Annotated in this window: 40 protein-coding genes and 1 pseudogene (2 of these 41 only partly in view); 19 read left to right on the top strand and 22 right to left on the bottom strand. The window is 73.3% G+C overall.

The window, feature by feature from the left end; genetic code table 11:
* Together ACFV3E_RS25275 and ACFV3E_RS25280 are read right to left on the bottom strand one after the other, a co-directional pair.
* Positions 1-32: the start of a M4 family metallopeptidase gene (locus tag ACFV3E_RS25275; RefSeq protein WP_500536715.1), read on the bottom strand. The gene continues 2,236 nt to the left of window position 1, outside the view; 32 of the gene's 2,268 nt are visible here — the first part of the coding sequence; its start codon is at positions 30-32; the stop codon falls past the left edge of the window.
* 262 nt (positions 33-294) lie between these two features.
* Positions 295-2,082, bottom strand: a complete 1,788-nt coding sequence (locus ACFV3E_RS25280; RefSeq protein ID WP_500536716.1) for an FAD-binding dehydrogenase — start codon at positions 2,080-2,082, stop codon at positions 295-297.
* 183 nt (positions 2,083-2,265) lie between these two features.
* On the opposite strand from ACFV3E_RS25280, the gene ACFV3E_RS25285 reads away from it, so the two are divergent.
* On the top strand, positions 2,266-3,441 hold the full coding sequence (locus ACFV3E_RS25285) for a helix-turn-helix domain-containing protein (RefSeq protein ID WP_500536717.1): 1,176 nt from the start codon (positions 2,266-2,268) through the stop codon (positions 3,439-3,441).
* Here the strand turns inward: ACFV3E_RS25285 and ACFV3E_RS25290 are convergent.
* Together ACFV3E_RS25290 and ACFV3E_RS25295 are read right to left on the bottom strand one after the other, a co-directional pair.
* Complete coding sequence (locus ACFV3E_RS25290; RefSeq protein ID WP_500536718.1) at positions 3,431-3,652, bottom strand: DUF1427 family protein; 222 nt, start codon at positions 3,650-3,652, stop codon at positions 3,431-3,433. The two genes, ACFV3E_RS25285 and ACFV3E_RS25290, sit on opposite strands and share 11 nt — an antisense overlap.
* Positions 3,649-3,798, bottom strand: coding sequence for a DUF1427 family protein (locus tag ACFV3E_RS25295; RefSeq protein WP_500363209.1), 150 nt, complete (start codon positions 3,796-3,798; stop codon positions 3,649-3,651). The genes ACFV3E_RS25290 and ACFV3E_RS25295 overlap by 4 nt, the downstream gene beginning before the upstream one ends.
* Positions 3,799-4,173: 375 nt before the next feature.
* Here ACFV3E_RS25295 and ACFV3E_RS25300 point away from each other — a divergent pair, with 375 nt between their 5' ends.
* On the top strand, positions 4,174-7,905 hold the full coding sequence (locus ACFV3E_RS25300; protein ID WP_500536719.1) for a S8 family serine peptidase: 3,732 nt from the start codon (positions 4,174-4,176) through the stop codon (positions 7,903-7,905).
* Positions 7,906-8,005: 100 nt separating this feature from the next.
* On the opposite strand, the pseudogene ACFV3E_RS25305 reads toward ACFV3E_RS25300, so the two are convergent.
* A pseudogene (locus tag ACFV3E_RS25305) lies at positions 8,006-8,536 on the bottom strand (NAD(P)H-dependent oxidoreductase); the annotation flags it as partial.
* Between the two features lie 106 nt (positions 8,537-8,642).
* On the opposite strand from ACFV3E_RS25305, the gene ACFV3E_RS25310 reads away from it, so the two are divergent.
* The 4 genes from ACFV3E_RS25310 to ACFV3E_RS25325 all read left to right on the top strand — a co-directional run bounded on the left by ACFV3E_RS25310 (position 8,643) and on the right by ACFV3E_RS25325 (position 15,081).
* Positions 8,643-9,293, top strand: a complete 651-nt coding sequence (locus tag ACFV3E_RS25310) for a TetR/AcrR family transcriptional regulator (RefSeq protein WP_500536720.1) — start codon at positions 8,643-8,645, stop codon at positions 9,291-9,293.
* A gap of 285 nt (positions 9,294-9,578) precedes the next feature.
* Positions 9,579-13,346: a S8 family serine peptidase gene (locus ACFV3E_RS25315; protein ID WP_500536721.1), complete on the top strand. Its 3,768-nt coding sequence runs from the start codon at positions 9,579-9,581 to the stop codon at positions 13,344-13,346.
* 146 nt (positions 13,347-13,492) lie between these two features.
* Positions 13,493-14,284 (top strand): hypothetical protein, encoded by a 792-nt coding sequence (locus ACFV3E_RS25320; RefSeq protein WP_500536722.1) that lies wholly within the window; start codon positions 13,493-13,495, stop codon positions 14,282-14,284.
* 167 nt (positions 14,285-14,451) lie between these two features.
* Positions 14,452-15,081: a hypothetical protein gene (locus tag ACFV3E_RS25325; protein ID WP_500536723.1), complete on the top strand. Its 630-nt coding sequence runs from the start codon at positions 14,452-14,454 to the stop codon at positions 15,079-15,081.
* Between the two features lie 23 nt (positions 15,082-15,104).
* On the opposite strand, the gene ACFV3E_RS25330 is transcribed toward ACFV3E_RS25325, so the two are convergent.
* The 7 genes from ACFV3E_RS25330 to ACFV3E_RS25360 form a co-directional block, all read right to left on the bottom strand.
* Complete coding sequence (locus ACFV3E_RS25330; protein ID WP_500536724.1) at positions 15,105-17,285, bottom strand: alpha-galactosidase; 2,181 nt, start codon at positions 17,283-17,285, stop codon at positions 15,105-15,107.
* A gap of 90 nt (positions 17,286-17,375) precedes the next feature.
* Positions 17,376-18,728 (bottom strand): ABC transporter substrate-binding protein, encoded by a 1,353-nt coding sequence (locus ACFV3E_RS25335; RefSeq protein WP_500536725.1) that lies wholly within the window; start codon positions 18,726-18,728, stop codon positions 17,376-17,378.
* Positions 18,725-19,738: an acetylxylan esterase gene (locus ACFV3E_RS25340; RefSeq protein ID WP_500536726.1), complete on the bottom strand. Its 1,014-nt coding sequence runs from the start codon at positions 19,736-19,738 to the stop codon at positions 18,725-18,727. Before ACFV3E_RS25340 ends, ACFV3E_RS25335 begins: the two co-directional genes overlap by 4 nt.
* The gene (locus ACFV3E_RS25345) at positions 19,732-22,155 is read right to left on the bottom strand and encodes a glycosyl hydrolase family 95 catalytic domain-containing protein (protein WP_500536727.1); all 2,424 of its coding nucleotides are present in this window, start codon (positions 22,153-22,155) and stop codon (positions 19,732-19,734) included. The genes ACFV3E_RS25340 and ACFV3E_RS25345 overlap by 7 nt, the downstream gene beginning before the upstream one ends.
* A gap of 28 nt (positions 22,156-22,183) precedes the next feature.
* Positions 22,184-23,110 (bottom strand): carbohydrate ABC transporter permease, encoded by a 927-nt coding sequence (locus ACFV3E_RS25350; RefSeq protein WP_499515789.1) that lies wholly within the window; start codon positions 23,108-23,110, stop codon positions 22,184-22,186.
* 12 nt (positions 23,111-23,122) lie between these two features.
* Positions 23,123-24,166, bottom strand: a complete 1,044-nt coding sequence (locus ACFV3E_RS25355) for a carbohydrate ABC transporter permease (RefSeq protein WP_500536728.1) — start codon at positions 24,164-24,166, stop codon at positions 23,123-23,125.
* A gap of 76 nt (positions 24,167-24,242) precedes the next feature.
* Positions 24,243-26,327, bottom strand: coding sequence for an alpha-galactosidase D (locus ACFV3E_RS25360; protein WP_500536781.1), 2,085 nt, complete (start codon positions 26,325-26,327; stop codon positions 24,243-24,245).
* A gap of 421 nt (positions 26,328-26,748) precedes the next feature.
* Here ACFV3E_RS25360 and ACFV3E_RS25365 point away from each other — a divergent pair, with 421 nt between their 5' ends.
* Complete coding sequence (locus tag ACFV3E_RS25365) at positions 26,749-27,903, top strand: ROK family protein (RefSeq protein WP_500536729.1); 1,155 nt, start codon at positions 26,749-26,751, stop codon at positions 27,901-27,903.
* A gap of 42 nt (positions 27,904-27,945) precedes the next feature.
* Positions 27,946-29,034, top strand: coding sequence for a mandelate racemase/muconate lactonizing enzyme family protein (locus tag ACFV3E_RS25370; RefSeq protein ID WP_500536730.1), 1,089 nt, complete (start codon positions 27,946-27,948; stop codon positions 29,032-29,034).
* Positions 29,035-30,180: 1,146 nt separating this feature from the next.
* On the opposite strand, the gene ACFV3E_RS25375 is transcribed toward ACFV3E_RS25370, so the two are convergent.
* Positions 30,181-31,275, bottom strand: coding sequence for a DMT family transporter (locus tag ACFV3E_RS25375; protein WP_500536782.1), 1,095 nt, complete (start codon positions 31,273-31,275; stop codon positions 30,181-30,183).
* Between the two features lie 141 nt (positions 31,276-31,416).
* Between ACFV3E_RS25375 and ACFV3E_RS25380 the strand changes: the two genes are divergently transcribed.
* Complete coding sequence (locus ACFV3E_RS25380; RefSeq protein WP_500536731.1) at positions 31,417-32,325, top strand: LysR family transcriptional regulator; 909 nt, start codon at positions 31,417-31,419, stop codon at positions 32,323-32,325.
* Positions 32,326-32,347: 22 nt separating this feature from the next.
* On the opposite strand, the gene ACFV3E_RS25385 is transcribed toward ACFV3E_RS25380, so the two are convergent.
* Complete coding sequence (locus ACFV3E_RS25385) at positions 32,348-33,040, bottom strand: hypothetical protein (RefSeq protein ID WP_500536732.1); 693 nt, start codon at positions 33,038-33,040, stop codon at positions 32,348-32,350.
* 109 nt (positions 33,041-33,149) lie between these two features.
* Between ACFV3E_RS25385 and ACFV3E_RS25390 the strand changes: the two genes are divergently transcribed.
* From ACFV3E_RS25390 to ACFV3E_RS25405, 4 genes are all read left to right on the top strand, one after another.
* Entirely contained in the window at positions 33,150-34,043 is an 894-nt protein-coding gene (locus tag ACFV3E_RS25390) for an aminoglycoside phosphotransferase family protein (protein ID WP_500536733.1), read from the top strand.
* A 165-nt stretch (positions 34,044-34,208) separates the two neighbouring features.
* Entirely contained in the window at positions 34,209-34,583 is a 375-nt protein-coding gene (locus ACFV3E_RS25395) for a roadblock/LC7 domain-containing protein (RefSeq protein ID WP_500536734.1), read from the top strand.
* Between the two features lie 199 nt (positions 34,584-34,782).
* Entirely contained in the window at positions 34,783-35,157 is a 375-nt protein-coding gene (locus tag ACFV3E_RS25400; RefSeq protein WP_500536735.1) for an ArsR/SmtB family transcription factor, read from the top strand.
* Between the two features lie 45 nt (positions 35,158-35,202).
* Positions 35,203-36,489, top strand: a complete 1,287-nt coding sequence (locus tag ACFV3E_RS25405) for an ATP-binding protein (protein ID WP_500536736.1) — start codon at positions 35,203-35,205, stop codon at positions 36,487-36,489.
* Positions 36,490-36,700: 211 nt separating this feature from the next.
* Here ACFV3E_RS25405 and ACFV3E_RS25410 read toward each other — a convergent pair whose 3' ends face one another.
* The 5 genes from ACFV3E_RS25410 to ACFV3E_RS25430 all read right to left on the bottom strand — a co-directional run bounded on the left by ACFV3E_RS25410 (position 36,701) and on the right by ACFV3E_RS25430 (position 43,015).
* A complete protein-coding gene (locus ACFV3E_RS25410; RefSeq protein WP_500536737.1) occupies positions 36,701-38,539 on the bottom strand; it encodes an alpha-galactosidase D in 1,839 nt (612 codons plus the stop codon).
* Positions 38,540-38,605: 66 nt separating this feature from the next.
* On the bottom strand, positions 38,606-39,532 hold the full coding sequence (locus ACFV3E_RS25415; protein WP_500363240.1) for a carbohydrate ABC transporter permease: 927 nt from the start codon (positions 39,530-39,532) through the stop codon (positions 38,606-38,608).
* Positions 39,529-40,497: a carbohydrate ABC transporter permease gene (locus ACFV3E_RS25420; protein WP_500536738.1), complete on the bottom strand. Its 969-nt coding sequence runs from the start codon at positions 40,495-40,497 to the stop codon at positions 39,529-39,531. Before ACFV3E_RS25420 ends, ACFV3E_RS25415 begins: the two co-directional genes overlap by 4 nt.
* A gap of 20 nt (positions 40,498-40,517) precedes the next feature.
* On the bottom strand, positions 40,518-41,831 hold the full coding sequence (locus ACFV3E_RS25425) for an ABC transporter substrate-binding protein (protein ID WP_500536739.1): 1,314 nt from the start codon (positions 41,829-41,831) through the stop codon (positions 40,518-40,520).
* An 8-nt stretch (positions 41,832-41,839) separates the two neighbouring features.
* On the bottom strand, positions 41,840-43,015 hold the full coding sequence (locus ACFV3E_RS25430) for an ROK family transcriptional regulator (RefSeq protein ID WP_500363243.1): 1,176 nt from the start codon (positions 43,013-43,015) through the stop codon (positions 41,840-41,842).
* Positions 43,016-43,194: 179 nt separating this feature from the next.
* On the opposite strand from ACFV3E_RS25430, the gene ACFV3E_RS25435 reads away from it, so the two are divergent.
* The 3 genes from ACFV3E_RS25435 (at position 43,195) to ACFV3E_RS25445 (ending at position 49,913) form a co-directional block, all read left to right on the top strand.
* Positions 43,195-45,333, top strand: a complete 2,139-nt coding sequence (locus ACFV3E_RS25435; protein WP_500536740.1) for an alpha-galactosidase — start codon at positions 43,195-43,197, stop codon at positions 45,331-45,333.
* Positions 45,334-45,503: 170 nt separating this feature from the next.
* Positions 45,504-49,469, top strand: coding sequence for a S8 family serine peptidase (locus ACFV3E_RS25440; RefSeq protein WP_500536741.1), 3,966 nt, complete (start codon positions 45,504-45,506; stop codon positions 49,467-49,469).
* A 240-nt stretch (positions 49,470-49,709) separates the two neighbouring features.
* The gene (locus ACFV3E_RS25445; protein WP_326570877.1) at positions 49,710-49,913 is read left to right on the top strand and encodes a cold-shock protein; all 204 of its coding nucleotides are present in this window, start codon (positions 49,710-49,712) and stop codon (positions 49,911-49,913) included.
* Positions 49,914-49,991: 78 nt separating this feature from the next.
* Here ACFV3E_RS25445 and ACFV3E_RS25450 read toward each other — a convergent pair whose 3' ends face one another.
* Positions 49,992-51,989, bottom strand: a complete 1,998-nt coding sequence (locus ACFV3E_RS25450; protein ID WP_500536742.1) for an AfsR/SARP family transcriptional regulator — start codon at positions 51,987-51,989, stop codon at positions 49,992-49,994.
* Between the two features lie 136 nt (positions 51,990-52,125).
* Between ACFV3E_RS25450 and ACFV3E_RS25455 the strand changes: the two genes are divergently transcribed.
* Together ACFV3E_RS25455 and ACFV3E_RS25460 are read left to right on the top strand one after the other, a co-directional pair.
* Complete coding sequence (locus ACFV3E_RS25455; RefSeq protein WP_500536743.1) at positions 52,126-53,004, top strand: alpha/beta fold hydrolase; 879 nt, start codon at positions 52,126-52,128, stop codon at positions 53,002-53,004.
* Positions 53,005-53,107: 103 nt separating this feature from the next.
* A complete protein-coding gene (locus tag ACFV3E_RS25460) occupies positions 53,108-53,731 on the top strand; it encodes a DsbA family oxidoreductase (RefSeq protein ID WP_500536744.1) in 624 nt (207 codons plus the stop codon).
* A gap of 8 nt (positions 53,732-53,739) precedes the next feature.
* Here the strand turns inward: ACFV3E_RS25460 and ACFV3E_RS25465 are convergent, their stop codons facing one another.
* Together ACFV3E_RS25465 and ACFV3E_RS25470 are read right to left on the bottom strand one after the other, a co-directional pair.
* Complete coding sequence (locus ACFV3E_RS25465) at positions 53,740-53,928, bottom strand: hypothetical protein (RefSeq protein ID WP_018563668.1); 189 nt, start codon at positions 53,926-53,928, stop codon at positions 53,740-53,742.
* A 77-nt stretch (positions 53,929-54,005) separates the two neighbouring features.
* Positions 54,006-55,205: an epoxide hydrolase family protein gene (locus ACFV3E_RS25470; RefSeq protein WP_500536745.1), complete on the bottom strand. Its 1,200-nt coding sequence runs from the start codon at positions 55,203-55,205 to the stop codon at positions 54,006-54,008.
* A gap of 222 nt (positions 55,206-55,427) precedes the next feature.
* Between ACFV3E_RS25470 and ACFV3E_RS25475 the strand changes: the two genes are divergently transcribed.
* A protein-coding gene (locus tag ACFV3E_RS25475; protein WP_500536746.1) for a helix-turn-helix transcriptional regulator crosses the window boundary here: on the top strand, positions 55,428-57,671 show its 5' portion. 561 nt of this gene lie beyond the right edge of the window; the window shows 2,244 of its 2,805 coding nt (coding positions 1-2,244); the start codon lies at positions 55,428-55,430; the stop codon falls past the right edge of the window.

The following is a 57,671-nucleotide window of genomic DNA, read 5'->3' on the forward strand; positions in this document are numbered from 1 at the left end:
GCGTGACGGGGCAGGGTGCGTAAGTGGGACAAGGAGTTCTCCTCCTGCGGCGGTCGGCTGACGGTGGCCGTGCGGACCCGCCGGCGGGGTGGGCCGGGCGGGGCGGAGCTCGCAGTGCGGGATGACGCCGTCCGTGTGCGGGTGCGGACACAGCGTGACATCGGGATGACATCATTGTCATGGCGGCAACAAATCTTGTCCGAAATCGATCAGCGTTCCGCCCGGTCCCCGGACAGCGGCGGGCGGGCCGGGCGGCAGGCCGGCCGGCGCCGGCCCGCCGCGGAGGGGCGCCCCTCAGGTCGCCGTGGCGGCCGCCGCAGCACGCCCGGCCTGACGGCCGGAGAAGAGGCAGCCGCCGAGGAACGTGCCTTCCAGGGAGCGGTAACCGTGGACGCCGCCGCCGCCGAAACCGGCGACCTCACCGGCGGCGTACAGACCCGGCACCGGCTCCCCGGCCGCGTCCAGGACCCGGCCGGACAGGTCGGTCTGCAGACCCCCGAGCGTCTTGCGGGTGAGGATGTTCAGCCGTACCGCGATCAGCGGTCCCGCCGCCGGGTCCATGATCTTGTGGACAGTGGCGGTGCGGCTGAGGAAGTCGCCCGGGTAGGCCAGGGCGTTGCGGATCCCCATCACCTGGGCGTCCTTGGTGTACGGATTGTCGATCTCGCGGTCCCGGGCGTCGATCTGCCGCTTGAGGTCGGCCAGGTCGATGAGGTCCTCCCCGGTCAGCCTGTTCATCCCGGCGACGAGACCGGACAGCGAGGAGGAGACCACGAAGTCGACGCCGTTCTTCTTGAACCGCTCGATGGGCTCCGGGGTCTGCCACAGGCGGGAGAGGGTGAGGGGGATGTCCTTGTTGGTGAGGTCCGGGTTCTGCTCCGATCCGGAGAGGGCGAACTCCTTCGCCAGGATCTTCTGGGTGGTCACGAACCAGGAGTAGTCGTACCCGGTGCCCGTGATCGTCTTGAGCGTGCCGAGGGTGTCGTACCCGGGGAGGTCCGGGGCGGAGAAGCGCCTGCCGGTGGCGTCCAGCCACAGCGAGGAGGGGCCGGGGAGGATGCGGATGCCGTGCTTGGCCCAGATCGGGGCGTAGTTCTGCAGACCTTCGGTGTAGTGCCACATGCGGTCCGGGTTGACGATCCGGCCGCCGGCCCGCTCGGTGATGGCGAGCATCCGGCCGTCCACGTGCTCGGGCACGCCGGAGATCATGTTCTTCGGCGGGGTGCCGAGCCGGGCCGGCCAGTTCTGGCGTACCAGGTCGTGGTTGGCGCCCATGCCGCCCGAGGTCACGATCACGACCGGCGCCCGCAGCTCGAAATCGCCGACGACGGTGCGCGAACTGCGGGTGCCCCGTGGGGCGTTGCTCGGCTCCAGCACGGCTCCGCGGACCCCGGTGACGACGCCGCCGGTGCGTACGAGTTCGTCGACGCGGTGCCGGAACCCGAAGCTCACCAGCCCCCTGGCGACCGCGGCGCGTACGCGCTTCTCGAAGGGCTCGACGACGGCCGGTCCGGTCCCCCAGGTGACGTGGAAGCGGGGCACCGAGTTGCCGTGGCCGTCCGCGAGGCCGCCGCCGCGCTCGGCCCAGCCGACGATCGGGAACCAGCGCACGCCCTGCTGGTGGAGCCAGGACCGCTTCTCCCCCGCGGCGAAGTCCACGTAGGCCTCGGCCCACTTGTAGGCCCAGTGGTCCTGGCCGTGGGGGTCGGTGACGTCACGGTCGAAGCCGGCCGCGCCCTGCCAGTCCTGCCACGCCAGGTCGCGGGAGTCCTTGATGCCCATCAGCCGCTGCTCGGCGGAGTCGACGAGGAACAGTCCGCCGAAGGACCAGAACGCCTGGCCGCCCAGATTGGTCTCCGGCTCCTGGTCGAGCAGGAGCACCTTGCGTCCCTTGTCGGCCAGTTCCGCGGTCGCGACCAGGCCCGCCAGGCCGTGGCCGATGACGATCACGTCCGCGTCCTGGGATGCGGCGGCGTGGGCCGGGACCGCCTGCGCCAGGGCGGTCGCCCCGGCGAGCACACCTCCCGCCGCCGTCAGGACGCGGCGCCGGCTGGGCAGGGCGGGGTCTGTCACTGTCTCCATGGCGTGCCTTCCGGAGGGTGCGGGGGGATGCGCGAAGGGTGTTGCCCGGATGACCTTGCTGTTACCTTCGGTAGCCGACAGGTAATCAGGTGGTCATGACAATGCGGTAGTGGCCGGCCGCCAATGCGCCCGCACCCGGTTGTCGCCCGGCCACAGCGTTCGGTCGCGGAAGGGGCGAGGCTCTTGACGGTCACCCACCAGCCCGAGCCCGTCGCCGGGATCCTGCGGGACATGGCCGGCGACGCGGACGTACGGGGCCAGCTCGTGCACGCCGCGCGCACCCACTCCCCCGACGTCGCCCGGCTCGGCGAGGCGGAGACCCGGCGGCACGTCACCGCCATCGTCGCCGCGGCCGGACCGTGGCTCGGCACCTTCGGGCGCGTGGACGGCCAGGACTTCGCCGCCGCCCTGCTGCTCGGCACCGACCGGGCCGAACAGGGCGTCCCCATCACCTCGGTGCTCCACGGCGTCCAGGCGGCCCTCACCCGCACGGTGGAGATCACCGTCGACCGCAGCAGGTCGGCCGGAGTGCCCGACGGCATGCTGCTCTCGGCGGTCCTGCGGCTCAAGGAGTACGGCGACGCCGTCGAACGCCACGTGATCAACGGATACCGCACGGCCGAGCAGGAACTGCCCCCCGCCTCCGACGGCCTGCGGGCGCGGGTGCTGCGCCGGCTCCTGACGGCCGGCACCCCGCCACCGGCAGGGGACCTGGCGCGGGCCGGGCTCCGGCCCGGCGGCACGTTCCACTGCCTCGTCGCGGACGGCCTCGACGCCGCCGGCGCCCACCGCCTCGCGGACCGGATCACCGAGCTGCGCGGGATCGCCGGACGGGTCGAGGGCCGGCCTGCGGGCCTGCTCCCGCGGATGCCCGCGCGGGGGGAACTCGGGCCGGAGGCGGCCGGCGGACTCGTCGTCCTCTCCCCCGCCGTTCCGCCGGAGGAACTGCCGCCCGCCCACCGGCTGTGCGTCCGCGCGCTGAACGCCGGCGGCCGGCGCGGACGGCGCGGGGTGCGGGAGCTGACGGACTTCGCCGGCGAGATCGCCACCGCGGAGCAGCCGCTGCTGGGCTCGTTCCTGGCCGGCAGGCTCCTGGGCGCCCTGGATCCGTCGGACGCCTTCCACCGTCAACTGGCCCTCACCGCACTGGCGTTCCTGGACCACGGGCGGCGTCTGGACCAGACGGCGGCGGCACTGTTCACCCACCCCAACACCGTGCGCTACCGGCTCGGCCGGCTCCGGCAGATCACCGGCGAGCCGCCGGCGGACGCCACGTCCGGGCCGCTGGACGCCCTCCACTGGTGGTGGGCCCTGACGACATGGCTGGGGCCGGACCGGGAAGCCCCCTTCACGGACTAGCCGGGGGCGCCCCCTCCGCCGGGTCGGCGGGCCGTTTCCGGCGGCGCGCCAGCAGGTGCCGCGTCGCCGCCTCGCCGGCGAGGATGCCGAGCAGCCCGGCGAGCGAGATCCACGGCGGGGCGGGCGACATGACGCCCATGAGCCAGTACAGGACACCCGCCAGGGCCCCCACGGAGAACGAGAGGAGGCACCGGGAGAGCAGGGACCTCACGCGAGCCACCCCGGCACGGAGGAGCCGATCAGGATGCCGGCCAGGCCGACGAGGCAGATGAACGGCGGCGCGGGGGACGGGACCCTGAGGAGGCCGTACATGATGCCGACGACCAGGCCCGCTCCGAAGGACGCGGCGTAGCCCACGCCGACCCCCTTTCCTTTTTGTCGGATATAAGGATTTCCGTCCCTTTCTAGCAGCACGGATGGCGCCCGGTCGTGCAGCGCGGCGCCAGGTGACCCCGTCCGGGCGGCGGGGCCACCGGCGCGTGCCGCCGGCACCTCGGCGCCGGCCGGGCTCGCAACGGTGCGCCGCGCCATCGGTCCGCAGGACAACTTCCCCACGTGGGAGCGGGGTTGACGACCTCAAACCCGCACGGTCGTGATGCCGACGTGGGAAAGATCACCTCGCACGCCCTGCCCCCGTTCGCGGGTTTGGGTCCAGGATGCGACCGCCCCCACCGGGGCAGTCCGAACCGTTGGCGGGCCGACCCCGGCCCCACGGAACAGCCAGGGAATCCCTTGAGACCATCACCCAGACGCTGGGGCGTGCTCGCCGCCGCCGGTGCCGCCCTCCTGTCGATGGCGCAACCCGCCGCCCTGTCCGCCTCCCAGGCCGCCTCGCCCGGGAGCGCCGGCTCCGACGCCCCGGCGGAGCGGGGCAACGTGCCCGCGGGCGTCCACACGGTCACCCTGATCACGGGTGACATCGTTATCACCCGGCAGTCAGGTACCGCCGGGGGCACCGTCGAGGTGCGCGGCGCGGGCGGGTCCCGGACCCGCGCGCACATCATGGAGTCCCGCGGGGACCTCTACGTCTATCCGGAATCCGCCCTCCCCTACGTGGCGGCGGGCACCCTGGACCGGCGCCTGTTCAACATCAGCAAGCTCGTCGCGGACGGCTACGACGACGCGCACCTCGACCACCTGCCGCTGATCGTCTCCTACAGCACCGCCGCCGGCCTGCGCTCCACGACGCCGCGGGGTGCCACCCGGGTCAGGGACCTCAGCAGCGTCCAGGGTGCCGCCCTCACCGAGGACAGGGACCGGTCCGCCGACTTCTGGCAGGCCGTCACCTCCGCGCCCGGTTCCGGGTCGCGGGCCGCCAAGGCCACCTCCGGCGACACCCCTTCCTTCGGCTCCGGCATCGCCCGCATCTGGCTCGACGGCAAGGTCGAGGCCGATCTCGCCGACACCACCGCCCAGATCGGCGCCCCGCAGGCGTGGTCGGCCGGCGACACCGGCAAGGGTGTCGACGTCGCCGTCCTCGACACCGGTGTCGACACCGGGCACCCCGACCTGTCCGGCCGGATCGCCGCCACCCGGACCTTCGTCCCGGACGAGGACGTGACGGACCGCAACGGGCACGGCACCCATGTCGCGTCCACCATCGCCGGCACCGGGGCCGCCTCGGACGGCAAGGAGAAGGGCGTCGCCCCCGGCGCGGACCTCCACGTGGGCAAGGTGCTGGCCGACTCGGGCTCCGGTCAGGACTCCTGGGTGCTGGCCGGTATGGAATGGGCCGCGGTGGACCAGGACGCGGACGTCGTGAGCATGAGCCTGGGCTCCGACACCCCGTCCGACGGCACGGACCCCCTCAGCGCGGCGGTCGACCGCCTGAGCGCGCAGACCGGCGCGCTGTTCGTCATCGCCGCGGGCAACATGGGCACGCCCGGCAGCATCGGCGGGCCGGGCGCGGCGGACGCCGCCCTGACCGTGGGAGCCGTCGACTCCTCCGACGACGTCGCCTGGTTCTCCAGCCAGGGTCCGCGCGTCGGCGACGGCGGTCTCAAGCCCGAGATCACCGCGCCCGGCGTCGACGTCCTGGCGGCCCGCTCGCAGTACGCGCCGGAGGGCGAGGGCAGCTACCAGACGCTCAGCGGCACCTCGATGGCCACCCCGCACGTCGCGGGCGCGGCGGCCCTGCTCGCGGCCGCGCGCCCCGGGCTCACCGGCTCCCAGCTGAAGGACCTGCTGGTGAGCAGCTCGAAGCAGACCCCGCAGTACGACGCGTTCCAGGCGGGCAGCGGCCGGGTGGACGTGCCCTCGGCGCTCGGCGCCGAGGTGTTCGCCTCGGCGACCGCGTTCACCGGCCAGGCGGAGGCCGGCGGCGGTGCCGCCGCGGTCGAGCGCCCGGTCACGTACACCAACACCGGGGGTTCCCCGGTGACGCTCGCCCTGTCCGTCCAGGCCCCGAACGCCCCCGCGGGGCTGTTCGCGCTGTCCGCGTCCCGGGTCGTCGTGCCGGCGCACGGCACCGCCGAGGTCACCGTCACCATCGACGGCTCGAAGGCGACCGGGAACGGCCGCTGGTCCGGTCAGGTCGTCGCGGCCGACACGGCGGGGAGGACGGTCACCCACACGGCGGTGTCGCTGGGCGACGCCGCCCACAGGCTGACGATGGTCCTCAAGGACGGTGAGGGCAAGCCCATGTCCGGGGTCGTCGAGGTGCTGCGCTCCGGCGACTTCGACCCCGCGTTCTACCTCGTCGACCAGACCGGGCGGCTGGAGACCTGGCTCCCGGACGACGTCTACTCCGTGCTGTCCTTCAAGGACGTGCGCGGCGTGCACGGTCCCCACTCGATGGGCATGGCACTGCTCGGCGACCCCGAGGTCGTCATGGACCGCGACCGCACGGTGACGCTGGACGCGACGAAGCTCGAGCGGGTCGACATGACGACACCGCAGCCGACCGAGGTGACCTACCAGCGCCTGGAGTACAACCGCGCGATGGGCGGCGGCAGCTGGCGCGACTACATGGAGACCCAGACCAGCTACGACAGCCTCTGGGCCCAGCCCACCACGCACAAGGTCACCCACGGCGACTTCCACCTCGGCGCCCGCTGGCGCAAGGAGCAGCCGGCGCTGTCCGTCACCGCCGGGAACGACGCGTTCACCGACGTCCTGCGGCAGGAGGACGTCACCGCGCTCGCCCAGGGCCACTACGCGTTCCCCCTCGTGGCCGCGGGTGACGGCGCGAGCGCGGATTACGCCGGGCTGGACGCGCGCGGCAAGGCAGTGGTCGTGCGCCGGGGCGGCACCGTGGGCGACGCCGAACAGGCCGCCGCGGCGGTCGCGGCGGGCGCCAGGCTCCTGCTCGTCGTGAACGACCAGCCGGGACGCCAGCTGAGGAGCTACACCGACGACCCCTTCACGCCCGCCCGGATCGACGTCGCGCTGCTGAGCACCGACGAGGGCGAACGGCTCCTGCGCCGCGCGTCGGTACGGGGCGCCGTGCTGAAGGTGGGCTCGCAGCCGGTCAGCCCGTACGTCTACGACCTCATGTGGACGTGGCACAACGAGATCCCCGGCCGCCTCGTCGTCAAGGGGGGCACGAAGAACCTGGCCCGGGTCGACGTCACCTACGACAGCCCCGACCCGGCCCAGGGCGGCGGCGAGTTCCGCTTCGACTGGCCCGTGTACTCCAACTGGGGCATCGGCCTGACGATGCGCGAGCCGGTGAACTCGCGGCGGGTCGACTGGGTCTCCACCGGACCGGGCTACTCCTGGGGCCAGGAGGCGTACGTCGACGGTCTGCTGTACGAGGTCGAACCGCGCACCACGTACCGGGCGGGCAGCCGGCACAGCCAGGAGTGGTTCAAGCCCGTCGAGCGGCCGTACCTCAACAACAACTACAAGCTGCCCACCCGCAGCGGCAGTTGGCTGGCCTTCGACATCCCCGCATGGGGTGGCTCGGACCACGTCGGCATGTCGATGGACTACCAGCGCACACGGCAGACGCTCACCCTCTACCAGGGCGGCACGCGCCTGGGCCAGAGCACGACCAACACCAGCATGGGGGGCACCGCCCCCGGCGCGGGCCGGCTGCCCTACCGCCTGGTGCTGGACGCGAGCCGTGACGCCTCGGTGAGCCCCTACTCCTCCACCACGCACACCGAGTGGGAGTTCACGTCCAAGGCCCCGGCGGGCGACGACGCGGCGGTGCTGCCGCTGCCGCAGATCGACTACGGCATCGCCACGGACGCGGACGGCAGGGCCGCCCGGAACGACGCGCTGTCCGTCACGGCCGCCCACCTCCCGGGCGCCGTCGGCGTGGGCACCCTCTCGGCCGTCTCCCTCGAGGTGTCCTACGACGACGGACGCACCTGGCGGAAGACCGCCTGCGGGCACGACGGCCGCTTCAAGCTGTCGGCCCCGAAGCAGGCCCGGTTCGTCTCGCTCCGTGCGCGTGCGCACGACTCCGCGGGCAACGCGGTCACCCAGACCGTGATCCGGGCCTTCGGCCTCCGCTGACGCGGGGCGCCGCATCCCATCGGTGCGGGCGGGCCTCCTGACGGCCCGCCCGCACCGCCGTGCACGGGGCCGATCGGAAGACGCCGGGACCCGCCTGGGAGAGCTGCTCGATGACCTGGGTCAGACCCTCCACGACCTCGGAGTCGTCCGCCGGGTGCGTCTGCGCGAAGCGGGTCACGGAGCCGGGGATGGAGAGCTTGGCGTCCGTGAGGACGGAGGCACCGGCGATGCCGGCGGCCTTGCGGGCCTCGTCCTGGGCCCACACGCCGCCGTACTGGCCGTAGGCGGTGCCGACCACGGCGACCGGCTTGCCGGACAGGGCGCCGGCACCGTGGGGGCGGGACAGCCAGTCGATGGCGTTCTTGAGGACGGCCGGGATGGTGCCGTTGTACTCGGGCGAGAACAGCAGGAACGCGTCGACGGCGCCGGCGGTGGCGCGCAGGCGGGCGGCGGCCTCGGGCACCGCACCCTCGACGTCGATGTCCTCGTTGTAGAAGGGGACCTCCGCCAGACCCTCGTAGAGCGTGATCTCGACGCCCTCGGGAGCGTGCTTCACGGCGGCCTCGGCGAGCTGGCGGTTGTGCGAACCGGCGCGGAGGCTGCCGACGAGGGCGAGGATGCGGACGGACATGGGCGATCTCCCTGCTAGGAACTGAAAGCGGACCGTGGTCCGGTTACATGTTGTACCAGCCAAACGGACCGCGGTCCACTTCTATTCCCACCGCTACGCTGTGGCCATGACCGAGCCGCACCGCGCCGTCCTCCCCGTGCGCGACGCCTCCGCCGGACCCGCGGGCCTCACCCTCACGCCGGCGGGCGAGCCACCACGGCTGCGTGCCGACGCCGCGCGGAACCGCAGGCGCCTGCTGGAGGTGGCGGCCGAACTCGCCGCCGAGCACGGAGCGGCGAACGTGACCATGGAGGCCGTCGCCGCCGCGGCCGAGGTCGGCAAAGGGACGGTCTTCCGGCGTTTCGGCGACCGCACGGGGCTGATGCTCGCGCTGATCGACCACATCGAGCAGCAGATCCAGGCGGCCTTCCTCACCGGTCCGCCGCCCCTGGGACCGGACGCCCCGCCGCTGGAGCGGCTGCGCGCCTTCGGTCCCGCCGTGATGCGCCACGAGCACGCCCACCGCGACCTGTACCTCGCCGCGCGCCGGGAGCAGAGCCGCCGCTTCAACCCCTCGTACCAGCTCAGGCTCACGCACCTGACACTGCTGCTCCGGCAGTCGGGCGCCCCCGGTGACGTCGAACTGACCGGGCACACGCTGCAGGCCTACCTCGACACCGTGCTCGTGGAGTACCTGCTCACGGCCCGGGGCATGCCCATCGACCGGCTGGACGCCGGCTGGCACGACCTCGTCGACCGCCTCGGCACACCTCGGTAGCGCCGCCGCCGGAGGCCACCCGGGCCGCGGTGCGGATGCCCGGGCCGGTCGGCCCCGTTGAGCCGTCGTCGGCTCCTCGCGGAGGTCCGGCCCGCCGCCGTGGCGGCGGGCCGGTGAGCGGTCAGCGATTGCAGCCGGGACCGGCGGCCGGGGTTCCCACCCTGTCGTGATCCCGACAGCGGGCGGAAAGACGCCGCTGTTCGTCTCTCGTTTCCCGGCTCGTTGAATCGTTTAACTCGCTAGCATGCGGCGGACATTGGATGGATCTAACGTGAAGGATCCCCTGTGAGACCGCTCTTCCCGGGCCGAACCGGCCTGCCGATCGTCGCGGGTGTCGCGGCAATGCTGATGGCGATCCCACCGGCGTCTGCCAGTGACCACGCCACCGCCTCCTCCTCGACGGACAACGTGGTCGTGACCGGCCGGGCCCACTCGGGCTCCGGCCCGCGCACCGTCACCCTCATCACCGGCGACCGGGTCACCGTCACGCCGGGCGGCGACGGCCGTGCCTCCGTCACCGTGCAGGGCCCCGGCGGCCACCGCGCGGACGCCCGCATCACCACGCAGAACGGCGACACCTACGTCTACCCGTTCGCCGCCGAGCGGTACGTGTCGGCCGGGCTGCTCGACACCAACCTCTTCAACGTCACGCGGCTCATCGCCGACGGTTACGACGACGACCGGTCCAAGGGCCTGCCCGTCATCCTGACCTACTCCTCCGACGCCCGGCGGAAGCTCGCGGCGCCGTCCCTCCCCGACGGGGCCACCGGCGCACGCGCGCTGACCAGCATCGACAGCACCGCCACCACCCAGGACCACGACCAGGCGGCGGAGTTCTGGGCCGACCTGACCGGCCGGGCCACCCCGCAGGCGGCCGCGAAGGCCACGGCGAGCGGCCCCGCCCTGTCCGGCGGCGTACGCAAGGTGTGGCTCGACGGCAAGGTCGAGGCCGACCTCGCCGACAGCGTCGCCCAGATCGGCGCCCCGCAGGTGTGGGCCGGGGGCGACACGGGCCAGGGCGTGGACGTCGCCGTCCTCGACACCGGTTACGACACCGGCCACCCCGACCTCGACGGCGTCGTCACCGACTCCCGCAGCTTCGTGCCCGGCGAGGACGTCGACGACCACCACGGCCACGGCACCCACGTGGCGTCCACCATCGCGGGCAGCGGCGCCGCGTCCGGCGGCAAGGAGAAGGGCGTCGCCCCCGGCGTGCGGCTGCACGTGGGCAAGGTCCTCAGCAACGCGGGCAGCGGTTCCGACTCCTGGATCATCAGCGGCATGGAGTGGGCCGCCCGCGAGGCCAAGGCCCGCGTGGTCAGCATGAGCCTCGGCAGCGACCAGCCCACCGACGGCACCGACCCGATGAGCCAGGCGGTCAACGAACTCAGCGCCGAGACGGGCGCGTTGTTCACCATAGCCGCCGGCAACGCCGGCCCGTACGAGGGCACCGTGGCCGCTCCCGGCGCCGCCGACGCCGCGCTCACCGTCGGCGCCGTCGACTCCTCCGACGCCATCGCCGACTTCTCCAGTCGCGGCCCCCGTTTCCGGGACGACGCGATGAAGCCGGAGATCACCGCCCCCGGTGTCGACATCCTGGCGGCCCGCTCCCAGTGGGCGCCCTTCGGGACCGGCTCGTACGCCACCCTCAGCGGCACCTCGATGGCCACCCCCCACGTCGCGGGCGTCGCCGCCCTGGTGGCGGCGGAGCACCCGGACTGGAACGGGGCCCGGATCAAGGACGCCCTGGTCTCCACGTCCGTCGCGACCCCGGACATCCCCGCGGACTCGGGCGGCAACGGACGCGTGGACGCGGTGGCCGCCACGGGCAGCACGCTCGTGGCCACCGCCGCGGCCGACGCCGGCATCCACCCCCCGGGCGGCGCGTCCGGCGGGACCGTGACCCGTACCGTGGAGTGGGCCAACTCCGCTGACACCGCCGTCACCGTGACCCCGCGCGTGGACGCGCCGGGGGCACCCGAGGGCCTGTTCACCGTGACGGACCGGCAGCTCACCGTGCCCGCCCACGGCACCGCCTCCACCACCGTGACCACCACGCTCGACCGTGCCCCTGCGGGATCCCGCTTCACCGGGCACGTCGAGGGCGTCGTCGACGGCAAGGCGGCCACGCGCACCCTCCTCGCGGTCAGCACCCGGGACGAGTACCACCACCTGCGCGTCCACGTCACCGACCGAGCCGGCGACCCGCTGGTCGGCCTGGTGATGTACCAGCGCAAGGGCGACGAGTTTGCCCAGGCCCTCTACACCGACCTCGACGGCGTGCTGGACACCGTCGTCCCGCCGGGCACGTACACCGTCTGGACCTGGGGCGCCGTCCGCGGCGTCCACGGCGAGTCCTCCTTCGGCCGGGCGCTGCTGGCCCGCACCGGCGTCGTGGTCGCGGACGCCGACACCGACGCGACGCTGGACGGGACGAAGCTGCGCAGGACCCAGGTCGTCACGCCGAAGACGTCCACGGACAGCGACATCCGCATGGACTTCAGCCAGTCCTTCAAGGACGGCTCCCCGGCGATCACCGACACCGCGACCGTCGGCGACGGCTTCGACAGCGTGTGGGCGCTGCCCATGCCGAAGGCCTCCGGGGGCGACCTGGCGTACACGGTGCGCTGGCGCATGCAGCAGCCGCTGCTGGCCCTGTCCTCCGGCGACCAGGTCTTCGACGACCTGTGGCTCCAGCCCGGTTCCGGGCGCCCGGCCGAGGGCGCCAAGACCCTGCCCGCCGTGTTCGCGGGCAACGGCACCGCGGCGGAGTACGCGGCCGCCGGCGCCAAGGGCAAGGTGGCGGTGGTCCGCTTCGTGGCGGACGACGACGACCGGGTCGCCGCCGCGGCGGCCGACGACCAGTTCACCGCCGCGCAGAAGGCGGGCGTCGCGCTGCTGGTCGTGGTGAACGACCAGAACGGCCGGCTGCGGGAGCCCGTCCGCCGCACCGACCTGGTCATCGCGGGCATCTCCCGGACCGAGGGCGAGACCCTGATCGGCCGTATCCAGGACAGCCGTACCGGCTCGGTGCCGATGCGCGTCGTCGGCCACGCCGAGACGGACTACCTGTACGACCTGGTGCACACCTGGCACGGCACCATCCCGCAGACGCAGACCTACGCGCCCGCCGAGCACCGCCTGGCCAGGGTCGACGTCGGCTTCCGCAACGAACCCGGCACGGAGGTCGACGAGTTCCGCTACGACATCCAGCCCTACCTCGGGGTCAAGGTCGGCGGCACCCGGCTGTCGACGGCGGGCGCCGAGCGCACCGACTGGGTCACCCCGGCCGGTGAGGCGACCTGGATGGAGGAGGCCGCCAACGGCATCCGCTCCATCCAGTTCTCCGGGCTGGTCGACTACCCGGCGGGACGCACCACCGACGTCCAGTGGTTCGGCCCCGTCGAGCACCCGCGCATCAACGAGAGCCAGTGGCTGCCCCGGCGCACCGGTGACGCCCTCGACGTGACCATCCCGGCCTGGGGCGACGGCGGCCGCGACCACGCGGGCGTGGTCGGACCGGGCACCACCTCCCAGGTGAACGAGCTCTACCGGGGCGGCGATCTGGTCACCCGCACCGAGGGCGGCTGGCTGGGCGGGGACGTCCCTGCGGCCTCGGGCCGGTACCGGCTGGTGACGTCCACCGAGCGGACGGAGGGGTACCCGTACTCCACCGCGACCCGCACGGAGTGGGGCTTCACCTCCGCGACGCCGCGCACGGACGACCCGCAGGTGCTCCCGCTGTTGCAGCTCGACTACGGGATCCGCACCGACGCGGGCGGCGCCGCACGACGTGACGCCGAACTCACGGTCAGCGCTTCCCCGTTGCCGGGTGCGTCGGCCGGGCGGGTCAGCACCGACGCGGTGGAGGTCTCGTACGACGACGGCCGGACGTGGCACAAGCTCGCGCTGCGCGGCGCGGACGACGGCGCCGCCCGGGTCCGTCTGGACGCGCCGCGGCGGGCCGAGTTCCTGTCGCTGCGCGTGCGTGCCTCGGACAAGCGGGGCGACACGGTGACGCAGACGGTGATCCGGGCGACCGGCCTGGCCTGATCCGCGTCGCGTCGCCCCGGCGCTCCCCTCGTTGCCCTGACCCGGCAGGCCGGCGCGTCCCACGCTGCCGGCTGCGGGCCTGGGCGGCCTTCGGCACGGCATGATCGGATGGGCGCGCGGGGGTCGCACGGGGGTGGGGAGACACAGTGGGATCGGCGGAACAGAAGTCACCGGCCGGGATATGGCTGCTGATCGCCGTGGCGGCGCTGGCCGTCGGGGTGGCGATGGTCTTCCTGACGCGCGGTGCGCTGGTGCGGGAGCGGGAGTTCCGTGCGGCGCCGCCGTGCGCGTCCGCACCCGTCGAGGTGTCGGACTGCCGGTGGGAGCAACAGTTCACCGTGCGGTCGGTGGACACGCACAGCGGCAAGCGGGAGTCGCCCGAGGCGGAATTGTCGCTGCCGTCCGGCAAGCCCTGGCACCTGACCTTCCGTTGGCCCGGTCCCGTGCTGTCGCAGTTGGAGCCGGGCGACAAGGTCGTCGGCCTGATCTGGCGGGGGCAGGTCGTCGAGGTACGGAACGCCGCGGGAACCTCGCAGGAGACGAGCGACGGGCCTCTGGAGTGGCCCGAGGACCGCCTCGGCGGCGCGCTCGCCGGCCTCTCGACCGGCATGATGGCGCTCGTCGGGGCGCTGTGGGCGCTCTTCGTGCCGGGGCCGCGGCACGCGAACGCGGCGAAGGCCGTGCGGTGGCACGGAGTCGCCATGGGCGTCGCGGCGATCGTGACGCTGTGGGTGCAGGCGGCCAACGACTGGCCGATGTGGTCGATCCCGGCGATCTGGGGACCGCTGGCGCTGGCGCTGCTGGCCTCCGCGGTGGCCTTCGCCGTGTCCGCCCTGCGCGGCACGGCGGACGACGACGCCCCGTCCGCCGCGGGGTCGCCCCCAGCCCCGAAGGGCCTGCCGGGCGGGGTCCCGGGGCCGGGAACCGTACGTCCCTGACCCGGCTGCCCGCCCGGCACCGTCGTGTGCGGTCGGGTGGGACGTCGTGGGGGGCTGCGGCCGACGCCCCTGGCTGGATCTGATCCTTCCTGGCGACACATCGCACCGAACCGATCACAAGCAGCCAAGTGCACACGGAGCGGGCCGAGTCGGGTCACCATCGGTCCATGAACGCATCCGCGACCGCCGCCCTCACCCCGCTCCCCGACGGAGTCTGGTCCGCCCTGTCCGCCGCCCGCGAGGCGTACCGCGCCGCGGTCCCGGCCGCGTACGACGAGGTGCTGACGGAGGTAGCGGAGCGCGCCCGCGACACCGGCAGCCTGGGCAAGACCGACATCGCCGCGCTGGTGGTGTGGAAGCGGCTGCAGGCGAGCACCGCGTGGGTCGTCGAGCTGATGAACCTGCGCGACGCCGAGGTCCGGGCCGTCACCGCCGAGGCCGTGCACGCGGTCCGCGACCAGGACGCCCCGCGCGGCGCGGCCGCCCGCCAGGGCCGCAAGGCCCTGCTCGGCCTGCCCGGCTGCCGCCACGGCGACGCGCTGGCCTCGGCGCTGCTCACGGCCGCCGCGCCGGACCGGATGGCCGTCTACGACCGCCGCGCGCAGTTCGGCCTGGAGCGGCTGGGCTACCAGCTGACGCCGGCGCCCGGCCGTTACGGCCGCTACATGGACCTCCTCGACGACCTCCTCATCCGCTCCGGCCCCGACGCGGCCGGCTGGACCGCCCGCGACGTGGACACGGCCCTGTACTGGCTCGGCCGTCAGGCCACGGCCCCCGGGGACCCCGAGGAGGAGTAGGGGGTCCGGCGGCGCGGGCCCGGTCAGTCGGCCTGCCGTACCTCGATCAGGAGGGCCTGCCCGGGGTTGAGTTGGGGCATCGGCAGTCCGGCGGCGGTGAGCAGCGTGCCGGGGAGGGTGAGGCGGTCGTCGATCGCCTCGGTGAGCCAGGCCGGGCCGCTCGTCTGGTGGAAGGACGGCAGGCCCATGTCGGTGCGGACGCGCACGCGGTAGCGGAGGGCGGGGGCGAGGCCGGGCAGCGGCACCCGGCCGGACTGGCCCTCGGGGGAGGTCGCCACGCGGGCCCAGCAGTAGAGCGCGGCCGTGCCGTCGTGAGCGACGACGCCGTGCAGCAGCGTCGCGTCCCCCGGGAGGTCGGCGCGGACGGTGCGCCCGCCGTGCAGCAGCGGGCGCAGTTCCCGGTACAGGGCCGTCCACGCGGTGAGCCGGGCCAGTTCCTCCGGGGTGCAGCGGGTGATGTCCTGTTCGATGCCGGGGTGGCCGAAGAGCGCGGTGGCCAGGCGGAAGGTGTCGGAGCCGACGCGTGCGGTGGTGTGGCTGGGGGTGGGGCCCACGTGGGCGCCGACCAGTTCGGGGGGCAGCAGTTGGCCCGTCCAGCGCTGGATGGACTGCCGTTCCACCGGGTCGTTGCAGTCGGAGGCCCACACCCGGTCGGTCCTGGCGAGGATGCCCAGGTCGACACGGCCGCCGCCGCTGGCGCAGCTCTCGATCTCCAGGGCCGGGTGGCGCTGCTTGAGGGTGTCCAGCAGCCGGTAGAGCGCCTCGACCTGGGCGTGCGCCACCGGGCGGTCGGCCGGGCCGCTCACGGCCTCGTGCACCTCGCGGTTGTGGTCCCACTTGAGGTAGGCGATGCCGTACTCCTCGATCAGGGCGTCCAGCGCCCCCAGCAGGTGGGTGACGACGCCGGGGTGGGAGAGGTCGAGGACGTGCTGGTGGCGGGCCGGGGGGCCGGCGCCGCGCGCGGGGGCGAGGACCCAGTCGGGGTGCTCGCGGGCCAGGTCCGAGTCGAGGTTGACCATCTCGGGTTCGACCCACAGGCCGAACTCCATGCCCAGGGAGCGCACGTGGTCGGCGAGCGGCGCCAGCCCGGCGGGCCACACCTGCCGCTCGACCGTCCAGTCGCCGAGCCCCGCGCGGTCGGAGCGGCGGCCGCGGAACCAGCCGTCGTCCAGGACGAAGCGCTCCACGCCGACCTCGGCCGCGCGGTCGGCGAGCCGCAGGAGGCGTTCCGGGTCGTGGTCGAAGTAGACCGCCTCCCAGCTGTTGAGGATGACCGGGCGCGGGCGGCGCGGGTGACCCGGGCGGTCCCGGAGCAGGGTGTGGAAGCGGTCGGCGAGGCCGTCGAGGCCGGTGCCGGACCAGGCGTAGTGGCAGACGGGGGTGCGGTGGGTGTCGCCGGGCGCGAGCCGGACCTCGCCGGCGCGCAGCAGTTCGCCGCCGCCGAGCACGGCGGCGTGGACGCCGGCGCCCTCGGGCAGTTGCTCGACGAGGTAGCGCTGGTCGCCGCTCCAGGCGACGTGCAGGCCCCACACCTCGCCCTCGCAGAAGCCGAAGCCGGGCACGCCGACGGCCACGAGGTAGGGCGAGTCCAGGCCGGGCTTGCCGCGCCGGACCTCGCGGGCGTAGGTGCCGTGGGCGAGGGGGCGGCGTTGCGGGGAGCGTTCCCGGCTCCATTTGCCGGTGAAGTCGAGGATCTCGCCCGCCCGCCGGGGCAGCGGGAGCAGCGCGGTGACCTGCGCGAGGTCGTACGGGGCGGGGTCCGCCGTCCGCTGCCGGGTGATCTCGCTGTGGACGGCGAGCACACCGGAGGGCTCCAGCCGGTAGGTGATCGTGATGTCGAGCCCCGCCGCGGCGTCGGTGAGGAAGACGGCCAGTTCGCCGCCCTCGGCGTCCTGGCGGACGGCGGTGCCCGTCGTGGTCAGGCGGGGGGCGGCGGCACCGCCGTCGAGGTGCCCGTGGTGCGCGGGGGTGCCGGCCCAGCCGTCCGCCTCGGTGGGCCAGACGGTGAAGCGGCGCGGGGAGTCGGGGGAGTTGTTGAGGACCGCGGGCTCGGCGGTCAGGCTGAGGGCGGCGAGGTCGTCGGCGGACAGCGGGCCGAGGTCGGCCCCCCAGTGGAGGACCCTGGGCACCGGCTCGGTGAGTTCGACGACGAACGCGGTGCCGGCCGCGCGCAGCGGGACGATCCGCGCGGTGGTGTCTGCCATGAGGGGGGAGTCCTTTCGGTGGGCCCCGCCGCCGGACGGCCCCGGGGTCGGGGGCGTCCGGCGGCGGGGGCTCGGTTCGCTGCCGGTGGCTCAGTTCTTCGCGAGGAGGGTCTTGCTCTGGTCCTGCATGTCCGCGAAGACGGAGTCGTCCTTCTGCCCGGCGAAATAGGCCTCGAAGAGCGGGTTCAGGGCGTCCTGCACCGCGGCGCCGTTGCCGTAGACCGGGGACGGGTAGAGGACCTTGTCCTTCAGCATGCTGGTGAAGACCGACAGGTCGACGCCGTCACCGGCCAGGGCCTTCGTCGCGGCGTCCATGGAGGCGGGGATGGACGGGAAGAACGTGCCGGTGCGGGCGGCCTTGGACTGGCAGTCCTCGGAGCCCATGTAGGACACCCACTTCCAGGTCAGCTCGGGGTTCTTGGTGCCCGCCCAGATGTTGTTGCCGTTGGAGTTGCTCATCACCGCGCGGGTCTTGCCGTCGGGGCCGTACGGGGGCGCCGCGACGCCGGTCTTGACGCCCGGGATCTTGGCGAAGGTGGAGGCGGACCAGGAACCGCCCATCTCCATCGCCACCTTGTGGGAGGAGAGCAGGTCGACGTCGCTGACGCTGGAGGTGAACTCGCCGATCTTCGGCGCGTACCCCTTCTCCGTCAGGGAGCGGGCCCAGTTGAGCGTCTTCACCAGACGCGGGTCGCCGTAGTTGAAGACCGTCGGCCAGCTCTCCTTGTCGCCGAGCCGCCACCCGGTGCTGGAGGCGAACGGGCTCCAGGAGGTCTGGCCGATGAAGTCCTTGGCCGCGATCTGGCCGAAGCCGAAGGTCTTGACGTGGGCCTTGTCGAAACCGGGCTGGTCGCCTCGGCGGCCCTTCTCGTCGACGGTGAGGTGGGCGATCATCTTGCCGAACTCGCCGCCGTCGTCGGGGTTCCACGTCACGGAGTCGACGTCGCTCTTGCTGTAGCCGGCCTTGGCCAGGGCGTCCTGGTCGTAGTAGAGGCCGGCCGCGGCCCAGTCCAGCGGCAGCGCGTACTGCTTGCCGTCGGTGAACTTCCAGGCGTTCACGCCGACGGAGAAGCGGGACAGGTCGAACTTGTCCTTGGCGATGAAGTCGTCCATCGCCAGCAGCTGGTGCTGGCCGGCGTAGGCCTGGAAGAACTGGACGCTGTTCTGGAAGGCGTCGGGGGCGTTGCCCGCGACGAAGCCGGCGGTCAGCTTGGTGAAGTAGTCGTCGACGTTGTACTGCGAGATCTTGACGGTCGTGCCGGGGTTGGCCTTCTCGAAGTCCGCGGCGCAGGTCTTGTACGCGGCGGCCTGCTTGTCGTCCCAGGTCCACCAGTTGACGGTCTGCGAACCGCCGCCCGCGGAGTCCGAGCCGGAGGAGCAGGCGGACAGCACCGCGGCGAGGGTGAGCGTGGCCCCCAGGGCGACGACTCTGCGAATTCTCATGATTCCTTCTTTCGGGACGGTTCCTGGTGAGGGTGGTGGGACGACGTCTTGAGGAGCGCGCGGAACGCGCTCAGGGCGAGGACCAGGTCCTCGGGGCCGCCGGCGTCGTGGCCGTTGAACTCCCACAGCCGCATCTGCCGGGGCCCGCCGTAGAGGTGGTAGGCGGCGAGGGTGGTGGCCGGCGGGCACACCTCGTCGCGCAGTCCGGCGGAGAACCAGGCGGGCGCGGTGGCACGGCGGGCGAAGGCGAGGCCGTCGAAGTAACCGAGGGTCCGGAAGGTCTGCTCGACCCGGTCCCGGCAGGCGCCGAGGTAGCCGATGAGCTCCGCGTACGGCTGCTCGCCGGTCAGCCGGGTGGCCTGCCGGACGTCGCACAGGAACGGCGCCTGGAAGTGCGCGGCGCGCAGTCCCGGCACGAGTCCCGCGACCGCCAGGGCGATGCCGCCGCCCTGGCTGGGTCCGGTCACCGCGACGCGGTCGGGGTCGGCGTGCGGCGAGGTGCGCAGGGCCTCGACGGCGCGGACGGCGTCGGTGAAGACGCGGCGGTAGACGTAGGTGTCCTTGTCCTCGATGCCGCGGGTGAGGAACCCGGGGTGCGAGGGGCCGCTGCCGACCGGGTCGCCGGTGGCGCCGCCGCCCGCCCAGGCGCCGCCCTGGCCGCGGGTGTCCACCAGCAGGTGGGCGTACCCCGCTGACGCCCACAGCAGGTCCTCGACGGGGGCGCCCCGTCCGCTGCCGTAGCCGTGGAACTGCACGACCGCGGGCAGGAGGCCGCTGCGGTGGCGCGGCAGCCGCAGCCAGCCGTGCACCGGGTGGCCCCCGAAGCCGGGGAACACCGCGTCGTAGACGTCCACGGTCTCCAGGTCGGTGTCGACCGGGGTGAGCTCCAGCCGAGGCTCGTGGACGCGGGCGGCGTCCAGGGTGTCCTTCCAGAAGGCGTCGAAGTCGGCGGGCTCGCGGTAGCTGCTGCGGTAGGCCCACAGTTCGGGGACGTCGTTCTCGGTCAGCACGGCCGGTCCTCCCCGCACGGGGTGAGGTCGGCGTCGAGGGTGACGGCGGTGCCGGTGGCTACGGGTACCCGGACGGCGCGGTCGCGGTGGCGGACCGTCACCGGTTCGGCGTCGTCCCCGGCGTGCCGGCGCAGCGTCACGGAGGTGAGGGCACCGTCGCGCCAGGCGAAGTCGGCGGCGAGGCCGCCGCGGCAGCGCAGGTCGGCGGCCTCGCCGTCGGGCCACTGCGCCGGGAGCGCGGGGAGGAGGTGGACGGTGCCGTCGTGGCTCTGCAGCACCATCTCGGTGAGCGCGGCCATGAGGCCGTAGTTGCCGTCGATCTGGAACGGGGGGTGGGTGGAGAACAGGTTGGGGAGCAGGCCGCCCCACTCCGAGCCGTCGACGGGCGCGTCGGTGTGCGGGTCGCCGGTGAGCGGCCGGCTCGCCTCCAGGAGGAGCGAGCGGGCCGTGGCGGCGTCGCGCAGCCGGGCGCGCAGGGCGATCTTCCACGCCCAGGACCAGCCCATCGCGCCGGGTCCACGGCGGTCCAGCAGGACCGTCGCGGCGGCGGCGAGTTCCGGGGTGCGGTCCGGGTCGACCTGGCCGAGTGGGTGGACGGTGACCATCTGGGACAGGTGGCGGTGCTGGGGGTCCTGTTCGGGCAGGTCCTCGGCCCACTCCTGCAGCCAGCCGCCCGCGGCGGTCCGCGGCGGGTGCAGCTTCGGCAGCGCGTCGGCGATGCGGCCGTTCAGCGGGGTGTCGATGCCGAGGAGCGCGGCGGTGCGCGCGGTGCGTTCGAGGACGGCCCGGGTGAGTGCCATGTCCATCGCGCAGGAGCGGGTGAGCGAGGCCATGGAGCCGTCGGGGGTGAGGTAGTGGTTCTCGGGCGAGGTGGAGGGGAGGGTGTCCAGCCGGCCGGTGCCGTCGTCCACCAGCCAGTCGAGCAGGAACTCGGCGCAGCCGCTGAGCAGCGGCCAGGCGCGTTCGCGCAGGAAGGCGGTGTCCTGGGTGAACTCCCAGTGGTCCCACAGGTGCTGGGCCAGCCAGGCGCCGCCCATCTGCCAGATCGCCCAGGACGCGGCGCCGTGGCCCATGCCGACGGGCAGGGCCCAGCCCCACATGTCGGTGTTGTGGTGCGCGACCCAGCCGCGGGCGCCGTACAGCTGCTCGGCGACGTCCCTGCCGTGTCCGGCGACGCGGTCCAGGAGGTCGAACAGCGGCTCGTGGCAGGGGCCGAGGCCGGCGGCCTCCGTGCCCCAGTAGTTCATCTGGGTGTTGATGTTGATGGTGTAGTTGGACGACCAGGCCGGGCGCAGGTCGGCGTTCCAGATGCCCTGGAGGTTGGCCGGCGGGCCGGCGTGCGGGCGGGACGCGGAGGCCAGGAGGTAGCGGCCGAGCTGGAACAGCACGGTCGCGGTGAGGAGTTCGTCGTCGCCGGAGAGGATGTCGCGGGCGACGTCGTGGGTGCCCGAGCGGCGCGGTCCGATGCGCAGCGAGGTGCTGCCGAGGAGTGCGCGCAGGTCGCTCTCATGGGCCTTGAGCAGGTCCTCGGTGCCGCGTTCCGCGGCCCGGGCGGCGCTGTCCGCTGCGCAGCCGAGGTGGGCGGCGCGGTCCGCGGGGGCGTCCAGGCCCCGCCAGTGGCGCAGCGCCTCGGTGGAGCTCGCCACGACCGCGAGGAGCCGGGTGGCGCCGGTGACGCGGAGGGCCGCGCCGTCGGCGGTGACCTCCCCGTCGGTGGCCACGCGCAGGGCGATCGCGCCGAAAGGGTCGTAGCCGTCGACGGGACCGTCCGCGTACCGCAGCGGCTCCGGAACGTCCGGTTCGTGGGCGGGTGCCCCGTCAACGGGGATCTCCACGCCGAGGACGACCCCCTCGGGGCCGGCGGTGCGGTGCACCTCCCGGAGGGGGGTGGTGAGTTCCAGGCGCAGGTCCACGGTGCCGCCCCGCGCGGCCAGGTCGGTGCACAGGGTCCCGTTGGCGGCGTCGGCCCAGGTCCGGCGACGGACCGAGGTCCCGCAGGACAGGTCGAAGGCGTCCTCGGCGATCCCGCTGTCGAGGTTGAGGGTGCGGCCCCGGTACGTGGCGTCCTGCGCCCCGGACACCGTCAGCCACAGGTCGGCGTAGGGCAGGTACTCCTGGCTGTACGGGCCCTCGAAGGCCATCAGGAGTTCCTCGGCGCGGTGCGGGTCGCCCGCGCGGAGCGCGTCGCGGACCTCCGCGAGCCGCCGCGGGCCGGCGCCGGCGGCGACGACGTCGGCGAGCGCCTTCGCCGGCCCGCCGGGGGTGCCGGACCACACGGTGGAGTCGTTGATCTGGATCCGGGCACGGTGGGTCCCGCCGAAGACCATCGCGCCGAGCCGGCCGTTGCCGACCGGGGCGGCCTCGTTCCAGTCGGCCGCGGGCGCGGGCCAGCCGAGCAGCAGGTCAGTGGAGTTCATGGGGTGCCGTCCTGGTGCGCGTGCTCGGTCACTTGAGCCCGGAGAAGCCGATGGAGTTGACGATCCGCTTGCCGAAGGCGAGGAAGAGCAGCAGCATCGGCAGCGCGGCGATGAGGGAGGCGGCCATCAGCCCGGCCCAGTCGGGGGCGGCCTGCGGCGAGGACTGCTTGAAGACGCCGAGGGCGAGTGTCAGCGGCTGCACACTGGCGTCGTTGGTGACCAGCAGCGGCCACATGTAGTCGTTCCAGGCGTTGACGAACATCAGCAGCGACACGGTGGCGATCGGCGCGGCCGACATGGGCAGGATGATGCGGTAGAGGATCCGCAGCGGTCCCGCGCCGTCGATGATCGCGGCCTCCTCGATCTCGCTGCTCAGGCCGAGCATGAACTGCCGCAGGAAGAACACCGTGAACGCCTGGAAGAGCCCGCCGGGGAGGATGAGACCGGCGAAGGTGTTGGTGAGGCCGACGTCCTTGATGAACACGAAGTTCGGCAGCAGCGTGAAGACGCTCGGCACCATCAGCGCGCTGATGAGGATGCCGAACACCAGGTTGCGGCCGCGCCAGTGCAGCCTGGAGAAGGCGTAGGCCGCGCAGGAGGAGAACAGCACGATGAGCACGGTCTGCACCGACGCGTAGATCAGCGAGTTGCGCAGGTACAGCGCGATGTCGAGGGACGCGCCCGAGCCGCCCTGGGCCTGGGCCTCGGCGATGGAGGCCAGGCCCAGCGCCCGTTTGAAGGCGCCGAAGGTGAAGCCGACGGGCAGCGGCGAGGAGGGGTCGGTGGCCAGCCGGTAGTTGTTGGACAGCGCGGTGCGCACGATCCAGTAGAAGGGGAAGAGGGTGATCAGCGACACGAGGCCGAGGTAGGCCCAGGCCACGATCCGGCCGGGGGTCGCCTTGCGGGTGCGGGGGCGCCGCACGGTCTTCGTACGGGGTGCCAGGGTGACCGTCATCGGGGGCCTCCTTCAGTTCAGGTCGGATTCGTCGGCCCGCGCGAGCCGGAGCTGGGTGAAGGTGACCGTGATGAGCAGGACGAACAGGGCCAGCGACATGGTCGCGGCGTAGCCGAAGTCGAACTGGCGGAAGGCCTTGTCGTAGATGTACATCTGCAGCACGTTCGAGGCGTTGGCGGGGCCGCCCCTGGTCGTGACGGCGACGATGTCGAAGACCTGGAAGGCGTTGATCACCGTGAGGACGACCACCATGACGAGGATCGGCCGCAGGAGCGGCACGGTCAGCCGGCGGAACATCTGGAACTCGCTCGCGCCGTCCACCCGGCCGGCCTCGTAGATGGTGGACGGGATGGTCTGCAGCCCCGCGAAGATCAGCAGGGAGTAGTAGCCCATCCACTTCCAGACGCTGATGGCGGCGAGCGAGGGGATGGCCCACGGACCGCTGCCGAAGAAGAGGACCGGGTGGCCGATGACGTGGTCGAGCACGATGTTGATGACGCCGAGGTGCGGGTCGAGCATCCACTGCCAGACCAGGGCGGCGATGACGTTGGAGATGAGGAAGGGCAGCAGCATCACGCCGCGCAGCATCGAGGAGTCGGTGACGCGGTGCAGCACGACCGCGGTCACCAGGGAGATCAGGGTGCCGAAGACGACGGACAGGACCACGAACCAGAGGGTGACGAGGAGGGAGTGCCAGAAGACCCCGTCGCCGGACATCTCGTGGAAGTTGGCCAGTCCCACCCAGCGCGGCGGTGTGAGGACGTGGAACTCGGTGAAGCCGAGGTAGATGCCGCGCAGGGTCGGGTAGGCGTAGAAGATCGCGAACCCCACCACCGCGGGCAGGATCAGCAGCAGCGCGACCGGCAGGTCCCGCCTTCGGGCCGCCGCGGACCGGGTCGCGGTCACGCGCCCGGGCCTGCGGCCGCCGGTGTGCTTGCGGGCCTTCAGCGGCCCGCGGGTCCCGGGGGTGGAAGAGGCCGTGGTGGCCCCCGCGCCGGCTGCGCCGGACGGTGGTGCCACCGGCGTCGTGTGGTTGTCCTGCGATGTGACCACCACGGCACTCTCCTTTGCGTGCGTCGGGTCGGACGGGTGGATGGGCGGGACGGTGTCCCGATGCCGGACCGGCCGTCGGTCAGACGGTGATCCGGTCGACGTCGGAGACGTAGTCGGAGGGGTTGCCGAAGGCGATCGTGTTGGCCCCGGCCTTCAGGTGGACGGGCACGGTGACCGACCGCGGGCGGCCCCAGTCGTTGTCGTTGCCGCCGTGCAGCGGGAGCTGGAAGGCGGTGCCGTTGACGGTGACCACGGCCGTGCGCCCCGAGGAGCCGTCGGTGAAGTCCACCGTCATCAGGTAGGTGCCGTCCTTCGGCGCCGTCACGTCCTTGATCGTCACGGAGGCGTCGCCGCCCAGGTTGCCGACCTTCTTGCCGCCCGAGCACCGGGAGCAGTCGCCGACGCTCGCGTTGCCGGTGCGGGGGTTGCCGGACGCCTCGGCCTCGTAGGAGGTGGGCCCGTCGGCCGCGGGGGTGGTGAGGGGGACGGCGTTGCTCGGCGCGGACGTACGGCCGCGGGCGTCGTGGGCGACCACGGTGAAGGCGTAGCCGGTGGCGGCCTGCAGCCCGGTGACGGTGGCGGAGGTGCCGTCCACCGTGGCGACCTTGGCGCCGCCCGCGTACACGTCGTAACCGGTGGTGGCGGTGCCGGTGTTCACCGCGTCCCAGGTGAGCGAGACGCTGCCGGCCGTGGAGGCGGTGGCGCGCACGCCGAGCGGGACACCGGGCTTTGCGGTGACGTCCGCCGGGGTGACGCGCAGCAGCCGGGAGCCGTGCGGCGGCAGGTTGTCGGTGAAGCCGTCGGCGACCTTGCCGAGGTTCTTGCGGCTCCACAGGTCACGGACGGCGGGCTTGCCGCTGATGCCCAGCTCGCTCCAGTCGGCGGTCACGTCGGAGTAGCCCTTGCCGAGGTTGAACAGGGCCACCGTGTAGCTGCCGTCGGCGTTGCGGGCGTACCAGACCTGCTGCGGGCTGTCCTGGCTGAGCGGCTTGGCCGGGTTGCCGGCCTGGTCGACGGCGATGACCTCGTCGTTGGTGAGCAGCGACAGGCCGTACGGGTCGAGCTTGGTGAGGTCGTCGCCGATGTAGAGCGGGGCGCTCTCGATGGCCCAGAGCGTCATGTGGCTCTGCCGCTCGACCTCGTTGAGGCCGTCGAGCGGGCCGGCGCCGACGTCGAGGGAGTCGAGGTTGTTCCAGTGCCCCGGCCCGGCGTCGTCGATCCAGGGGACGACGTCGTTCCACCGCTGCTTGACCGAGTTGTTCCAGGTCACCAGGGTGTCGCAGTAGCACTCGACGTCGGTGTCCACGCGCCAGCCGTTGGAGTTCTCCTTCCAGACGTCGGCCTTGTCGTGGCTGAGCGACCAGGAGAGGATGAACTGGATGGGGCGGCCGGTACGCTGCAGCGCGGCGTGCCAGGTCTTGACGTCGGGCACGTTGTCGTGCGCCGCGTCGCCCTGGTTGGAGCCGGGGCCGACACCGTCCATCTTCAGGAAGTCCACGCCCCAGCCGGCCAGTTGGTCGGCGACGGACTGGATGTACTTCTCGGTGCACGGGCTGGCGAAGTTCAGCTGGTAGGAGACGTTGTCCCAGCCGCTGGTCTTGCGCAGGTCCGGGTAGACGATGTCCTTGGTCGTGCACCCCGGCGCGCCGTGGATCGGCGTCTTGCCGTCGTTGTACGTGTCGATGTACAGGCCGACCGCCAGGTAGAGCCCGAACTTCAGGCCCTTGGCGTGCAGTTGGTCGCCGAGCCACTTCATGCCGTGCGGGAACTTCACGGGGTCCGCGACGGGGCGGCCGTACTCGTCGGAGAGGCTCTTGTTCGTCTCGCTGCCGACGTTCCAGCCGGCGTCGACGTTGACGTACTCGTAGCCGTGCCGCTTCAGCTTGGAGGCCAGGATGTCGGCCTGCTGCAGCACATGGGGCTCGGTGAGCCAGGATCCGCCGTAGCCGGGGAAGTTGGTCGACTCCAGGCTCCAGCTGCTCCACCCCATGTAGGGCTTGGCGGCCACCACGGGGGCGGCCTCGGAGCCTGCGGCCTCCGCCGGGGACGCAGAGGAGGCGGAGGACGCGGGCATGGCGGGCGCGGCGGGCGACGCGGCGGCGGGTACGGCGAGGGCCGTGGCGAGCGCGGTGGCGGCGAGCGCGGGCAGGGCGGCCCTGCGCATGCCGCCGGGCCGACGCGGCACGGGCCATCTGAGACGTGCGAGTACAGCTGAATGAGCCATGGGGGCACTCCATCCCGGCGCGACGGCGTCCGCTTCGAGTGGGCAGGGGGTACGGGAGGCAGGGGGCGTCCTCGGTGGCGGTCGTCCCGGAACACCACCGAGGGCGGGCGTGCTGCGACCGGGGGAGGCTCCGGTCGCGCTCCTCGGCCGGGGGCGCTTCGTCCGCTCCGGGCGAGGAGTGCGGCGAATGTAGCCAGGGTTTCCTTCCAACGTCAACATATTCAGCGGCAAAAATCCGATGTCTGCTGCGCCAAGCAGCGGTCTTCGCGGGAAAATCTCCACCGGATCCCGGACCTCCCCACCCAAAGATGGGATGAGTAGGCCCCTTCCTTACTTTCCCTTGGAAAGGTATGGTCCGGCCATGAGCCTTGCCGACCAGCCCCCCGCCGCCGTCCTGGTCTTCCAGACCCTGCTCGTCCACGGCCCCCTCACCCGGGCCGAGATCGGGCGGCGCACGGGCCTGTCGGCGGGCGCGGTGACCAAGGCCGCCACTCCCCTGCTGGCGGACGGCTGGATCACCGAACTCGGCAGGCCGGCCGGGGAGCGGGCCAGTGGCCGCCCCGCGACGCCGATGGCCGTCCGCGCCGGCCGCGCGCGGTTCGTCGGCGTGAAGGTGACCGGCGACGAACTCATCGGCGTGCTCACCGACCTGACCGCCCGGCCGCTGGCCTCCCGGCGCGCCGCGCTGGACTCCCGCGACGTGGGGACCGTGGTGCTGGCGATCTCCCGGCTCATCGGGCAGTTGCGCGCAGCCGCGGGTGCGGAAGGGGACGACGCCGTCCACAGCGTCGGCGTCACGATCTCCGGCGACGTGGACGGGCAGACCGGCACCGTCCAGTACTCGCCGTTCCTCGACTGGCGCCGTGTGCCGCTCGCGCAGCTGGTCGAGTCGGCGTCCGGCATCCCGACGGTCATCGAGAACGACGTGCGCGCGTTGACCGTCGCCGAGCAGTGGTTCGGCGCCGGGGTGGGGCTGTCCTCGTTCGCCCTGGTCACGGTGGGCGCGGGCATCGGCTGCGGGCTGTCCATCGGCGGCCGCGTGGTGTCGGGGGCCCATGGGGTGTCCGGTGAGGTGGGGCACCTGCCCGTCGGCGGCACCGACCGCACCTGCACCTGCGGCAACACCGGGTGCGTGGAGACCGTGGCCTCCACGCACGCCATCACCGAGCAGGCCCGGCAGGCCACCGGCGACCCCGCGCTGACGATGGAGGAGGCCGTACGGCTGGCGCACACCGACAACGCCGCCGTCCGCGCGGTCTTCTCCCGCGCCGGGCACGTGATGGGTCTGGCGATGGCGTCGGTGGCCAACCTCATCGGCCCGGAACGCATCATCATCTCCGGCGAGGGCGTCGCCTCGTACGACCTGTTCGCCGACCAGATCCGGCAGACCTTCGCCGACCACGCCTTCGGGGCCGCGGCCGACTGCGACCTCGTCGTGCGTCCGCTGCCCTTCGAGGAGTGGGCGCGCGGCGGCGCGGCCGTCGCCGCGCAGCGGGTCTTCGCCCCCGCGAAGTGACGTCCCCCTGTGTGACCCCCCCCCGGAAGGCCGGTCGCCGTCATGAGCCGGATCACGAAGGCCGAGTGCCGGATGGTCTTTCTCGAACCCGAGGTGCTGCGCACCGACGCCCTGCAGACCTTCGTGCGCCAGGAGACGGTCCTGGTCTCCCTCACCACGGACGACGGCCTCACGGGCACGGGCTACGCGTACACCATCGGCACGGGCGGCAGTTCCGTGCTCGCCCTGCTCCGCGACCACCTGGCACCCCTGCTCACGGGCGCCGACGCCCGCTCCGTCGAGGCGCTGTGGCGGCGACTGCTGTCGGTCACCCGGGCCACCTCGGTCGGGGCCATCACCTCCCTCGCGCTGGCCGCGGTCGACACCGCCCTGTGGGACCTGCGGTGCCTGCGCGCCGGCGAACCCCTCTGGCGGCTCGCCGGCGGCGCGCACGAGCGGCTGCCGCTCTACGACACCGAGGGCGGCTGGCTGCACCTGACGCCCGACGAACTCGCCGCCGGCGCGCTGCGGGCGAAGGAGCGCGGGCTGCGCGGCGCGAAGGTCAAGGTCGGCAAGCCCACGGCGGGCGAGGACGTGGAGCGGCTGGCCGCGGTCCGCGCCGCCGTCGGGCCGGACTGGGTGCTCATGGTGGACGCGAACCAGTCGATGACGGGCGCCGAGGCGATCCGCCGGGCGCGCGCGTACGAGCCGTACGACCTCGCCTGGTTCGAGGAACCGCTGCCCGCGGACGACCTGGCCGGGCACGTCCGGCTGGCCGCATCGACCTCGATCCCGGTCGCGGTCGGCGAGTCGCTCTACGGCGTGGGCCGGTTCGCCGAGTACCTGGCCGCGGGCGCGGCGGGCATCGTCCAGGTCGACGTGGCGCGCGTCGGCGGGATCACCCCGTGGCTGAAGACGGCGCACACCGCGGAGGCGTTCAACGTCCAGGTGGCCCCGCACTTCCTGATGGAGCTCCACACGAGCCTGGCCTGCGCGGTGCCCCCGGGCATGTACGTCGAGCACATCCCCCAGCTCGACGCCATCACCCGCACCCCCCTGACGGTCGTCGACGGCCATGTCGTTCCGCCCGAGACCCCGGGGCTCGGCATCGACTGGGACGAGGACGCCATCGAGGACCTGCGGGTGGCGTGACCGGGCCGCGTGGCCCCGCGTCGGTCGTGCCGGGGCTGCCGCAGGTCGCCGGTCGAAGAACCGCGTTCGGCCCGGCTCACCTCCGGTGTCACCCATCGCCGCAGCCCGCCCGGACGGCCCCGCACCGGCGGTGCCGCCCCGGCACCGGCCACGGCGTATGGCGAGCGCCCGCGAGGCCGCCCCGGCGCCTGCCCGGCGGTCGCGGCCGTTCGGCCGGCCGTACCTCCGGCACCCGGACCCATCCATCGCCGCGACCGGCCGGCACGGTCCCACCGGCGGCGGCCGAACTCGCCGGAGTGGCCTCGCATCGGCCACGGCACCGGGCGAGCGCCCGCGGACCACCTCAACCTGCGGCGCGATTCCCACCGTTCCGCAGGGCCAACCGCCGACACCCGGCCTCACCCGTTGCCTCGGCCCGTCGGGACGGCCTCCCCGGCAGTGCTCGGAGGAGGCGGGGCTCCCGCATCGCGCCATGCCGGCAATCGCGACGGCAGCGGTCAGGCGGGCCGCGCTGGACCGCGCTGCCGCACCACGACCGCGGCGTCCCGGCCGCCGCCCGGACTCGGCCACGGTGTCGGGCGAGCGCCCGCGAGGCCGCCCCGGCGCCTGCCCGGCGATCGCGGCTGTTCGGCCGGCCGTACCTCCGGCACCCGGACCCACCCTTCACCGCAGCCGGTGGGCACGACTTCCCCGGACGCGCGGGGCCCGCCGGAAAACGGGAGGCGGCCCGGCCGGTGGCCGCGGCAGACTCGGGCGGTGATCCTCGTGCAGCCCGTGCTGGAACTGGGGACCGCGGACGGCTTCGCCCTCTGGCCGGTGGCCGAGCGGGAGCCGTTCAGCTTCATGCCGCTCCACGGCGCGTTGGCACCCCCCGAGGTCGGCGCGGCCGTGATGACCATCGCCGCGTACAACGATGCCCGGAGGGACGACGAGGCCCCGCCCGCCCGGCCCGGCGACCCGGTCGAGGACTTCCTGCGGGGGCTGCTGACCGGGGAGGACGTCCAGGCTCCGGGCGGACTGCAGGTCACCGGCACCGCCGGCGATCTGGTGGTGGTACGCCCGGGCTGCTGCAGCGGGCTGGAGGACTGGCGAGAATGGCTCGACGTCCTCGACGGCACCGGCGAGGTGTGGCTCGGCCACGACCCCTCACCGCTCGCCGAACGGCACGGCGACGTCGTCCGGTTGACCGTCGACGCGGAGCGGGACGGCAGCCCGGCGTTCGAGGTCGACGTCGACGTGCTGCGGCGCGGGGTCGCGGGCGCCGAGCGGGACCTGGCGGGCTTCCTCCGTGCCGCCGCCCAATGGGCGGCCGTGCGTCTGCCCGGGCACGCCTGCGCGGTCGTCGCCGCGCTCGCCCGTGGCGTCGGCATGCCGCCGCCGCAGGCGTAGGCGGAGCCCCCCCGACCGCGTGAGCCCGACCCCGACGAGGACGACCAGCATGCCGGCCACCACCCGGGCGCCCACCGGCTCGTCGAGGACGAGCGCGCCGAGCCCCACCGAGACGACGGGGAGGAGGTAGCCGACGGTCGCCGCGTCCGTCGCGCCCTCGTCGGCGATGATGCGCACCGTCAGGTAGAAGGTGACGCCCGTGCACAGGACGCCGAGGGCGAGCACCGCGACGGACGAGCGCACGGTCACCGCGATCCCGGTGGTGCCGGTGACGAGCAGGGCCGGCACGCTCAGCGCGGTCGCGGCGGTCAACTGGGCGGCGGCGAGCGGGAGTGCGCCCGCACCGGTGGGGATGAGCCTGCGCCCCATGTAGGCGAAGGCGAGCGCGTAGCTCGCGGCCGCACCCAGCAGGGCCAGGGCGCCCCAGCTCGCGAGGCCCGACCGGTGCCAGGGGGCGAAGATCAAAAGGACACCCGCGAATCCGGCGAGGAGGCCGCCGAGCCGGGGTCCGCGAATGGCGCGTCGTCCCGCGCCGCCCAGGGCGAGACCGATGAGCAGGGACCACAACGGCGTCGTGGCGTTGAGGACGCCCGCCACCCCGGAGTCGACGCTCTGCTCGCCCACGCTGAAGAGGAGGAACGGCAGGGCGTTGCAGAAGAGGGCCGCCACCGTGAGACGGCTCCACAGGAGCCTCCCCCGCGGCAGGCGCAGGCCCGCGCGGCGGCAGAGCACGAGCAGCAGGACCGCGCCGCAGGCGCAGCGCAGGAAGGTGACCCAGGCGGGCGGCAGTCCCTCCAGCGCGATCTTGATCCACAGGAAGGTCGACCCCCACAACAGGGCCAGCACCGCCATCCGCAGCAGCGCCCTCGCGCCGCTCCCGCCACCGGACACGCCGGCCTCCCGTCGTCTCGCGTCACCGTCGCCCACGACGCTCCCCCACCCGTCCTGGTGGCACAAGCGAAGGTTCATCCACCTACCGTTAAGCTGAGCTACATGCTCGACGTGCGCCGCATGCAGGTCCTCCGGGCGGTGGTGACCAGCGGGTCGGTCACCGCGGCCGCCAACCACCTCGGTTACACACCCTCGGCCGTCAGCCAGCAGATCGCCGTCCTGGAGAGGCAGGCCGGGGTCCCGCTGCTCGAACGGGTGGGGCGCGGGGTGCAGCCGACGCCCGCCGGGCTGCTGCTCACCGAGTACGCCGCCCGCATCGGCAGGGAGGTGGCCGAGGCCGAGACGGCGCTGGCCGATCTGCGCGAGGGCCGCACCGGGAGCCTGACGGTGCGTTACTTCCCGACGGCGGGTGCCGACCTGGTGGCCCCGGCCGTCGCGCGGCTGCGCCGCGAGCACCCGGGCGTGCGGATCGACCTCGGCCTGGTCGACCCCGGCGATCCGCTGCCGGAGGTGGAGAAGGGCCGCGCGGACCTGGCGATCGTGGTGCGGCCGCGCGGGCAGGGCCGTGAGGGCCTGCGCCTGGTGCACCTGCGCGACGACCCCTACCGCGCGGTCCTCCCCAAGGGCCACCGGCTCGCCGCGAAGCGGGTGCTCGACCTCACCGACCTCGCGGGCGAGCCGTGGGTGGGCAGCGAGTCCCCGGACGGCTCGTGCCTGGAGCTGATCCTCCAGGCGTGCGCCGCGGCCGGCTTCAGCCCCGCCGTCGTGGTGCAGAGCGAGGACTACGCCACCGCGCAGGGCTTCGTGGCCGCCGGGCTGGGGGTGAGCCTGCTGCCGCTGGCCGCCCTGGCGCACCACCACCCCGGGGTCGTCGTACGGAAGGTGCGCGGCCCGGAGCCCGTCCGGGCGGTCCACGCCGCGGTCCGGGAGACGTCGCTGCGGCAACCGGCGCTGCGGGGGCTGCTCGACGCGCTGCGCGACGTCGCCCGGGGCACGGCGGGCACGGCCTGACCCGCGCGCCCTCGACCTGCCGTCAGGCGGTGCCTCGCGGATAGCCGATGCCCGCGATGTCCTCGGCCAGACCGTCGAGCGTCACCTCCGCGTTCAGCTTCGCGACGACCTCCGGGGTGAGCGGGCGCAGCGCGTGGACATGGCGTACGGCGTCCAGGTCGACCGGCACCTCGTAGTAGTCCTCGGCGAAGGCGCGGAACGCCTCGGGGGAACGGTCGGTCAGCAGGTCGAACAGGTACGACGCGCCGTCCGCGTCGTCCCGGCCCTCGGGCAGGTTGACTGAGCCGTGCCGCCACGCGTCGTCCCCGGCGCCGCGCCACAGGCAGACGGTCGCGACCGGCACGCCGTCCTCGTCGCAGAACGCCGGCTCCTCGACGTACGGACGGAAGGCCTCGGGGACCTCGTCGACGACCCCCGGCCAGGGCTCGTGATCCTCCGAACCGTAGGGGCTGACGGGCGACTCGTGGTCGAAGCCGCGGATGAAGGCCCCGGCCGCACAGAACACGATCGCGTACTCGTCTCCCGACCCGTTGCGCAGGGAGGCCATCTCCTCCCCCGTGTCCCACACCGCGTCGAAGGAGTGGTACCGCATCTCCCACTCGGGGCTGAGGATCGCGTCGAGCATCGCCAGCGCGCGGCAGTGGTCGCGCAGTTCGGCGATGGAGGGCAGTCGGGGGGCAACGTCGTGAACGGTCACGCGCACATCCAAGCCCATGGCTCCGACATCCCCCGCCCGGGGCTCCCCGCGTCCGCGGAAATCCAGTGCCGCGCACGCCCCCGGTGCTGGTAAGCACGGTCGCACGAGACCACGTCGGAAGGCGGACATGCCCCCACGCACCCTGAGCGGCGACCAGGCCGGGATCGACGCGGCGCTGGTACGCCGGCTGCTGCACGCGCGGTTCCCCCACTGGGCGGACCTCCCGCTCACCCCCACCAGGTCGGCCGGCACCTCCAACGTCATGTACCGCCTGGGCAGCGACATGGTCGTACGGCTGCCCAGGACCGCGGGGGCCGCGAGCGACGTGGACAAGGAGCACGAGTGGCTGCCGCGGCTCGCGCCACGGCTCCCCGCGTCCGTCCCCGCGCCCCTCGGCAAGGGTGCTCCCGTCGACGGCTACCCCTGGCCCTGGTCGGTGTACGGCTGGCTGGAGGGCGAGAACCCGTCCGCGGGGCGCCTCGCCGAACCCGGCGCACTCGCCCGTGACCTGGCGGCGTTCGTCGCCGCCCTGCAGCGCGTCGACCCCGCCGGCGCACCGCCCGCGTACCGCGGCGAGCCCCTCGCGGCGCGCGACCGCGCGACGCGGTCCGCGATCGACGCGCTGCGCGCGGAGGTCGACGCGGCGGCGGCCGGCGCGGTGTGGGAGACGGCGCTGGCGGCACCGGGACCGCACGGGCCGCCGGTGTGGGTGCACGCGGATCTGCAGCCGGGCAACCTCCTGATGGCGGGCGGACGGCTGTCCGCGGTCATCGACTTCGGGTGCGCGGGCCTCGGCGATCCAGCCGTCGACACGATCGCCGCGTGGTACGTACTGCCCGCCGCGGCCCGTGGCACCTTCCGTGCGGCACTGGGCACCGACGACGCGACCTGGGCGCGCGGTCGCGGCTGGGCGCTGTCGATCGCGCTGATGGAACTGCGGCACCACCGGGACACCCACGAGCGGATGGCGTCGATCGCGCGGCACGTCCTCGGCGAGCTACTCGCCGACGGGGGACCTTGACCCGCAGAGGGGCGGCGCATCCTACCCGGGGGCTCCGGGCCGCTCCCCGGCATCGCCGATTCCCCCACCGGGGCCGTCACGTTCAGTAGCTTCTCCGTCACCAACCGGGGCGGCGGCGCGCGGACGCGCGGACGCCGGGAGAGCGACGGCAAGGAGCGAACGCCGATGGCGAATGTGGAGACCTCCCTCAAGGAGACGATGACGTCGATCGAGGGCAGCGTGGGCGCTGCCCTGGTCGACTACACCAGTGGCATGGCGCTGGGCACGATCGGTGGCGGCAAGGACCTCGACCTGACCGTCGCGGCCGCCGGCAACACCGACGTGATCCGCGCCAAGACCCGGACGATGAAGGAACTGGGCCTCAAGGAGGAGATCGAGGACGTCCTGATCACCATGAACACGCAGTACCACCTGATCCGGCTGCTCAAGAGCCGCGACGGCAACGGCCTGTTCCTCTACCTCGTGCTCGACCGGCGCAACGCCAACCTCGCGATGGCCCGCCACCGCCTCCGGCGCATCGAGGCCGACCTCGAGCTGTAGCCGCTGTTCCTCCCTCGGGGCTCCGTGCGCCCGGGAATTGAAGAATCCTTCAATTCGGCACATCCTGATCCGCACAAGCACGGCGGTGCACGGGCCCCGGAAGGGGAAGGATTGGACGCAGTGTCGCGCCGGCGGCAGCGGGAGCGGCCGCCGGCGCGTACGGGAAGGGCCGTCGGAGACCGGGCAGGAGCGACACACGATGCAGGTACCCCTGTACCAGGCCAAGGCCGAGTTCTTCCGCATGCTCGGGCACCCCGTGCGGATCAGGGTCCTTGAGCTGCTCCAGAACGGCCCGGTGCCGGTACGGGACCTGCTGAACGAGATCGAGATCGAGCCCTCCAACCTGTCCCAGCAGCTCGCGGTGCTGCGCCGGTCCGGCATCGTGGTGTCGATCCGCGAGGGCTCCACCGTCAGCTACGCCCTCGCCGGCGGGGACGTCGCCGAACTCCTGCGCGCGGCCCGCCGCATCCTCACCGAACTCCTCGCGGGGCAGACCGAACTGCTCGCCGAACTCCGACAGGCCGACGCCCCGCGCCAGCGCGCGGAGGAGCAGGTCGGCCACCCCGCCGGCTGAGCGCTCCGGCGCCACCTGGGCCAGAATGGTCGGGAGGTGAGCGCGATGACGCCTTGGCGGGTACGTGATCTGGAGGAAGGCGACCTGGACCAGGTCGTGCGCATCTGGGAGGAGTCGCGCGACACGACCGAGGACCCCGCGGTGACCCTGGCGGAGGTGGTCGGCGCGCTGCGCGCGGGAGCGCCCGCCGTGGTGGCGATGGTCGGTGACCGGGTCGTGGGGGCGGCGGTGTCCTCGACGGCCCAGGAGCGCGCCTGGGTGCTGCGGCTGGCCATCGCCCGGCAGTGGCGCCACCACGGGATGGGCTCGGCGCTGCTGGCGGCCCTGGAGGACAGCCTGAGCCAGGCGGGGATGCGCCGGATCGGGGCGCTGCTGCCCGAGGGCGAGGTCGGTGAGCAGGCGTTCCGGAACTCCGGGTACTCCTTCCGCCCCGGACTCGGTTACTTCGAGAAGCTGCTGTCGGCCGACTCCGCGCAGGACACCCTGCTCGACCAGCTCGGCGGGGCGGTCCCGGAGCACGGACTGTGGGACCGCATCGCGGGCATGGCCGCGGAGAAGACGCTCATCGAGCGGCGGCTGGTGCTGCCGCTGGAGAACCCCGGGGTCGCGGAGCGCTACCACCTGGTGCCGCCGCGTGCGGTGGTCCTCTTCGGTCCGCCGGGCACCGGCAAGACGACGTTCGCCAAGGCCGTGGCCTCCCGGCTGGCGTGGCCGTTCATCGAGGTGCTCCCGTACCAGCTGGCCGAGGACGCGCACGGCGTGGCCGACGGGCTGCGCCGGCTCTTCGCCCGGGTCGAGCACCTGGAGCAGGTGGTGCTCTTCTTCGACGAGGCGGAGGAGATCGCCTCGGAGCGGCAGGACCCGTCCACCCTGGCCCACCGGGTGACCAACGAGCTCCTCAAGCTCATCCCGCAGTTCCGGCGCGGCGAGCGCCGGCTGCTGATCTGCGCGACCAACGCGGTGCGCTCGCTCGACCCGGCCTTCCTCCGGCCGGGCCGCTTCGACTTCCTGATCCCGGTCGGCCCGCCCGACCCCGCCGCCCGCCGGGCGATCTGGATCCGCTACATCGGTCCGGACCGGGTGGCGGGCATCGACCTGGACGCGCTGGTCGAGGCCAGCGACCGCTTCACACCGGCGGACATCGAGTACGCGGCGCAGGCCGCCGCGCAGACCGCCTTCGAACGGCACCTGGCGACGGACCCGCGCAGCACGGCGGACCTGACGCACCGCACCGAGGACTACCTGCAGGCGGTCGCCCGCACCCGCACCACCCTCACGACCGAGGACATCCGCGCCTTCGACCACGACCTGCGCTCCGCCGCCCGCGTGTGAGGCACGCGGGGCACGGCGGAGGCGGGGTGGACGCTCCGCGCCAGGTTCGTGGCCTAAACCGGCGGACATCGGCGATGCCCGGGCGACGACCCCCCTCGGAGCCCTATGGTGATCGAGGGTCGGCAGATACGCGCTCCCCCGTCCGTGTCTGCCGGCCCACCTTGCCTTCCGCCCGCCGTGGGGCCCGGCGCGTGCCGGGCCCCACGGGGCGTCAGGACAGCTTGGGCACGTCGATCCGGTCGATGTCCGGGGCGTACCCGTCGGCGCTGTCGAAGGTGACGGTGTTGGCGCCCGCCTTCAGCGTGACGGGGAGGCTGACCGTCTCGACGGTGCCCCAGTCGCCCGTGGACGGGAACGTGTGGGCTACGGCGCCGTCGCCGTTGGCGGAGACCCGGACCGTGCGGGCGTCACCGCTCACGTAGGCGACCTTGATCATGTAGGTGCCGGCCTTCTTCACCGCGACGTCGTTGAAGCGGAGCGAGCCCCCGAGGTAGAGGTTGCCGGCCTTCCGGCCGCCGGAGCAGGCACCGCAGTCGGCGAGGGAGGCGTTGCCGGCCAGGGTGTTGCCCGCGGCCTCCGCCTCGTAGCCGGTCATGGGCTGGACCGGGCCGTGCGGGGTGACGGTGAACAGGCGCGAGCCGTGCGCGGGGAGGGACTTGGTGACCTTGCCCCGGTAGGAGCCGAGGTCCTCGTGGTTCCACACGTCGCGGACCGAGGCGCGGCCGGAGAAGCCGAGCGCGGACCAGTCGGCGGTCACGGCGGCGGGGGCATCGCCGAGGTTGAACAGGGCGACGGTGTAGCTGCCGTCGGCGTTCTCCGCGGCCCAGACCTGCTGGTCGCCTGCGGGGGTGACCGGGCGGGCCGGCGGGGTGCTCGACTGGTCGAGGGCGATGACCTCGCGGTTGGTCAGCAGGGACAGCCCGTAGTCGTCGAGGCGGGTGAGGTCGTCACCGGTGTAGAGCGGGGACTTGGCGATGGCCCACAGCGTCATGTAGGTCTGCCGCTCGGCCTTGGTGAGGCCGTCCATCGGCCCGTTGCCGACGTCGAGGGAGTCCAGGTCGTTCCAGCCGCCGGGACCGCCGTGCCGGCTCCAGGCGGCCGCGTCGGCGAAGCGGTCGTCGACGGAGTTCTCCCAGGAGACGAGGGTGTCGCAGTAGCACTCGACGTCGGTGTCGATCCGCCAGCCGTTGGAGTACTTCTTCCAGTCGGCGACGTGGCCGATGTCCAGCGACCAGGACAGCTCGAGGTGGATGGGGCGGCCGGTGGCGGCGATGCCCTTCTGCCAGGCGGCGATGTCGGCGCGGTTGTCGTAGTTGTCGCCGCTCTTGAAGGAGCCGGGACCGACGCCGTCGATCTTCAGGAAGTCGTAACCCCAGTCGGCGATCATCCGCGCCTGGGAGTCGACGTACTTCTGCGCGCAGGGGTTCGAGAAGTCGATCTTGTAGGAGCTGTCCCAGCCGTTGGTGGTGCGCAGGTCGTCGTAGACGATGTCGGCGGTGGTGCAGTCGGTGGTGTTCCAGATCGGCACCTTGCCGTCGCCGTACCCCTCCTTCTCCAGGCCGACGGGCAGGTAGATGCCGGCCTTGAGGCCCTTGGCGTGGACGTGGTCGGCGACCGCCTTCATGCCGCGCGGGAAGCGCTCGGGGTCGGGGGTCTGCCGGCCGTACGCGTCGAACTCGGGCTTCCAGGACTGGTCGCGCCACCAGCCGGCGTCCAGGTTGACGTAGCTGTAGCCGTACTTCTTGAGCTTGGCGGCCATGGCGTCGGCCTGCTTGAGGACGTTCGCCTCGGTCAGGTAGCTGTAGTCGCCCGTGGGGTTGAGCCCGGGGTACTTCGAGGACTGCATGCTCCAGCTCGACCAGCCCATGTAGGGCTTGGCGGCGACCTGGTGCGCGGTGGCGGCGGTGCTCTCGGCCGTCGCGGCGGGCACGGCGTCGGGACCGGTCGCCCCGGCCGCGGGGACGGCGGCCGACACGCCGGCGGTGAGGGCCAGGACGAGCAGGGTCCCGGCGGCGGTCGAGGACAGGGCGGAGCGCGAGGGTGACCGCATGGGTCGGGCCTCCTGGGGGTGGGGGGTACGGCGGGTGCGGTGCGGGGTGTCCCGGGCCTTGAGGCGTCAGCCCTTGCCCGAGCCGATGGTCAGGCCGCTGATGAACTGCCGCTGGAGCGCGAAGTACACCAGCAGGGTGGGGACGGCGGTCATCAGGGCACCGGCGGCGATGAGGTTGGGGTTGGTGAAGTACTGGCCCTGCAGGTTGGCCAGGGCGGAGGTGATGGGGCGCTTGTCACCCGTCTCGATGAGGGCGAGCGGCCAGAAGAAGTCGTTGTAGATCCAGATCGACTCCAGGGTGGCGAGCGCGGCGAAGGCCGGCCGGCACAGCGGCAGGATGATCTGGAAGAACTGCCGCCACACCTGGGCGCCGTCGACGAGGGCGGCCTCGGAGATCTCCCCGGGGATCGTCTTCATGTAGTTGCTCAGCACGAAGGTGCAGAAGCCGCACTGGTAGGCGATGTGGATGGCGATGATGCCCCAGGTCGAGTTGTACAGGAGCAGCGAGTCGCTCATCCACGCCGGGAGCGGTACCAGCAGGTAGAGCCGGTAGAGCGGGGTGATGAGCACCTGCGCGGGCAGCAGGTTGCCCGCGGTGAAGAGCATCAGCAGCGCGATGTTCCAGCGGAAGTCGAAGCGGGAGACGAAGAAGGCGACCGCCGCGGAGAACAGCAGGGTGCCCAGGACGGACGGGACGGTGATGAGGACCGAGTTCCAGAAGAAGTGCGGCATGCCGGACTGGTTCCAGGCGTCGGTGTAGTTCTGCAGGCTGATCCCGCGGGGCCAGGACAGGTAGCCGTGCTTGCTGGTGTCCGCGTAGGGGCGCAGCGAGGTGTAGACGGCCCACAGCAGCGGCAGCAGCCACAGCAGCGCGATCGTGGCGAGCATCAGGTGCCGGCCGGTCTGCCGCGGGGGCTTGGAGGCCCCGCCGCCGCGCGAGGCCTCGCGGCGGGGGCGGGCCGGGGTGACGGGCGGGGTGGCGGTCGTGGTCACCGGTCCTCCTTGCGGAAGGTCTGGACGAGGAAGGTCCCGATGGCGGCGAGGGAGACCAGGAGCAGGACGACCGCGAGGGCGGAGCCGTAACCGATGTGGCTGGACTCGCCGATGATGTTGTCGGTGATCAGCAGTGACAGCAGTTCCATGCCGGGCTTGCTGCCGACGCCGCCGCCGAGCACGTAGACGACGTCGAAGGCCCGCAGGGACTCCATGACGGTGACGACCAGGATGATGACGTTGACCGGCTTGAGGGCGGGGAAGACCACCTTCAGGAAGGTCTGGCGGCCGTTGGCGCCGTCGAGGGCGGCGGCCTCCTTCAGGGCCGGGTCGAAGCCCTTCAGCCCGGCCAGGTAGAGGATCATGATATAGCCGGTGTGCCGCCAGGCCGAGGCGACCAGGACGGCCCACAGGTTGAGGTCGGGGTCGCCCAGCCAGTCGATGTGGTGGCCGGGGGCCGCCGCGCCCAGGATGCCGTCCAGCAGGCCCGTGTCGGGGTTGTAGATGATCTCCCAGATGAGGCCGACCACGGCCAGGGAGAGGACCATCGGCAGGAAGATCGCCGTCTGGTAGACCCGGGTGAAGCGGAGCTTCCGGTCGAGCTGGTAGGCGAGGAAGATCCCGAACGGGGTGGGCAGCAGCGCGGTGAAGAGCAGCCAGATGACGTTGTGCCGCACCGCCGGCCAGAACGGCGGGTAGTTGGTGAGGATCTGGTGGTAGTTGTCGAGCCCGACCCAGTGGATGTCGGACAGGTAGATGCCGTCCCAGCTGGTGAAGGACAGGCCCATGGAGGCCAGTGCCGGGAGCCAGACGAAGACCAGGAGGGCCAGGAGCGGCACGCCGACGACGGCCGCCAGGAAGAGCCGGTCACCGGCGCCGAGCCGGCGGGGGCGGCGCCGGGGCGCCCCGTTGGCGGGGGCCTGCGACGTGGGGGCGGGGGGTGCGGTGGGGGACGCGGAGGGCACGGTGAACCTTCCCGGTCCGGTCAGGAGGTGAAGAAGCGCGAGCGCTGCGACTCGATGCGCTTCAGCAGGGCCGAGCCGTCGTCCGGGTGGCCGAGCCACTGGGTGAGTCCGGGCAGGACGACCGTGGAGATGAACCCGGGGTCGCTGTCGCGGTCCGCGAACTGGGTGATGTGCTTGGCGGAGGCGATGAGTTCGGCGGACTTCTTCTGCAGCGGGTTGTAGGAGCCGGTGTCGGCCTGCGCGTGGACGGCCACGTTGCTGGGGTCGACACCCATGTACAGGCCCTCGGCCTTGGCGCTGCCGAGGAACTCCAGGAGCTTCTTGGCGCCCTTCTCGTTCTTGGGACGGCGGCTGAGCATGAAGCCGTCCGTGGGCGCCTCGACGGCGTCCTGCCCGTTGGCCGGGTCGATCTCGGGGAAGGGGAAGAAGTCGATGTCGGAGCGGAGCGCCTCGTCGGTGACCTGCTGGCCGAGGAAGAGGCCGATGACCGCCATGCCGGACTTCTTGTCCAGCAGCGACTGGGCCGCGTCCTGCCACGAACGTCCGCCGGCGCCCTGCTGGTAGTACGGGCTGATCTCGCGCCACAGGTCGAGGGTGGCGACGGCGCGCTTGTCGGTCCAGGAGACCTCGCCGCGCATCAGGGACATGTGGAAGTCGTAGCCGTTGGCCCGCAGGTTGAGGTAGTCGAAGGCGCCGAGGATGCTCCAGGCGTCGCCGCCTCCGTAACCGGAGGCGATCGGGGAGAGGCCGTCCTTCTTCATCCGCTTGGCGAGCGCGGTGAACTCCGACCAGGTGCGCGGGACGGTGTAGCCGCGCTCCTGGAAGAGGCTCTTCCGGTAGAAGACGCCCCAGGGGTAGTTGTAGAGCGGGACGAAGTAGAACTTGCCGTCCTCGCCCCGGGAGAGCTGCTTGGTGGCCTCGCTGAAGCCGCCGCCTATCTTCTCCCACACGTCGTCGAGGGGGGTGGCGAGGCCCTTCTTGGCGAAGTACTGCATGCGGTAGCCGGCGAACCAGGTGAAGACGTCGTCCGGAGTGCCCTGCAGGTAGCTGGAGATGCCCTTCTGGAAGCTGTCGTGGTCGACGGTGTTGGTCTTGACCGTCAGACCGCTGTCCTTGGTGAAGGCCTTGGTCACCGCCGCGTAGGCGGACTTGGGCGTGGCGTCGGCCCCGTTGGACCCAAAGGTCACCGTCTTGGGGTCGGCCGCCGCTCCCCCGCCGCAGGCGGTGAGGAGGGGGGCGGCAAGCGCCGCGGCTCCGAGCCCGAACAGCCCGCCGACCATGGTGCGGCGGCTGGGCTGAGGCGCGGTCAGGACGGTGCGGCTCTGCAGCGTCATCGCTACTCCTAGTACGTGTCTGATCTGATGAAGGACTGGATCGCGGTGGCCGCGGCCCCGCGCGCCCACTCCTCGAAGGGCAGCGGACGGGTCCGCAGGTCGCACTGCCCGGCGGTGCCGAAGGCGGAGGCGGCGAAGGCCTCGAGGATCTGGTCGGCGAACAGGTCGTGGGCCACCAGGCCCTCGCCCGAGATGATCACGCGCTCCGGGCCGAAGAGGTTGGCCACCGAGCCGATGGCCCGGCCGATCGCCTCGCCGGCCCGCGCGTACACCTCCCTGGCCCCCGGGTCGCCGCCGTGGGCCAGTCGCAGTGCCTCGGCGGCGTCGGCCACGGGGGTGCCCGTCGCCTCGCGGACCGCGCGCACGATCGCCGGGTCCGCGGCGATCGCCTCCACGCACCCGCGGTTGCCGCAGTGGCACAGCGGTCCCGCCGGGTCGATGGACAGGTGCCCGATCTCCCCGGCCACCCCGTACGCGCCCGAGACCACCCGCCCGTGCACGACGAGACCGCAGCCGATGCCCGCGCCGACCGTCACCACGGCGAAGTCGGACAGGCCCACCCCGGCGCCGAACCACTGCTCGGCGACGGTGAGCGCCCTGACGTCGTTGTCGACGGTGACGGGCAGGCCGGTGGTCATCCCCGCCAGCTCGGCCAGCGGGATGTCGCGCCAGTCGAGGAAGGGGGAGTAGCGCACCAGGCCGCCGGCCCGGTCCACGTCACCGGAGACCGCGATGCCCAGGCCGCTGACGGGGACGCCGAAACCGTCGGCCTCCGCCAGCAGTTCGTGCACCAGTGCCGCCGCCGACGCCAGGACGGCCCTGGGGTCGGGGGCGGCCAGCGGCACGTGGCGGGAGGTGCGGATCCGGCAGCAGAGGTCGGTGAGCACGCCGATGATCTCGTCGCCGGTGATCTTGAGGCCGATGAACAGCGCCCGGCCGCCGTCCACCCGTACGGGGTTGGCCGGCCGTCCCAGGGAAGGACGCGCCTCCTCGTCCACGTCCTCGACCAGGTAACCGGCCTCGATCAGCGGCCGGACCGCCTTGGTGACCGCGGCCGCGGACAGCCCGGCACGCTTGGCGATCTCGGTGCGGGTGAGCGGACCGTGGCACAGGACGGTGGTGAAGATCTGGGAGGCGGCCGGCGTGTGGGCCGGGAACGCCTCCCCCGGAGGGATCGAGGGCATGGCCGGGAACCTAGGTGGGTTCTTTTCTGCTGTCAATAAAAGAAGCAAGACTCCTCGGAAGTAGCCCACATGAGGGCGCCTCATCTGGAAAAGGCCGGATCCGAGTGGGTGTTGACATGTGATCCAAGGTAAGGATTGGCTGCCGCCTGTCTCCTGGCGCGACCCGAACGTGAGGACCCATGCCCGTGATCTCCCATGCCCCGGACACCGGGATCTGGCTGCTGAGCACCCCGCGCACGTCGTACGCGCTGCGCATCGACGCGACCGGTGCCCCCTGCCACGTCGCCTGGGGCCCGCGGCTGACCCTGCAGGAGGCGGCCGAACTCGCCGTCCCGCCGGGACCGGACGCGAGCAGCTTCGAGGGCCGTCCGCCGGTGGGCGAGGAACTCCCCGTCGACGGCGGGGCCCGCTTCGGGGTACCGTCCCTCCAGGTCCGCCTCCCCGACGGGAGCCGGGGCTTCGAGTGGCAGCCGACGGGGCATGACGTGCGGGAACCCGCGCCCGGTGTGCACGAGTTGGCGCTGAGGTTCCGTGACCGCGTCCACCCGCTGGAGGTCACCCTCCACTACCGTCTCCACGACGACAGCGACGTCATCGAGCGGCGCACCGTCCTGCGCAACGCGGGCGAGCACGACCTCACGGTGCTCCGCGCCGACTCCGCCGCCTGGAGCCTGCCGCCGCTGCCCGACTACCGGCTCAGCCACGTCACCGGCCAGTGGTCCGCGGAGAGCCAACTGCGCCGGGACCGGCTGCCGTACGGCGAGACCGTGCTGACCAGCCGCCGTGGCGTCACCAGCCACCACGCCAACCCGTGGGTGATGGTCGACGCGGGTGACGCCGGGGAGACCCACGGCCGGGTGTGGAGCGCCGCCCTGGCATGGAGCGGCAGTTGGCGTGTCACCGCGCAGCGCACCCCCGACGGGCGCGCCGGCTTCACGGGAGGTGCGGGACACGACGGTACGAGCGTGCCGCTGGCCGCGGGCGAGGAGTACACCACCCCCACCTTCGCGGGCCTGTACACCGGCGGGGGCTTCGGCGCGGCCAGTCGCGCCTGGCACGCGTACACCCTGGCCCACGTCCTGCCGCACCCGCGGGAGACGGCTCCGGTGCTCTACAACTCCTGGGAGGCCACCGGCTTCGACGTCGACGAGCCCGGCCAGACGGCGCTCGCCGCCCGGGCCGCGGCGCTCGGCGTGGAGCTGTACGTCGTCGACGACGGGTGGTTCGGGGCACGGCGCGACGACCGCGCGGGCCTCGGCGACTGGACCCCGGCCGCCGACCGCTTCCCCTCCGGGCTGGCCCCCCTCGCCGACGAGGTGCACCGGCTCGGGATGCGCTTCGGCCTGTGGGTGGAGCCGGAGATGGTCAACCCGGACAGCGACCTGTACCGCGAGCACCCCGACTGGGTGCTGCACGTCCCGCACCGGAACCGGACCGAGCTGCGCAACCAGCTGGTGCTCAACTTCGCGCGGCAGGACGTCGCCGACTGGGCGTACGACTGGCTCACCCGGCTCGTCGCGAAGAACGGCGTCGACTTCCTCAAATGGGACATGAACCGCGCCTTCAGCGAGGCCGGCTGGCCCGGCCGCGACGACGGCGCGGACCGGCTGTGGACGCGGTACGTGCACCACCTCTACGGGGTGATCGACCGGCTCCGCGCCGACCACCCGCGGCTGCGGATCGAGTCCTGCAGCGGCGGCGGGGGCCGGGTGGACCTCGGCATCCTCTCCCGCACCGACCAGGCGTGGCCCTCCGACAACACCGACGCCGCCGACCGCGTGGCGATCCAGCACGGCTACGGCCAGGTCTACCCCGCGCGCACCATGGCCGCCTGGGTGACCGACGTCCCGAACCAGTTGACGCACCGCACGGTGCCGCTGCGCTTCCGCTTCCACGTCGCGATGGCCGGGCTGCTCGGCATCGGCGGTGACCTCACCCGCTGGTCCGAGGAGGAACTGGCCGCCGGGGCGGAGCTGGTGGCCGAGTACAAGCGGGTCCGTCACCTCGTCCAGCACGGAGCGCTGCACCGGCTGCGCGGTCCCGGGGACGACGGTCCCACGGTCGTGGAGTACGCCGCGCACGACGGGAGCGAGGCGCTGGTGCTCGCCTGGCAGCGCGTCCAGCGGCACGGCGGCCCGCGGGGACCGGTGCGGCTGGGCGGCCTCACCGCCGGGGCCCGCTACCGCGACACGCGCACGGGGACCGTGCACCATGCGGCCGTGCTCGTCGGGTACGGGCTCGTGCTCGACCTGCCGCCGGGCGACTGGGCCAGTTCGGCGGTGCACCTGGTCCGCGTCGCGGAGCGGGACGGCGCATGACCGTCCCGCCGGGCCGTGCCGCACCCCGCGCATGTGGGCAACTGCACAAACCCGCAGCTGCGGGAGCTTGTCCGGTGTGACGTGGCAGCGTCAAGGTGAGCTCCGTCCGCCCGTCCCGAAGACCCGCCGGCCCTCTGCACGTTCCTCACCCGATCACCGAAGGGCGTTGCATGTCCCACCGCTTCAGACGAGCGCGTTTGACGGCGCTCGCCGCCCTGTTGTCCACGATCGCCGCGCCTTCCGTCGCGCACGCCGCGGATCCGGACGCCCCGGCGTCCCGGGCCGCGGCCCACGCGGCCCCCGCGGCACACTCCCTCACCCTCGACGACGGCTCGGTGCTGCGCTGGTCCGACGACGGGTCAGGCACCCTGACCCGCAAGGACGGCACCACCCGGGCCTTCCCCGTGGCGGGCACGAAGGGCCGCAGCGCGTTCGGCGGCTCCCTGACCCCGTCCGCCGAGATCCTCCAGCGCCGGGCCGACGCCGCCGCGCTCACGCCGTACAGCGTGGGCGGCGCCACCGGCGCCGGCTCCGCGGTGCGCCCCCGGACCATGAACTCCGGCGCCGTCCCGCTCCCGAAGGCGGTCCGCGAGGCCGTCGGCGGCATCGGCGACCGGAGCGCGGCCCGCACCGCCGCCCCCTCCGCCGCCAAGGACCTGCCCACCAACGAGGGCCTGACCACGTCCTTCCAGTCCTATCTCAACGCGGGCGGCGTCAACGCGGTCGGTGCCTTCCGGGACACCGCGACGTACCTCCGCGCGCTGCCCGGTGAGGGCCAGGTCATCACCAACGTGTCGCTGGGCGACCTCACCGACCAGGGCATGGCCGACGCGGGCGACGAGTACGTGCGCCTCAACGGCCCCACCACGGTGCTCCGCGACGGCAAGCGCTACCTCGACTTCCCCTCCCTGCCGCTCATACCGACCTACACCAGCGACAACAAGGGCCGCCTCGACCCGGCCGGCGCCATCGAGGGCCAGGACCCCAACCTCGCCGAAGTGCTGCTCGACTTCTCGATGATGGCCCCGCTGCCGCACGACCGGCAGCGCCCGGAGGCCACCGGCAGCGGCGCCACCGACCTGCTGGGCATCGCGCCCGGGGCGCAGTACCGGCTCGTGATCCCCGAGGAGCCCTCGGCCACCGGCATCGCGGCCGCGCTGCGGGCCGCGGCCGCCCAGAAGCCCCGGCCGGACGTCATCACCGCGAGCCTCGGCTTCGGCACGGACGGCTCGATCGGCTTCCCCTCGCGGTGGCTGGAGGACGACCCGGAGATCAGGGACACCCTGCGCGCCATCGTGGACTCGGGGATCGTCGTGGTCGTGTCGTCCAACGACGGCACCCGCCTGGGCCTGCCGGTGTCGGTCGGCCCCGACGGCGGCAGCACCCCGACCGACGTGACGTCGAGCAGCCGCGCGCAGACGTCCATCGACGACGTCGCCCCCACCACCACCCCCACCCTGGTCCGTGACACCGGGGTGATCGCCGCCGGCGGCACCACCGTCGACGACACCCTGAGCTCGGACGACGTACGCACCGCCGTCTACCCGACCACCCGCTACAACGGCTCCGCCGGCTACTCCTCGGGGTTCGGCACCCGGATCGACCTGGCGGCGCCCGGCGACAACCTGCCCTCGCTGATCCACACACCGGACGGGCCGGGCGTGGTGCTCAACGGCGGCACCTCGGCCTCGGCCCCGATGATCGCCGCCGCGGCGGCCAACGTGCTGGCGGCCGCCGAGGCGACCGGGCAGAAGCTCAGCCCGCGTGAGGTCCGGAAGCTGCTGGTGGACACCGGCCGCCCGATCGCCCAGCCCCCGCAGGCCGACCGGGAACTGCGCATGGGCCCGCAGCTGGACGTGACCGCGGCGGTGGAGAAGGTGCTCGCCAAGCGCCATTCGCTCACCCCGGCCGCGGTGCGGCTGTCCGTCGCCGAGCGCCAGCTGCTGTCGGTGAGCCCGACCACCGCCTTCGTCGAGGCCACCGATCCCTCCGCGATCGACCTGGCGGGCCCCGCCGACGCCTGGGGCAACCCGTCCGGGCAGAACGCGGTCTCACCCATCACCTTCGGTCTCGACCTCACCGGCGGGCACCGGAAGCTGACGTACCGTCTGCGCGTCGGCGAGCACGGCACGATCCCGTCCGCCGGCCCGAGCCTGCGCGTCCTGCCGCGTGAGCTGCTGGCCGCCGCCGGCCTGCCCCTCGCCTCCGGCGAAGCGCGCACCGTGCAGGTGACGTTCGAGGCGCTCGACGGGCACAAGGTGGTGGCCTCGACCGGTCAGCGGCTCACCTTCGGCGCCGCCGACGGCACCTATGTGCAGCCGAAGGCCCCGACCGCGCCCGGCTCGTCCCCGCTGGGCAAGTCCGTCACCGTGCACTACGACCTCACCGGCCTGCGGGACGCGACCGCCCCCGAGCTGGTGCTCTCCTCGGTCGGCCACTGGACGCCCTTCACCACCAGCGACAAGTGGCGTGCCCAGTGGCGCACCCCGCTCACCGGCACCAAGGGCACGGTGACCATCCCCGCCGCCGCCTTCGCGCCGGGTGGCGCCGGGCTCTACGGCATCGGCGTCACGCTCTACGACGGCCAGGTCTTCGGGGACTTCCGCGCGCTGCGCGTCGGACCCGGCGCCGACCAGCGGCCGCAGGCACCGCTGCTGGGACAGGGGAAGTCCGCCACGGCGCACGCCGTCGAACTGACCCGGGCCACGCCGCGGTTGACGGTCTCCTGGGACGCCTCCTCGGCTCCGCACGCCGACGGCGCGGCCATCGAGTTCCTCACCCCGGCACCCACCCTGTACGGGGCGCTCAACACCGCCACCAACCAGAACGGCAGCGGCCGCGACGACAACGGCGTCGACCACGCCTCCACCCTCTTCCGGGCCCTGCCGTCGGTGAAGGGCCGCACCGTGCTCGACCTCAAGGCCCTCGGCCTGCCGACCGGACTGCAGTACCCGGTCCGGGTCCTGCCCACGCGGGCGGGCAAGCCCGTCGGGCAGGCCTCGCCCACGTCGTTCGTGCAGTACCTCGACGGCGACACGGTCTCCGGCACCCTGGAGAACATCGAGGTCAGCGGGGGCACGGCGCTGCTCGCCACCGACGACTTCGCCGAGGGCGACGACGGCTGGATCCACCTGGAGGGCTCGGCCACCACCGCGTACTCGCTCTCCGAGGGAACCCTCGGCACCACGGTGTCCCGCGAGACCGGCACCTCGATGATGCAGGAGGTCCTGGGGGCCGACGCCGGCACGGGACACACCCTGATCGGCCACCGGCCGTTCGACGGCGGTGTGCTCCCCGAGGTCGACCTGCGTGACACGAAGACCGGTGCGCGCGTGAAGCTCAGCGCCCTCGATCCGGGCACCGGCTCGACGTCGGTGTACTTCCAGGGCGGAGCCGTCGACCCGGCCCGGCACCGGGCGGCCGTGACGACCTTCGACGGGGTCTCGGGCGTGGCCTCGCTGTGGACCGTCGACATGGCCACCGGCAAGGTCTCCGCGCCGATCCCGCTCAACGCGGACAACCCGGGGCGGGCCTTCGGCAACGTCTCCGTCGACGCGTCCACCGGCACGTTCTTCGTGGCCACCACCGGCACCATGGGGCCCTGCCTGTCCGGGCGCGTCCCCTACTGGGCCGTCTCGGTCGACGCCGGCACCCGTGAGGTGTCGCCGCTGACCACCATGCCCGCCTGCACCGCCGGGCTCCTGCCCGACGGCAAGGGCGACCGGGTGTACGTCGCCGCGGGACCCGCCACCCCCAGCTACACCACGGGCGAGTTCCCGACCGGCACCTGGCGTTCGGCCGACCAGAAGTCCCTGGCCACCTCCGCGCCGGCCGACCTGGGCACCCGGGGCGTCATGTGGCCGGTGCTCGACACCCGGCACCACGTCGCCCTCGTCGCCCACCTGTACGAGGAGGCCACCACCGGCGACAACAACGCCCTCAGCGAGATCACCGTCCTCGACCCCGACACCGGGAAGGTGCTCGCCCGGCACCCCGTCGCCAACCTCGTCAACTCCACGCTGAGCACGTCCAACTTCGACTTCACCAGCCGGCGCGGCCTGTTCCTCGACCCCGCCACGCGTACCGTCTTCCTGGTGAACCCCTGGGCCAACGGCCTCCAGCGGTTCACCTACTGACCGGACACCCACGGGGCCGGGTCCGCCACGACCGGTGGCGGACCCGGCCCCGTGGTCGTCCGACGACGCCTGTGCTAGGTTGATCGCGTTGCAGTTTTGGTACCCATGAACTTTACGTGCACCTGCCGGGATGTGACCGACAGGTGCATTTTTTGTTTTCCGGTTGTCCCGGAGGGGTCATTGCGGCGACGGAAGTCCGCAAAGTGCGGGCTTCATGTACTGCTCCCGAAGGAGATTCCCATGGCGACCGGCACCGTGAAGTGGTTCAACTCGGAAAAGGGCTTCGGCTTCATCGAGCAGGACGGCGGCGGCGCCGACGTCTTCGCTCACTACTCCAACATCGCCACCCAGGGCTTCCGTGAGCTCCAGGAGGGCCAGAAGGTGAGCTTCGACGTCACGCAGGGCCAGAAGGGCCCGCAGGCCGAGAACATCCTCCCCATCTGACCCACCGGGGATGTAAGGGGCCGGCACCTCACGGGGTGCCGGCCCTTCCTCTTTCGGGGCGGTGCGGGCACGTCGGGTCTACGCGGCGAGCGCCGCGGCGAGGTCGACCAGGTACCGGTCCACCGGGCCCGCGGTGAGCAGACCGCTGCCCGCGCCCGCGAGTTCCCCGGCGGCGGGGAGCAGGCGGGCGTGGAGCGCCTCCAGGGCGTCGCGGTCGCCGAGCTCGACGGCGAGCACGGACTGCACGCAGCACAGTGCCTCGTACATCAGGTCGGGGGGTGGCTCGGGCAGGGCCCGCAGGGCCGTCAGGGCCTCGGCGCGGCGGCCGGCGCGCAGCAGGACGAAGGGTTCGGCCCACGGCCGGTACGGCCCCCACTCCGCCGCGGGGTCGACACGCTCGGCGATCCGCGCCGCCGGGACGCTGCCGTCGGCCAGGTCGAGGCAGAGCAGCGCGAGCGGCAGCAGACCCCGTTCGACACCCGGCATCCCGGCGCCCTCCAGTCGTGCGGCGGCGGCCCGGTAGGCGGCCCCGGCCCGCGGCCCGCCCCCGGAGGCCGCCGTCCGCAGGGCCCGGTACCACTGCGTGAACACGCCCGCCAGGGGCAGTTCGTGGCGTTCGGCCAGGACGTCGACGGCGGCGGCGTGCACGTCGGCCGCGGGGAGGTCGGCGAGCGCGCTGCGGGCCTGGACGCGGATCAGGTGACCGAGCACCTCGTACGTCGTCAGCCCGTGCCGCCGGGCCAGCGCCACCAGTTCGGCACCGATCGCGTCCCGCCGCGGCGCGAGGCCCGCCCGGGCGCAGGTCTGCATGAACACCCCGTTGAGCGCGAAGGCCAGGAGCGCCGGGTCGTCGAGCCGGCGGGCCGTCTCCTCGGCCTGCCGGGCCGCCAGCGATCCGCGGGCGGAGCGGATGCCGCGCGTCTCCACCGCGATCGTGGCCAGCAGGCGGCAGCGTGCGCTCTCGTGCGCGGCGTCCGCGGGCAGGGCGGCCAGGGTGCGCTCGGCGGCGGCGACGATACGGCGGGCCTGCTCCGGGTCGTCGCTGCGGGTCCAGATCGCGGGGACGTCGTAGGCACCGATCACCCGGGCGGTCAGCTCCGGGTCGCCGGACTCCTCCGCCGCGGCGACGGCCGCCAGGCGGTGCTCCCGGGTGGCCGCCAGGCCGCCGCCCCCGGTCAGCGCGAGATTGCGGAGGAGGCCGACCGTCGACTCCAGCCGTGCGCGGGCCCCGGCGGCGACCGTGCGGTCGTACGCCTCGGCCGCCCGGGCCCACACCCGGGCGGCCGCGTCGCCCGGGCCGGCGGGCGCGGGCGCCGGCGGGTCCAGGCGCGGGTCCTGGGCGAGCATGTCCGCCTCCAGGCGGCGCAGCGCCGCTCCCGGGTCGAGCCCCAGTCCGCGGGCCAGCATCGCGCGGGCCCGGCGCAGCACGGCGAGCGCGTCCCCCTGACGGCCCGACCGGTACAGCGCGAGCGCCAGCAGCCGCCAGGCGTCCTCCCGCCACGGATGCGCGATCAGGTGCGCGTCCAGGTCGGGCACCGCCTCTGCGGCAAGGCCCAGCTCCAGCCGGGCCTCGGCCCGCCGTTCCACCGCCCGCAGCCGCAGTTCGGCGAGGCGGGAGCGCTCGCCGCGGGCCCACTCCCGGTCGGCGTACTCGCCGTACGAGGGACCGCGCCACAGTTCCAGCGCCTCCTCGAGCCGCGTCAGCGCCGCTGCGGGCGGGAGTGCCGCGGCGGCGTCGACGGCGGACTCGAACCGCCAGGCGTCCACGGCGTCCGGGTCCGCCCGCAGCGCGTACCCGGTGCCCGCGGTGACCAGCAGCCGGGCGGGCGCGCGGGGCGGCCGCTCCGGTTCCAGCTCGCGGCGCAACGCCCCGACGAAGGTCTGCACGGCCCCGACGGCGCCGGCCGGGGGTTCGTCCCACAGGTCCGCCACCAGGCGGGTCACCGGTACGACGCGACGGCGCGCCAGCACCAGCCGCGCCAGCACCTCCCGGTGCCGAGGGCCCTTGAGCGCCAGTGCGCGACCGTCGCCGTCCCAGGCGACGACCGGCCCGAGCACACCGAAAGCGACCAGCACCCTGCCCACCTCTCCGGCCGACCTCCCCGCTGCCACGGTACGCGCTGACCGGATGCTGATTCGCGGGCGGGAGGCTCGGGACGTCCGCCGCCGCCGGGCACGTCACTCCCCCGCCACCGAACGAGAGCAGCGCACCATGACACCGGTCCTCCCCGGCTTCGCCTACCACCGCGTCCCCGTCGCCGACGGCGTCGCCCTCAACGTCGCCGTCGGCGGCTCAGGCAGCCCCGTCGTACTCCTGCACGGCTTCCCGCAGACCCACCTCATGTGGCGGCACGTCGCCGCCGACCTGGCCGCCGACCACACCGTGATCTGCCCCGACCTGCGTGGTTACGGTGCCAGCGACAAACCGGCCCCCGCGGGACCCGCCACGTACGCCAAGCGCACCATGGCCGCGGACGTCGTCGCGCTGGCCCACGCGCTCGGTCACGACCGTTTCGCGCTCGCCGGCCACGACCGCGGCGCCCTGGTCGCCTTCCGCGCCGGGCTCGACCATCCCGACGCGGTCAGCCGGCTGGCCGTACTCGACGTGCTGCCGACCCTGGACATGTGGGACGTCCTGCGCGGCGCCGACGCGGCCGTGGGCTTCCACCTGTACCTGATGGCCCAGCCCCCGGGCCTGCCCGAGCAGATGATCGCCGCCGCCCCGGACGCCTTCTTCGGGCACTTCCTCGACGCGTGGAACCGTTCCCCGGAGACCTTCCCACCCGGCGTGCGCGCCGCCTACCTCGACGCGTGCCGCGCGGCCGTCCCCTCGATCGTGGCCGACTACCGCGCCTCGGCGACCGTCGACGCCGACCACGACCGCGCCGACCGGGCCGCAGGCCGGCGGCTCCGGATGCCGGTCGCGGTCCTCCAGCAGGACTGGGGCGCCGCCCTCGGCTACGACGCCCGCGCCCTCTGGCAGGCCTGGGCCCCCGACCTGACGCACACCACGGTCGGTTGCGGCCACTTCATGGCGGAGGAGGACCCGGGACTCGTCGCGTCGGCCCTGCGCGCACTCGTCGCCTCCTGAACTCCCGCAACCGGCCGCGGCCCGGGGCGGGAAGAACTTCGGAAGTGAGTTACGTTACAGATATCAGTGGTAACGAATCTCGCGAACTCGTGAGGAGCACCAGATGATCGTCACCCCCGCCCCCGGGACCTGCTCGCCGCCGCACACCGCGACCGCCGAGCACTGGTTCGACTTCATCTGCCCCTACTGCTACGTGGCCCAGGACCGCACCCGGATCCTCCGTGAGCACGGCATCCGCGTGGTCGGGCACGCGCTGCGGAGCCACCCCTGGACGGGGCCCGGCGGCAGCCCTCCCGGCCGGCGCACGGACCCCGCATACGCGCTCCTCGCCCACGAGGCCGAGGCGGCGGGCCTGCCGCTGCGCCGGACGGACCGCGTCACCCACTCGCGCCCCGCACTGGAAGCCCACGCATGGCTCGCCGCGGGCGACCCGGAAGCCGCCGGCCGCTTCGCCACCGCGGTGTTCGCGGCCAACTTCGCCGACGGCCTCGACATCGGGTCCCGGGAGCTGCTGGTCTCCCTCGCCGAGGAGGCCGGGGGCGACGCGGACGGGCTGCACGCCGCCTGGGGCTCCGCGGCGATGGCCGAAGGGCTGGCCGCGTCGGAGCTGCTCGCCTGGCGGCACGGCGTCCACGCCGCACCCACCTGGGTATCCGGACGCCACGGGATCGCCGGGCTGCGGCCCCCGCAGTCGTTCCGCGACTGGGCAGCGGCGCTCGCCTCGTGAGGTACGGCCTACTTCAGCAGCGCCTCCATGTGGGCCGCGGCCTCACGGGCGGCCTCGTCCGGGGTGCGGCCCTGCTCGCGGGCGAACAGGTAGGCGGCGTACCAGTCCCACCAGTGGTGCTCCGGGGCAGTCGCCTCGTAGGCGCCGTGGCGGTCCTCGGTCTCGTGCAGGAGCCCGGCGAGGGTCGGGACGTCCATGGCGGAACCTCCTTCGTGATGGGGCCCGGGATCCCACCGTCCCCGCGGACGGTGGGATCCCGCAACCCCGGGGCCGCCTAGCGCATCGGGCGGAAGCCCGTGCGGACCTCGTTCACGAACAGCTCCGGCTGCTCCCAGGCGGCGAAGTGCCCGCCCTTGGGGAGCCGGTTGTAGTGGACCAGGTTCGGGTAGGCCTGCTCGGCCCAGCTCCGGGGGGCCTGGTACAGCTCGTCGGGGAAGACGCTGACGGCGACGGGGAGCTTGACGCCCTTCGCGCCGAAGAACGGTGTCGTGTTCTCCCCGTACAGGCGCGCCGCGGAGACCCCCGTGTTGGTCAGCCAGAACAGCGTGATGTTGTCCAGGACGTCGTCGCGGGTCAGACCCTCGCTCACGCCGTTGAAGGACCGGGTGATCAGCTCCAGGCTGGCCTTGTCGTGGTCGAGCAGGAAGGCCGCCAGGCCCACCGGGGAGTCCGCCAGGGCGGTCAGCGACTGCGGGCGCGAGCCCATCATGTACGCGTAGTAGACGTGCCGGTACACGAAGTCGAGCTGCTCGACCGCGGCCTTCTCCTCGTCGTTGGCGAGGACGACGTCGGACGGCAGCGGGTTGCCGGCCACGATCGCCTCCTCGATCGCCGGCGGGATCACCTTCGGCATGTTGGTGTGGATGCCCACCAGGCCCTCGGGCTCCTGCACGCCCATGAGGTCCGTGACGACCGCACCCCAGTCGCCGCCCTGCGCCACGTACTTGGTGTAGCCCAGGCGCTTCATCAGCTCGCCCCAGGCGGCGGCTATGCGCTCCGGGCCCCAGCCCTTGGCGGTGGGCTTGCCGGAGAAGCCGTAGCCCGGCATCGAGGGGATCACCACGTGGAAGGCGTCGGAGGCGTCGCCGCCGTGGGCCGTCGGGTCGGTGAGCGGCTCGACGATCTTCAGCTGCTCGACGATCGAGCCCGGCCAGCCGTGCGTCACGATCACCGGCAGCGCGTCCGCGTGCTTGGAGCGCACGTGGATGAAGTGGATGTCCAGCCCGTCGATCTCGGTGACGAAGTGCGGCAGGGCCTTCAGCTTCGCCTCGACCTTGCGCCAGTCGTACTCCGTCGCCCAGTAGCGGGCGAGCTCCTTGACGGTGGCGAGCTGGGTGCCCTGGGACTGGTCGCCGACGGTCTCCTTCTCGGGGAAGCGCGTCGCCTCGATGCGTGCGCGCAGGTCCGCGAGTTCCGCATCGGAGAACTCGAACGTGAACGGACGGATCTCCGGGGTCTGCGGAGTGAAGGACATCTGGTCTCTCCTCGTTGTCTGCGGCGACCCTGCGTCGCCGGCTACGCCAAAGTGACGCGGATGCGGCAGGCATCGCCCCAGGGGAAACCCCGGGGATCGCCCCGGGGCCGCACCCCGGGCACGGCGGTCATCCCCCGGGGGCCACACCTCGGAGCAAGACACCCGAATCACCCGAATGCACTAAAATGAGCACGTCGCACAGGAGATCAGGAAGATCGACCCATGGGCGTGCCCGCCATCGACGCACAGCTGGGGCTGCGGGGCCGGGACCGGGAGCTGGCCGCGTTGGAGCGGGTGCTGGCCGCGGCACGGGCGGGCACCAGTGCCGTGCTGGTCGTACGCGGCGAGCCGGGGATCGGCAAGACCGCGCTCCTCGACCACACGGCAGCCCGGGCCACCGGCTTCTGCACCGCCGTCATCGCGGGCGTCGAGTCCGAGATGGAGCTGCCGTTCGCCAGCCTCCACCAGCTCTGCGCTCCCCTGCTGGGCCGGCTCGGTGAGCTGCCCGCACCCCAGCGGGACGCCCTGTCCGTCGCCTTCGGGCTGTGCGAAGGCCCGGCGCCCAACCGGTTCCTGGTGGGCCTGGCCGTACTGAGCCTGCTGGCAGGCGCCGCGGAGGAGCGCCCGCTGGCGTGCTTCGTCGACGACGCGCAGTGGCTCGACGACGGGTCCCGGCAAGTGCTGGCCTTCGTCGCCAGGCGGTTGATGGCCGAAGCGGTGGCGATGGTCCTGGCCGTACGCGAGCCCGACGACGACGGGGAACTGGCCGGACTCCCCGCGCTGGCCGTGGCGGGCCTCAGCGAACCCGACGCGCGCGCCCTGCTGGCCTCTGCCGTCCGGGTACCGCTCGATCCGCTCGTGCGGGACCGGATCGTCGCCGAGGCCCACGGCAACCCGATGGTCCTGCTGCACCTGCCGAGCACGCTCACCCCGTCCGAGCTGGCGGGCGGCTTCTGGCTCCCCGGCAGGCGTCCGGCGGCGGGACACGTGGAGAGTGCGTTCCACCAGCGGTTCCTGTCACTGCCGCGGCACTGCCGACGGCTGCTGCTGACCGCGGCGGCCGAGCCGACCGGCGACGTGGAGCTGCTGTGGCGTGCGGCCGCCGTGCAGGGGATACCGGCGGACGCCGCGGGACCGGCCGAGGCCTCGGAGCTGGTCGAGTTCGGCGCCAAGGTGCGCTTCCCGCACCCCCTGGCGCGCTCGGCCGTCTACCAGCGGGCGCCGGCACCCGAACGCCGGGCGGCGCACCACGCGCTGGCCGAGGCCACCGATCCCGGACTGGACCCCGATCGCCGGGCCTGGCACCGCGCCCACGCCGCCGCGCGGCCCGACGAGAGCGTCGCCTTCGACCTGGAGCGTTCGGCGTGCCGGGCGCAGGGCCGGGGAGGGGCCGCCGCCGCTGCCGCGTTCCTGCGCCAGGCGTCCGAACTCACCCCCGATCCCGCGCGCCGCGCCGGCCGCGCGTTGGCCGCCGCCCAGGCGGCCATCGACGCGGGCGGGGTGGACCGGGCGCGCACCCTGCTGGCGACCGCCGAGGCAGGCCCGCTCGACGACCTGCAGCGCGCCCGGCTGGAACGGCTGCGGGCCCGCCTGGAGTTCTCGCAGGTGCGCGGGAGCGTCGCGCCCCGGCTGCTGCTCGACGCGGCGCGTCGGCTGGAGCCGCTCGACGCCGCCCTGGCCCGGGACACCCTGCTCGAGGCGGTCGGCGCGGCGATCTTCGCGGGCGGACTCAGTGAGGGGCCCGGGCTGCGCGAGGTCGCGGAGGAGGCCCGCGCGGCACCCGAGCCCCCGGTGCCACGGACCCTCGACGTGCTCCTGGACAGCGTGGCCGCCCTGGTCCTCGACGGCTTCGGCACGAGTGTGGACGCCCTCAGGGACGCGCTGGACCGCGTCCGCCAGGACCTGCGCTCCGGCACCGTCCGCGCGGACGGCGACCGGCGCTGGCTCTGGCTGGCCTGCCCGGTGACGCCCGAACCCCTCGCGTTGGAGCTCTGGGACGACGAGGCGTGGCACGAACTGGCCTCCGGCGCGGTGGGCATCGCCCGCGCGGGCGGAGCGCTCGCCGTGCTCCCGATGGCGCTCAGCTACCAGGCGTGCTTCCACGTGCACGCCGGTGAGTTCGACACCGCGGAGGCCCTGATCGACGAGGCGACCGCGATCTCGGAGGCGACGGGCAGCGTGCCGATGATGTACACCTCGCTGCTGCTCGCCGCCTGGCGTGCGCAGGAGTCCCGGGCGCTGGACCTGATCGAGCACCACATCCGGGAGGTCGGCGAGCGCGGCGAGGGCCGCGCCCTCGGCCTCGCCGAGTACTCGACCGCCGTGCTCTACAACGGACTCGGCCGCTACGACGCCGCGCTGGAGGCGGCGACGCGCGCGTGCCGGTACGAGGACCTGGGCTTCCTCGGGTGGACCCTGTTCGAGATCGTCGAGGCGGCCGTCAGCAGCGGACGGCCGGAGGCGGCC

Source organism: Streptomyces sp. NPDC059718, assembly GCF_042733315.1.
Taxonomy (GTDB): Bacteria; Actinomycetota; Actinomycetes; order Streptomycetales; family Streptomycetaceae; genus Actinacidiphila.

Bases quoted from the DNA above. Each gene is read 5' to 3' on its own strand.
- ACFV3E_RS25280 (WP_500536716.1), bottom strand. From the start codon at position 2,082: ATGGAGACAGTGACAGACCCCGCCCTGCCCAGCCGGCGCCGCGTCCTG.
- ACFV3E_RS25310 (WP_500536720.1), top strand. From the start codon at position 8,643: ATGACCGAGCCGCACCGCGCCGTCCTCCCCGTGCGCGACGCCTCCGCC.
- ACFV3E_RS25325 (WP_500536723.1), top strand. From the start codon at position 14,452: ATGAACGCATCCGCGACCGCCGCCCTCACCCCGCTCCCCGACGGAGTC.
- ACFV3E_RS25330 (WP_500536724.1), bottom strand. From the start codon at position 17,285: ATGGCAGACACCACCGCGCGGATCGTCCCGCTGCGCGCGGCCGGCACC.
- ACFV3E_RS25335 (WP_500536725.1), bottom strand. From the start codon at position 18,728: ATGAGAATTCGCAGAGTCGTCGCCCTGGGGGCCACGCTCACCCTCGCC.
- ACFV3E_RS25345 (WP_500536727.1), bottom strand. From the start codon at position 22,155: ATGAACTCCACTGACCTGCTGCTCGGCTGGCCCGCGCCCGCGGCCGAC.
- ACFV3E_RS25350 (WP_499515789.1), bottom strand. From the start codon at position 23,110: ATGACGGTCACCCTGGCACCCCGTACGAAGACCGTGCGGCGCCCCCGC.
- ACFV3E_RS25360 (WP_500536781.1), bottom strand. From the start codon at position 26,327: ATGCGCAGGGCCGCCCTGCCCGCGCTCGCCGCCACCGCGCTCGCCACG.
- ACFV3E_RS25365 (WP_500536729.1), top strand. From the start codon at position 26,749: ATGAGCCTTGCCGACCAGCCCCCCGCCGCCGTCCTGGTCTTCCAGACC.
- ACFV3E_RS25370 (WP_500536730.1), top strand. From the start codon at position 27,946: ATGAGCCGGATCACGAAGGCCGAGTGCCGGATGGTCTTTCTCGAACCC.
- ACFV3E_RS25375 (WP_500536782.1), bottom strand. From the start codon at position 31,275: ATGGCGGTGCTGGCCCTGTTGTGGGGGTCGACCTTCCTGTGGATCAAG.
- ACFV3E_RS25380 (WP_500536731.1), top strand. From the start codon at position 31,417: ATGCTCGACGTGCGCCGCATGCAGGTCCTCCGGGCGGTGGTGACCAGC.
- ACFV3E_RS25385 (WP_500536732.1), bottom strand. From the start codon at position 33,040: ATGGGCTTGGATGTGCGCGTGACCGTTCACGACGTTGCCCCCCGACTG.
- ACFV3E_RS25390 (WP_500536733.1), top strand. From the start codon at position 33,150: ATGCCCCCACGCACCCTGAGCGGCGACCAGGCCGGGATCGACGCGGCG.
- ACFV3E_RS25395 (WP_500536734.1), top strand. From the start codon at position 34,209: ATGGCGAATGTGGAGACCTCCCTCAAGGAGACGATGACGTCGATCGAG.
- ACFV3E_RS25400 (WP_500536735.1), top strand. From the start codon at position 34,783: ATGCAGGTACCCCTGTACCAGGCCAAGGCCGAGTTCTTCCGCATGCTC.
- ACFV3E_RS25405 (WP_500536736.1), top strand. From the start codon at position 35,203: ATGACGCCTTGGCGGGTACGTGATCTGGAGGAAGGCGACCTGGACCAG.
- ACFV3E_RS25410 (WP_500536737.1), bottom strand. From the start codon at position 38,539: ATGCGGTCACCCTCGCGCTCCGCCCTGTCCTCGACCGCCGCCGGGACC.
- ACFV3E_RS25425 (WP_500536739.1), bottom strand. From the start codon at position 41,831: ATGACGCTGCAGAGCCGCACCGTCCTGACCGCGCCTCAGCCCAGCCGC.
- ACFV3E_RS25430 (WP_500363243.1), bottom strand. From the start codon at position 43,015: ATGCCCTCGATCCCTCCGGGGGAGGCGTTCCCGGCCCACACGCCGGCC.
- ACFV3E_RS25435 (WP_500536740.1), top strand. From the start codon at position 43,195: ATGCCCGTGATCTCCCATGCCCCGGACACCGGGATCTGGCTGCTGAGC.
- ACFV3E_RS25440 (WP_500536741.1), top strand. From the start codon at position 45,504: ATGTCCCACCGCTTCAGACGAGCGCGTTTGACGGCGCTCGCCGCCCTG.
- ACFV3E_RS25445 (WP_326570877.1), top strand. From the start codon at position 49,710: ATGGCGACCGGCACCGTGAAGTGGTTCAACTCGGAAAAGGGCTTCGGC.
- ACFV3E_RS25455 (WP_500536743.1), top strand. From the start codon at position 52,126: ATGACACCGGTCCTCCCCGGCTTCGCCTACCACCGCGTCCCCGTCGCC.
- ACFV3E_RS25460 (WP_500536744.1), top strand. From the start codon at position 53,108: ATGATCGTCACCCCCGCCCCCGGGACCTGCTCGCCGCCGCACACCGCG.
- ACFV3E_RS25465 (WP_018563668.1), bottom strand. From the start codon at position 53,928: ATGGACGTCCCGACCCTCGCCGGGCTCCTGCACGAGACCGAGGACCGC.
- ACFV3E_RS25470 (WP_500536745.1), bottom strand. From the start codon at position 55,205: ATGTCCTTCACTCCGCAGACCCCGGAGATCCGTCCGTTCACGTTCGAG.